The organism is Dactylosporangium sp. NPDC050588, assembly GCF_040654975.1.
In the GTDB taxonomy this organism is placed as follows: Bacteria; Actinomycetota; Actinomycetes; order Mycobacteriales; family Micromonosporaceae; genus Dactylosporangium; species Dactylosporangium maewongense.
This window is the reverse complement of sequence record NZ_JBFAJA010000084.1, coordinates 1-55602: the sequence shown is the minus strand read 5'-3', so window position 1 is coordinate 55602 and position 55602 is coordinate 1. Positions and strand designations below refer to the sequence as shown.

Genomic DNA, 55602 nt, shown 5'->3' with positions numbered 1-55602 from the left:
ACGCGTTCCACCTCTTCGCGTTGCAGGTGCCGGCCGGCCTCCGCCTCGGCGGCGTGGAGGAGGGTCACCAGCGCGGGGATGAACACGGGCCGAAGCTCGCGCCGCGGATCCGCCTCGCCTCCCTCGGGGCCCAGACGCCAGATGCCGAAGGGGTTGTTGCAGGGGTGACCCGTCGGGTACCCGTCGTCGGGCCAGCGCTCGAGGCGGCGGCGAGGGGTGTCCAGGTCGGGCCTGAACGTGTCGCCGCTGACCAGCACGGGGTCCTCGGCCAGTTGGTACACGTTGAGCTCGCCGAGAAGCCGGTTGGCCTCGGACGGTGCGGCCTCGACCGCCGCGTCCGGCAACCCGAACGCGTGCATGCCGCAGGTTCGCGACACACCGCCGTCCTGCAGCACCACGACGGCGCACCGGTAGAGCAGCCACGGGTCGCCGCCCTCGAGACTCTCCAGCCAGTGCGGGACGGACCAGCCCAGCTTCGACTGCTCGAGCCGCACGCCCAGCGCTCCGGCGTCGCCCAGCGCGGTGATCAGCGTCGCGACCTCGTCCACCGCCGCACCGAGGTACACCGGCAGATCCAGGACCAGAGCGCTGCCGGCCGCGGCGATGGCGGACTGCTCCTGCGCCGACACCGTGCCGTAGCCGAACGCCTGGCCGAACGAGCCGTCGTTCTCCACCCAGTCCACCGGCGCGCGGAAGCCGAGGCGCTGCGATGTGAGCGACTCGCCGTCCAGGGTCAGCCCGGACCGTCCGAGCGAGTCCTGCCATTGCGCCATCGTCGCCGCGACCCCGGGGACGAACAGCCGCACACCGTACACATGATCTTCAGACATGCCGCGGAGAGTAGTACCCCCGTGCGAGCCCCGGCGCGCGACGCCGGCGGGACGTCGGCGATGCTGTGGGCGTGGAGTACGTGTCCAGAGTGCCGCGACCGCCGCTGGACGGGCTGATCGACGACCTGTACTACCTGGAGGGTGCGCCGCCGTACGCCCGGCTGACGCTGCCGCCGATGCCGGCGGCGTTGCTCATCGTCAACCTCGGGGCGCCGTTCCGCATCCGCGCCGGCACCGACATTGAGACGGCCGAGTACGCCGACGGCTGTGTGGTCACCACGCCCACCCGCGCGTTGGAGTTCGGCTACCCGCTCCCGTCCCGGTCCGTCGGCGCGCATGTCAAGCCGTGGGGGCTGGCGCCGTTCCTGCCGATGCCCGCGGCCGAGCTGTGCGACCGGCCGGTGACGGTGGAGCAGGTCTGGGGCCGGCCCGCCGTTGCTGAGCTGCGAGACCGGCTGGCCACGGCGGACGGACCGCACGAGATGCTGACGCTGCTCGAGGAGGAGCTGATGCGACGGCTGTGCGAGACCGCCGGCCTGGGGCTGGTCCGCCACACGAGCAGCGTCATCGCGGCGACCGGCGGGGCGGTGGCGATCGGCGGCCTGAGCGTGGCAGCCGGTGTCAGCAGCACTCATCTGGCACAGCGGTTCAAGGAACTCATCGGCGTCACGCCGAAGCGGCTGGCCCGCACCTACCGCTTCGCCGCCACCGTGTTCGCGATCAACCCCGCCGGACCGATCGACTGGGGCGAACTCGCCGGTGGCGCAGGCTACTTCGACCAGGCCCACTTCGGCCACGAGTTCCGGGCGTTCACCGGGCTCACGCCGACCCGGTACGTCGAAGTCCGGCGGCGGTTCCTGCGCGAACATCCCGGCCACGTGTTCGACGGCTGGCCGCTGCCGGCCGATTGAATTCTTACAAGAGCGACAGCTCACGGCACGCTAATTTGGGGGCATCCCAAAGCAGAGGAGAGCCGCGTGGGCAAGGTGGTCATGTACAGCTCGGTGTCGGTGGACGGCTTCGTCGCGGACGAGAACGACCAGCCCGGACCGCTGTTCGACTGGTTGACCAGCGGCGACGTCCCGTTGGACGAGAGCGGCGCCCTGAAGGTGTCGCGGACGTCCTACGACTACACCCGGCCGTACTGGGACCAGATCGGGGTGACAGTCGTCGGCCGCCACGTCTTCGACCTGACGGACGGCTGGGACGGGAAGCCTCCGGGCGGGATCGACCACGTGGTCGTCGTGACGCACCGGCCGGCGCCCGAGGGCTGGGACCCCGAGGCGCCGTTTCACTTCGTCGACGGCGTCGAGGCGGCCGTGGCCAAGGCGCAGGAGCTCGCGGGTGACCGCGTGGTCGAGGTCGCCGCCGGCGACGTCGGTGGCCAGGTGCTCGCCGCGGGCCTGATCGACGAGGTGCGCATGGACGTCGTCCCCGTCGTGTTCGGGTCCGGCAAGCGCTACTTCGGGTCGGTCCACGCGCAGCACCTGTTGGAGGAACCTGACGTGGTGATTCAGGGCAACCGGGTGCTTCACCTGCGCTTTCAGGTACACCGTTGATAGATCTGAGCGGGTAAGCGAAGAGGTCACTGTTGCCGGTTTCCGTCGTTGCTTGCGGATCCGTGGTCGATTCGGCTGGACACACCGACAGCGGTGGGCCTGTGCTGGGAACGTTCCAGCGCGGGAGGAAGCACCTGGAGGCTGCTCGGGGACGCGGCGTTCAGCTCGTCGCCGATGTCCGGGCAGGGCACCGGGCTGGCCCTGGTCGGCGCCTATGTGCTGGCCGGAGAGCTGGCCGCCGCCGGGTGGGACCCCGCCCGCCCAGCGGACAGCGTCGGCCGCTCCCGCGAGTCCAGGACCGGCACGCCCCGCTGGAGCACCAGGTCCGGCCGGTCCACGACGAGCCAGACGCGCCCGACCTGATGCCCGGCCTGATGCCCGGCCCGCGCGGCGAGGGCGTGCCACGGCAGCACGCGTCGGTGCAGGGGACCGCGCGACCGGATCCCGGCAGGGGTCAGCTCGACCGCGTAACCGCGCCAGGCAACGGGCATCATCAACGCCACGGCAACCACGCCCAGCAGCACCGGCGCGCTCATCACGAAGGCGAGCGCGGCGTCGACCACGACGGTCGGCGGCGCCTGGATCACAGCACGCCACTCGTTGACGGCCGGACCGGCCAGCAGGCCAAGGCACACGGTCAGCATGCCGACGACCGGGCCGAGCGGCATCGCCGGCCGCACCGCGAAGCCGCCGCGCGTGAGAACCAGCCACGCCGACGGGTCGTCACGTCGCGAAGCCCGCGCGGCGCGGGCGAGCAATACGAGGGCAGCGGTGACCACCACCCCGTAGAGCGCCAGGACAAGCGGGACGGCCCAGTCCCGGCGTACACCCGTCCAAACCTGCAGCACGACAATGACCACGAAGGCGATCGCACCTGCGATCATCGGCGCGCGGGATGGGCGAGACCCGGGACGCGTGGCGTTCATGGCGACGTTGTACCACCCAGCGCGGCCCTTGCGAAGACCATGATCAACCGTCCCCGCCTGGAGCCCGTCGGGTGCGGGTCGGGGAACTTTACAGGTCCGTGCGAGGCTACCTACCATGGCTGGACCGTGAGCGGAGGGACCACGCATGCCGTCACCGGTCCCGTCTCGACCGCCGACCCTCGATGAGGTCGCCGAGCGCGCCCGGGTGTCCCGCACCGTCGCCTCCCGGGTGATCAACAACGGGCCCAACGTGAGCCGCGCCAAGCGGGACGCCGTCGAGAAGGCGATCCGGGAGCTCGGGTTCACCCCCAACCGCAGCGCGCGGGCGCTGGCCACCCGCCAGACGGGCGTGGTCGTGCTGGCGGTGTCCGGCGAGGGGCCCGAGGTGTTCGGCGACCCGTTCTTCGCGCAGGTCATCGTCGGCGCGTCCGCCGCGCTGGAGAAGACCGACCTGCACCTCATGCTCAGCCTGGCCACGAACGATCACGGCCAGCGGCGGCTGCGGAACTTCCTGCAGACCCGGGGGGCCGACGGCGTGATGCTGATCGCGACGCGCGGCGCCGACCCCATGATCGACATCGCCGCGAAGTCGGGCCTGCCGACGGTGTTCATCGGCCTGCCGGTGCACGGGACGCCGCCGTACTACGTCGACGTCGACAACGCCGGCGGGTCGCGGACCGCGACCGAGCATCTCCTGCGCGCCGGGCGCCGCCGGATCGCGATGATCACCGGTCCGGAGGACACCGCCGTGGGCCGGGAGCGCCTTCGCGGCTATGCGGAGGCGTTGCTGCTGGCCGGCCTCGAGCCGTTCGCGACCGCTCCCGGTGACTTCCTGGAGGCGAGCGGCGCCGAGGCGATGCGCGCGCTGTTGCACGCGCATCCGGACCTCGACGCCGTGGTCGCCGCCAACGACAACATGGCGGCCGGGGCCTTGCGGGTGTTGCGCGACGCCGGCCGCGCGGTGCCCGGCGACGTCGCCGTGGTGGGCTTCGACGACATGCCCATCGCGCTGCACACCGACCCGACGCTCACCACCATGCACCAGCCGGTGCAGTCGCTGGGCCGCGAGGCCGCCCGGATGCTGGTCGAACTGCTGGACGGGGCCCAGCCGGCGTCGCTGATCCTGCCCGCGAAGCTCGTCGTGCGCGAGTCGGCCTGATCCCGGCTCAGTACCGGGTGTACTTCACCCAGTCGTAGGTGGCGGTCAGGGTCCTGCCCGGGTACCTGAACGGCTGCAGCCAGCCGTCGACGCCGACACCGGGCCACAGGTTCATCATGATGCGCTGGGGGCGGGTGGGCAGCGCCCCGCGCGAACCGTTCTCCTGGTGGACGAGCCTGCCGTCGACGAACCAGTTGATGGTGCCGCCGTTCCACCACTCGAAGGCGTAGTCGTGGTAGCCGGCCGAGGCGTCGAAGCCGAGGTTGATGACGGTCTCGTGCCCGCCGACGCCGCCGGTGAAGTAGTTGGTCTGCATCTGGTTGGTGTTCTTGCCGAGGATCTCCACGTCGATCTCGTCCCACGGCTGCCCGTCGCTGGGCCCGGTGTAGGTGAAGAACGAGGTCACCGTGCCGGGGTTCTTGACGGCCTTCAGCCGCGCCTCGAAGCGCCCGTACGTGAACAGGTCGTTGCTGCGGTATTCGCCGGAGGCGTAGGGCTTGCCGGAGCAGCCGCCCGGGCAGGACGCGGTGTCCAGGTTGATGCCCATGACGCCGCCGCTGAACCAGACGTGGTCGGCGCGCCAGCCGGCGTTGAACATGCCGCCGTTGCTGTAGCCGTCGGCCTTGTGCCAGCGACCGGTGTCGAACGAGTTCAGGTTGTCCACGAAGCTGGGTCCGATGGCGGCCTCCGCGTGGGGCACGCTCAGCACGGCCGTGAGGCCGAGGGTGGCGAGGACCAACGCGGTCAATCGAGTCCGCAACATGTGAGGTCTCCAGTCCTACGAAGCCGTGCGGAGCCGCTGCTCACGCACGACGAACGGGGATTTGGCGGGATCCCGGACGCGGTGCCGGCAGGTTGGGGGAGACCGGAAGCGCTTCCAGTCGATCTGACCCGGCTGCGTCGATGACAGCGTGTGACCCTGCGGCGCTGTTGTCAAGGATCGAGCCCTGCCTCTTTACGTCGCGACCGCCCGCCGCTAGCTTGAAACTGGAAGCGCTACCAATTGTCGGCGTCTATCAACGGCCCGGCGAGAGAGCGCTCTCAACATCGACTGGGAGGCAACATGCGGATGCGAACACTGCTGTGCGCGGCGGCCGCCGCCGTCGCGTTGGTGGTGTCCGGCGCCGGCACCGCCGCGGCCGGAGCCGGCCGGGACACGGCGCCGACGCGGTACCTGGGCATGTTCCGGGAGGAGGACCCCACCACGATCGCCGCCGACGTCAGAAGCCTGTACGGCGTCACGCCCGCCAGCGTGATGTGGTTCGACAGCTGGGCGAGTGGCCGCCCCTTCCCGGTGGCGGAGGCCAGGACGCTCTGGCGCCACGGCATCATGCCGCACTACACCTGGGAACCCTGGGACACCGCCCTCGGCTCGAACGACCCCGCGCAGATCCACCTGCAGGACATCATCGACGGTTCGTGGGACGGCTACATCACGGCGCGCGCCAAGGAGTTCGCCGCCGTGCGCATGCCGATCCTGGTCCGCTGGGGCCACGAGTTCAACGGCAACTGGTATCCGTGGGGCATCGCCAACAACAACGCCGACCCGGCCCAGTACGTGCGGGCGTACCGCCACGTGCACGACCTCGTCGTGGCCGCCGGCGCGCGCAACGTGCAGTGGGTGTGGGCCTACAACAACGGCTCGTCACCGGATGCGCCCTACAACGACCCGGCGGCCGCCTACCCCGGCGACGCGTACGTCGACTGGGTCGGCATCGACGGCTACAACTGGGGATTCGGCCCGTCGTGGGACCCGGCCGGCGATCACTGGACCACGTTCGACCAGACGTTCGCCGCCGCGTACGCCAAGGCCCGCGCCGTCGCGCCGAACCGGCCGGTGACGATCGCCGAGTTCGCGTCGACCGAGGACGGCGGCGACAAGGCGCAGTGGCTGAGGAACATGAACGCGACGCTGCGCACGGGCGCGTACCCCGACCTCAAACTGCTCACCTACTTCGACCTGACCAAGGAGGAGGCGTGGTCGCCGGGCTCGTCGCCGGCCGCACTCGCCGCCTTCACGTCCTGGGTCGGGCAGCGGTACATGAAGGGGCGGGGAGCGGAGCTGGCCCGCATCGCCGCGCACCACAGAAGGTGAGCTGCTGTGGCGGCGGGTGCTGCACCCGCCGCCACACCGGCCGACGGGGTGGCGGAAGGGGGCTGACAAACCGCCGAACGCGAGTAAGAATCGCGTTCACCATGACTGCCAACTCGCCCTCATGACCCTCCGACGGATCTGGGCCGCGCCGCAGGCCCGCGCCGCCGCGACCGTTGTCGCCCTGCTCGTCGCCGTCGTCGCGGTCGGCGCCGCGACGGATCCCTCGGGTCTGCTCGCACCGGTCGGCGGTCGAGGGCTGCCCCTCGCCGGCACCGGCGGCACCTACCGCTGGGCACCGCTCGTGGTCGGGCTTCCGGTCCTGCTGGCCGGCGCGGCGGTCCCGGTCCTGCTCGCCGGCGGGCGGTTGGCGGTCCGGTGGGTGTTCGTCGCCGCCTGGGTCGCGACCGTCGGCGCGGGCGCCTGGGCGAGCGCCGCGAGTGGCTTCGTGTCGGCGATTCCTGTGCTGGGACGGCATCTTTCCGTCGGTTCGGCGCTGCGGTACGCGGTGAGCACGAGCGGCTTCGCGGCACTGAAGTACGTCGTCGTCGGCGCGCTGGTGGCGGCCTGCGCCGCGCTCGCCTATCGCGCCGGCCCGGCGGCCCGTTCCCGCGACGAGCCCGAGCCCTCGGCGGCGCAGCCGGTCGTCGCGCCCGTGCTCGTGGTGTTCGCCGTGGCCGCGCTCGCCGCGGTGGGACCGGCGGCGCAGTGGTGGCTCGGCGGCCCGGTCGGGTTCGCGTTCGCGGGATTTCTCATCGCTCCGACCGCCGCCAACGGCGTGCTCGGCTTCCTCCTCGGCATGGCCGTGTTCCTAGCCGTCGTCGCGGCGGTCGTGCGGGCCCTGGGGCGCTGGTTGTCCGGCGTCGGGGTGACCGTGTGGCTGGCCTCGGTGGTCGGCGGTCTCGGCCTCGGGGTCGTCGGCGCGGCGACCGCGCCGCTGTCGGACCACCTCTCCGGCGCCGGGCCGGACAGCTGGTGGATCAGCACCGCGCTGATCAGCGTCGCGACGGGCCTCAGCTACGGCGCGGCCGTCGGCCTGGCCGCGGCGATCGTCGTTGCCGGGATCAGCTCGCGGTGGCCGTCCGCGCTGCTGCTGCGTCCCGGCACGCGACCGCGGCTGGTGGTCCTCGTGGCGGTCGGGGTGCTGCTCCTCGCGCTCGCGCCGGTCATCGGGGCGCCGGTCCAGCCCGGACCTCCGTCCGTCGCCGCGGTCGCGGGGACCGGCGGCATGCAGCGGCTCCTGGTCCACCCGGCGCCCCGGCACGACGGGTTGTCGACGATCGGCGACGTCACCGGCCGGCAGGTGATCCTGCGGGGCGTCAACGTGAACCAGTTGATCGACTACTACCTGCGCGATCCGGCGGTGCCGGCGACGCGGCCGCTGACCGATGACGACTTCGCGCAGATGGCGGCGATGGGCTTCAACGTGATCCGTCTCGGCATGTCGTGGTCGCGGCTGGAGCCCGAGCGGGGCAGGTTCGACCAGTCGTACCTCCGCGAGATCCAGGCGGCGGTCGCCGGCGCCAAGGCACAAGGGATCTACACCGTGCTGGACATGCACCAGGACGCGTGGGGCAACGCCCTCGCGCGGCCGTCCGAACGGTGCGGTGGCGGCACCACCCCGACCACCGGCTGGGACGGCGCGCCGGCCTGGGCGACGATCACCGACGGCACGGCACACTGCCAGTTCCTGGCCCGGGACCTCGCGCCCGCGGTGGCGACGGCGTACGGAAACCTGTACGCCGACCGCGACGGCATCCAGACCGAGCTCGTCCGCGCCTGGGCGTTCGTCGCCCGCGCCTTCGCCGGCGAACCGGCCGTCGCCGGGTACGACCTGCTCAACGAGCCGGGCATCGGGCCCAACCCGCCGACCAGCTCGGGGCTGCTGCTGGGCCGGTTCTACGACGCCGCCATCACCGCGATCCGCGCGGCCGAGGACGCCGCCGGCGGCTTTCCCCACCTCGTCTTCTTCCAGCCGAGCGTGCTGTGGTCCGGCCTCGGCTTCGACGTGACCCCGCCGCCCGGGTTCACCGCGGACCGGCAACTGGTGTTCGCCCCGCACCCGTACAGCGAGTCCATCAGCATGGATCAGAGCCTGGGCCTGACGATCGCGTCGATCGAGCGGAACCTCACCGTGTCGGCCCGCGCGGCCTCCGCCTACGGCGCCGCGCTGTGGCCCGGCGAATGGGGCTGGTTCGGCGACCCCGCGGTGGACGGTGCCAAGGTACGGCGGTTCGCCGCGGCCCAGGACCGGCTCGGTATCGGCGGCGCGTTCTGGGTCTGGCGGCAGGGCTGCGGCTCACCGGAGACCGGCGCCGACGCGACCAAGTCCGGCAACCTGGTCGCGGTCGACTGCCGTACAGGCGAATCGATCCCACCGCCGGCGCCCTTCGCCGAACCGCTGTCGCGCGCCTACCCCCGGGCCTTCCCGGGCCGGCTGGCGTCACTGACGGCAGGCCCGCGCGGCACCGACCTGCGGATCACCGCGACCGCCCCGCCCGACCCGGCGAACTGCCAGGTCGACGTCTGGTTCCCCGGCGAGGCCGAGCCGACCGTCCGCACCACGAACGTCCGCGACGTGTCGGCCGAGCGGGTGCCCGGCGGCTGGCGCATCACCGGCTGCGCGAGCGGCGCCTACTCCATCGCGGCCGCCTGACGAAGGGCCAGGGCGGCTCCAGCCCGCCGCGGTCCGCCGGCTCAGGAGACATGCATGGGGAAGGAATCGGTCGGGATGGTGGCCGACAGCCGGGTGCCGCCGTCGGCGGGGCTGGTGATGGTGAGGTGCCCGCCGAGTGCCTCGACCCGGTCCTGGAGGCCGGTGAGGCCGGTGCCGCGGTGCGGGTCGGCGCCGCCGATGCCGTCGTCGTCGATCGACAGGTGCAGCATGTCGTTGCGGGTCGCCTGCACGTGCACGACCGTGGCGTGGGCGTGTTTGACCGCGTTGGTCAGCGCTTCGGAGACGATGTAGTACGCGGCCGTCTCGACCACCGGAGGCATGCGCTGGTCGGTGTGGACGTCGAGGTCGACCGGCACCGGGGACCTGCGGGCGAGCGCCCTGAGCGCGGTCGGCAGACCGTCCGAGGCGAGCAACGTCGGATGGATGCCCCGCGAGATCTCGCGCAGGTTGTCCATGGCACTGACCAGACCGCGCCGGGCCTGCGACAGTTCCGCCCTGGCCTCCGTCAGCTCCGGCGGCAGGATGGCCTCCGCGGCACCGAGCTGCATCGCGACGGCGAGGAAGTGCTGCATCGCGCCGTCGTGCAGGTTGCGTTCGATGCGCTGGCGGGCCTGGTCCGCGGCGGCGACGAGCCGGGCCCGGGACGCGGCAAGCTCGGCCTTGCCGTCGGCGTTGGCGATGGCGGTGGCGGCGAGGTCGGTGAACTCCGCGACGCGTGCCTCGGTGCCGGGCGGCAGCGGCTCGGACCGGACCCACGCCACGCCCGCCGCGCCCCACAGCCGCCCGTCGACCACGATCGGCACCCCGACCACGGAGTGGATACCCATGTCACGGGCGTGCGCGGCGACGGGGCCGGCCGCGCCGTTGAAGGTGTCCACCCTGGCGGCGCATCCCGTGTCCCGCACCTTGACCAGGACGTTCTCGCCGTCGATCGGCCAGCGCGCGTCGGTCGTGAGCTCGTCGGTGAGGTTGGTCGCGACGACGCTGGCCGTGCCGTCGGACTCGTAGCGGCACAGCCACGTGCTGTATTCGCTCATCAGTCCGTGCAGCTCGGTGGTGATCGCGTCGAAGACTTCGGCCGGGGGACTGCCGCCGGCCACGAGCTTGGCCACCCGCCCCAATGCGGCCTGTTCGGCGGCGAGCCGGGACAGCTGCTCCCGGCTCGCTTCGAGGGAGCTCAGCACGGCGGCACGTTCCGAGCCGGCGAGCAACAGCGGCGTCAACGACGGCACGATGCTGTCCCGCAGCCGTTGCATCGTCTGCTTGGGCGTCTCGACGGGCACCACCAGGGTCGCGCGCTGGGCGGCGTCGATGTACAGGGGAAACGCCGCATGCCGGTCATCACCTGGGACGGTCGCGAGGTGGATCGCGGCGTCCGACAGCTGGAGGGATCGCGCGATGCGCTGTGCGACGGCGGGCAGCACCGCGGGGAGGTCGTCGGCGTACAGCAGCAGCCTGGCCAGCTCGGCGGTGAGTTCGGACTCCTCGGCCTGGACGGCGCGCAGCCGGGACAGGTCCGCCACCGCACTCGTGGCGACCGCGACGATGAGCAGGAACGCCAGGTCGACGACTTGCCGTACGTCGGAGGCGGCGAAACTCTCGAAGGGCTGGACGTGGAAGTAGACGAACGCCATGGTGCTCGCCACCGCGGTGACCAGCCCGAGCCACATGCCCCAGACCATCGAGGTGACCAGCACGCCGACGATGTAGATCATGCCGGGGAAGTACGGCTCCATGGCCAGCCGGAGCGGATAGACCAGCAGGGTCTCGACCGCGATCAGCGCGGCGGCGACCGCGATCCCCAACCCGCGGGGCGGGGGTGTCGGTCGCACCAGCCGGGTCAGCGCACCGATCTGCACTGACATCAGTCTAGTCCGACCACGGCGCATCGGATGCTCGCCGTCGCGGCGCCGGGGTCCGCCGGAGTGATCTTCAACTGCCGGTCGGGGCACCTGCACTTGCATCTGAACCGGTACGGTGCACGCGTGACAACGCCGCCCTCTCCCACCGGGCCGAACCCGGACTTCCCTGCGTGGGGGGCACCTGACGCCCCCGCACCGGGCATGCCGACCTCCGGCATCCCCACGTCCGGCATGCCTACCTCCGCGACACCCGCCTCCGGTATGCCGGCATTTGGCGCGCCCGCCCCCGGTATGCCCGCATATGGTCCACCCACTTCCGGTATGCCCGCGTACGGTGCGCCGGCCTCTGGGATGCCCACTTACGGTCCACCCACTTCCGGTATGCCCGCGTACGGTCCACCCACTTCCGGTATGCCCGCATATGGACCGCCGACCTCCGGCATGCCCGCGTACGGGATGCCCGACGCGTCCGGGATGCCGCCCACCGGCGCTCCCGGCTGGAACGCGCCGCCCACCGGTCCCGTCACCGGCGGCCCGGGCGCAGGGTGGCCCAGCGGTGACCGGGGCGCGCCCACGGGGTCCACGGGATCGAGGAACAAGCTGATCATCGGCGTCGTCGCCGCCGTGCTTCTGCTCGTGTGCGGTGTTGGCGTGGCCGCGGCCTTCGTCGGCGGTGACCCCGAGCAGAAACGGACCTCCTCAGGTGCCGCCGGCGGCGCAAAGGCGAGCCCGACGCCGAGCAAGGCACCGGAGCCGTTGACCGCCACCGCCTACCAGACGCTCCTGACCGACGCCGACGCGGTGATGGGTCCGGCGTGGCAGAAGGTCGCCGCGGCGAAGAACCAGGCGGCGACGGTCGAGGCCGCGCAGGCCCTGGCCGATGCGGTCAAGACGAGCGCGCCCCGGTTCACGTCCGTCACCCCGCCGAACGAGGCGGCCGCCGGCCACGAGCAGCTCAAGCGGGCGTTCGACTCGTTGGGCAGCGACTTCGTGGCGCTGACCGGAGACGCGAAGAACGGCGAGATCTGCGCCGGTTCCGCGGCGGTCGCCCAGGTGACCGGCTTGCCGGCGGCGACCTACCTTCGGGACGCGGTCAAGGCCTTCGGTTCCGCCTTCACGTTCGGCGCGTGGCTGCCGGCGCCGGTCGCCCAGCAGACCCGCACGCTGGCGAACGGCACCATGGTGAAGAAGGGAACCCTCAACGGTTCCGGCGAATTCACGATCAACAACAGCGGCAGCACGACCGACGTCGTCGTGAGCCTCGTCCCGAACGGCGGCAAGGTCGCGGCCTGGACGGTCTACGTCTCGGCCGGCAAGACGTACAAGGTCAAGAAGGTCAAGGACGGCAACTACCAGGTGTACATGGCCACCGGCGTCGACTGGGACGCGGGCGTCGCCGGGTTCACCCGCTCCTGCGAGTTCGAGAAGTTCGAGGACCTCTTCGAGTTCAAGACCACGAGCAGGCAGTACACCACCTGGGAAATCACCCTCAAGGCCAGCGTCGGCGGCAACGCCGACACCGACTCGGTCGACCCCGGCGACTTCCCGCAGTGATCAGGGTCCGCGGCGTCCGCTCACTGCCGAGCTGAGCGGGCGCCGTGGGACGCGCTCGCGGAGCGCCGGGCCGGCGGTGAACAGCTATGACCTTTCGTCGATAGGGATCTTGACCAGGAGCGCCGTGCCGTGCCTGGCCGGGCTCACGACTTCCATGTGGCCGCCGAGGGCCTCGACGCGGTCCTGCAGGCCGATCAGTCCGGACCCCTTGCCGAGGCTGGCTCCGCCGACGCCGTCATCCTGCACCGAAAGCCGGAACACCGCGTTCTCCGCCTCGGCGTTGACGTGCACCATGTTCGCCTTGGCGTGCTTGACGGCGTTGGCGAGCGCCTCGGACACGATGTAGTACACGGCCACCTCGGTGTGGTCGGGCAGCCGCCGGTCGATGTTCAGGTTCAGGTCCACCGGAATCGCGGTCCGGCGGGCGAGCGACTTGATCGAGGCGCCGAGCCCACCCGTGCACATGATCGCCGGATGGATGCCCCGCGAGACCTCCTGCAGGCTCTCGAACACGCCGTTCAGGCCCTGTGCGGTATGTGACAGCTGCGTCTTGTACCTGTTCAGCTCCGGTGGCATCGACGCCTCGGTCATGCTGAGCTCGAGCCCGAGCGAGACGACCCGCTGCAGTGCACCGTCGTGCAGCGCCCGTTCGAACTGTCGCCGGGTGTTGTCGGCGGCGGCGACGATGCGGGCACGGGATGCGGCGAGCTGCGCGTGATGCTCGGCGTTGGCGATCGTGCTCGCGATGAGGTTGCTGAAGTCGGCCAGGCGCCGGTCGGCCGCCAGCGGAATCGCCTCGGCCGTGAACGACACGACAGCGAGCATGCCCCAGATACGCCCGTTGACCATGACAGGCACGCCGACCGCCGCGCGGATGCCGAGGCCGCGTTCGGCCGTCGCGGCCGGACCGGGGGCACCGTCGTAGCAGTCGATCCGGGCCGGACGCCGCGTGCGCAGCACCGTCCCGACGATGCCGTCCTCTTCGAGCGGGATCGACATCGGGCCGCCCAGCTCGCTCAGACCCGCAAGGCAGGTGGCGGTGCGGTTCGGCTCGTAGCGCATCAGCGCCGTGCGGACGTCACCGAGGGCCCGGCAGAGTTCTTCCGTCATCGCGTCGAACACGTCGGTGAGCGCCGACCCCCGTGCGACCAGCATGGCCACCCGCCGCCACGCGACCTGCTCGTCCACGAGCAGGGCGATCTTCCGGCTCGCGTTCAGCGAGTCGACGATCGCGTCGTGGTCACGCGCCGCGTACAGCAGCCATTCCAGCATCGGCACCACGCGTTGCCGCAGGCGCTCCAGCGTCCGCTCGGGGAGGTCGGCCGGAACCAGCAGGGTGCCCAGGCGGGTGGCACCGTCACACAGCGGGAGCGCAATCTGCTGCCCGTCCCCGGGAATCACGTCGAGCTCGATCACCGCGGACCGTAGCTCAAGCGCCTGCGCGAGCCGCTGCGACGCCGAGCCGAGCGCCGAACGCAGATCGGCCGCGCACAGCATGCACTTGGCCAGCCCGGTGGCGAGGGTGGCTTCCTGGCGGCGTTCGGCCGCCTCGGCGGCGCGAGCGCGGGCGAGATCCGCCAGGTGACCGACCGCGAGCCCGGCCAGGATGAACACCGCAACGGTCAGTAGGTCCCGACGCGCGGTGAAGTCCAGCGTCCAGTACGGCTGGACGTGGACGTAGTTGAAGGCGATGGCGCTGGCGACGGCGGTCAGGACGCTGAGCCACGGCTTCCACACCATCGAGACGACCAGGACGCCGCAGAGGTAGACCACGCCGGTGGCGGCCGTCGGAGAGGCGTCCCGGAGGGGGAACATCACGAGGGTCTCCGCCGCGACGCACGCGAATGCGACGACCAGCCCGAGCCAGGTGGGCGGCAGCTTCGTTCTCAGCAGCAACGGCACCAGGTATTCCGACACCGGCGTGTGTTCTTTCGACTCGCCGTCATGGTTGTCCTGAGCCCACCAGATCGGCCGTCTCCGGGGCCATGAGACGGGACAATGCCGCGCCGGCGGCTGCGGCCAGTGCCTCGAGCCGGACCAGTTCCTCGTCGGCGACCCGGTGTGGCTGGATCCAGTAGGCGCCGATCGCCCCCAGCGGATCCTCGACACGCATCGGGACGATGGCGAGGCTCTTCACGAATGTCGGCCGGTACGCCTCCTGCGGCACCCGTTCGTCGAACTGGATGTCCGGCACGATGGCCGGTTGACGGTTGAGCATCGACCACCCGCTGATGCACTGCCGCACGGGAAATCGTTGCCCTTTCCACAGCGGGCTCACCGCGTCCTCGTCGGCGTAGAAGCAGCACCCGTCTTCCAGAAGCACCACGGTGGAGCCGTGCGCGTTCGCCAGGCGCCTCGCGGCGCCCCGGATGATCTGTTGTGCCTGCTCGACGTCCTGCACCAGGGCCAGATCGGCCACCGCGATGTTCAGTAGCTCGGCCGCATCCATGATCGATGGTCCTTCCGGTCATGACGCTGCACGCCCTGGAGGTGGTTCGGTTGACACCCTCGGTTCCAGTATTCGACGCTCCGGCCGCGCCGGCAAACGCCGGGCGGGTGGTTCGGTGGCGGCAGCGCCGGGCGTGGCGGTGCGGGATGCCTCGCCCGGCGCTGCCGCGGTGGGTGGGTCAGGTGCGGAACGGGCCGGTGACGCAGTACGTGATGCCGCCCGACGAGGCGCCGGTCGTGCCGCGCTGGGAGGAGAAGTAGAGACGGTTGCCGGCCGGGGTGAACGCCGGTCCGGTGATCTCCGACGAGCTCTGCCCGGTGATGCGCAGGAAGACGGAGATCTTGTCGTCCGGTGTGATGAGGCAGATCTCCATGTTGCCGCCGTCCTCGGCGACGTACAGGTCCCCGGCCGTGGACCCGGTGACGTTGTCGACGCCGGTGAGCGGGGCGGTGCCGGGGCTGACCAGGTTGTCGTCGTAGGCCAGCTCGTACGTGCCGCTGGCGAGGTTGACCTGCCACACGCGGTTGTCACCCTTGGTGGTGAACCAGACGGTGTCGTCCGCGTAGTGGCAGCCCTCGCCGCCGTTGAACGACTTCGCGCCGGAGACCTGGCTGCGGGTGGCGGTGGGGGAGCCGTCCGGGTCGGGAACGTTCGCCCAGGTGAACGAGCCGGACGTGGCGCTGCCGGCCACCAGCACCTGCAACGTGCCAGACGACAGGTCGCCCCACGTGGTCGGCACGAAGCGGTAGAACTTGCCGTTGGTCTCGTCCTCGGTCAGGTAGATGACGCGGCGGACCGGGTCGGCCGCGGCGGCCTCGTGCTTGAACCGGCCCATCGCCGGACGGGCCACGGCGGTGCCGCCGAGCGGGTAGGTCTCCCAGACCCGGCCGAGGCCGATCTCCTCGCACGACAGCCACGTGTTCCACGGCGTCTTCCCGCCGGCGCAGTTGTTGTTGGTACCGGAGAGAATCCGCGACGCCCCGACCACGGCCCCACTGGCGTCGAAGACCAGCCGCGACGCACCGCCGCCCGAGCCCGAGCTGGTCTCGGCGTTGGACACGTAGATCCACCCGGTGCCGTTGGGGATGACGGCGCCGCCGTCGGGCGCGTCGTGCCACACGTACGAGGTGCCGGGCACCGTCTGCCGGGACCGGGCGACGACCGAGCTCGTGAACCCGGCGGGCAGCTGGATCCCGTTGGTGTCGGCGGCCTGCAATGCCCCGTACGGCCCGGTGGCGTTCTGCGCGGGCGCGGCGTACGCCGCCGACCACGCGGTGAAGGGCAGCGCCAGCCCGCCGGCCCCAGCGACGGTGGCGCGCAGCAACGTACGACGATCCATGAGCCCTCCCAGGTTGCGGAACCAAGGAGACCGACCCTTCCGGACCACCCCAAGTCATCGATGAACGTAAGTCTATGGCCGTCTGAACATCACACGGCCACGAGCCCGCCGTCCCGGCGGCGAGGCGGGTGTCCTCCGTTTGAGTAGACGGCCGTGTGAAGGGTGTCCCAGCGGACTCCTACTCGTTGTAGGTGACGTGGGTGGGCAGGCGGGGGCCGCCCGGGAAGGCGGCACGCATGACCGACGGCTACACGAAGGTGTTCCAGAACGCCGACGCGGTCGACAAGTACGAGCACGCCACGTATGCGCCGGGCACGTACGCGTCGCATGTCGGCAGCCGACAACGGGCGTACCTGCGGGCGCTGGTGCGGCGGACGTTCCGGACCTGGCGGCCGACGCAGCACGACTTCGCCTGCGGGACCGGGCGGGCGATCCGTGCCCTGCACGGCCTGGTCCACGAGGCGCACGGCTACGACACCTCCGCCGACATGATGGCCAAGGCCGCCGAGCTCGGCGTCAATGCCGCGTTTCACCAGGTGGCGGCCGACGGGCCCGTACCCGTGCCGGTGCCGACACACGGTCCGGCGATCGTGACCATGTTCCGGTTGATGCTCAACGTCGACGACGACGTCCGGCACCGGGCGCTGTCGTTCGCCGCCGAGGCGCTGCCGAACGCCGAGGCGGGGCTGCTCGTCGTCGAGAACCACGGCAACGCCCGGTCGGTGCGTCACCTGCGGGCCCGCCGGCAGGCGGACAACCCCTGGTTCGCCGAGCTGTCCCACCGGCACATGTACGGGCTGCTGCGGTCGCACGGGTTCGAGGTCGTGCAGCGGCGCGGGTTCGCGATGCTGAGCAAAGGCTGGTACGAGCGGCCCGGGCTCAACCGTGCGGCGCGCGCCTTCGACGCCGTCGCGGGGAAGGTGCCCGGCGTGGACGAGTTCGCCGTCAACGTCGTCTACGTCGCGCGCCGCGGGTAACCACGTCCGCGGGCGTCTTCAGCGCCGCTTCAGGTCGCCACCGCTAGGTTCAGGAGTATGACCAGGTGGTGGGGGCGGTTCGGGGTGCGGATGCGGTCCGCGCTCGCCGCGGCGGCCGTCGTCGCCGTCGCGGCGCTCGCCAGCGGGGCGACGCTCGTGGTCGCCGCCCGGTTCATCCTCACCGAGAACATCGACCAGGCGATCGGCCAGCGCGCCACCCAGGTCGCCGCGTCGCTCGGCACCGGCGACGGGGCCGGGCTCGCCGCCACGCTGCGCCCGACCGCGCGGGACCGCACCGTCGTCCAGGTGATCGACGGGGGTGGGCGGGTCGTCGCGGCGTCGGCCGCCGTCGCCGGGGCCGGGGCGATCTCCCCGCTGCGACCCCAGCCGGGGCAGACGCTGCGCGAGCAGCGCGGGCTCGAGCTCGCCCGCGACGATCACTTCCGGATCGTGGCGCTGGGGGTCAGCACCCCCGACGGGCCGCGGGCGGTCCTGGTCGCGCAGTCGCTGGACGAGGTCAACGACGGGACCGAGGCGGTCATCGGCGCGCTCGCCGTGGGGATGCCGTTGCTCACCCTCGTCGTCGGCGCGGCCACGTTCCTGTTCGTCGGCCGTACGCTGCGCCCGGTCGATGCGATGCGCCGCCAGGCCGACACGATCACCGCCCGCAACCTGCACACCCGGCTGCCGGTGCCGGCCACCGCCGACGAGATCGCCGCGCTCGCCACGACGATGAACACGATGCTGGACCGGATCGAGTCGGCCTCCGACGCCCAGCGCCGGTTCGTCGCCGACGCCAGCCACGAGCTGCGCAGCCCGCTGTCGACCATCCACGCCGGCCTCGACCTGCTGGCCGCCGCCGACCTGCCGCCGGCCGCCGGCGCCCACGTCACCCGGATGCAGCACGAGAGCGCCCGGATGGGCCGGCTCATCGCCGACCTGCTGCTGCTCGCCCGCATCGACGAGTCCGGTCCGCAGCTGCGCAGGGAGGACGTCGACCTCGACGACATCGTCTACACCGAACGCGACCGGCTCAGCTCCGGCCACCCTGGCCTGCGGGTGGAGGCGCGGGTCAGCCCCGTCCGCGTCGACGGCGACCCGCACCACCTGCAGCGGGTCCTGCGCAACCTGCTCGACAACGCCGCCCGGCACGCCCGCGGCCGCGTCGAGATCGGCCTGAGCGCGGCCGGCGGCACTGCCGAGCTGACCGTCGCCGACGACGGGCCCGGCATCCCGGCGGCCGAGCGGGAGCGGGTCTTCGGCCGGTTCGTGCGGCTCGACGACGACCGCTCCCGCCAGGCCGGCGGCACGGGCCTGGGGCTGCCGATCGCCCGCGACGTCGTCGCCGCGCACGGCGGCACGCTCACCGTCCACGAAGGGCCCCACGGCGGCGCGCTGCTGCGGATCCGGCTGCCCATGGCGCCCGGCTGACCGGACACCACCCCGCGCGGCCCGGCCGTCATGCGACCGCGGCCCCAACGGGCAGGCGCGGGCGACGGCGACGAGGTCGGCGGCCGCGGTGCTGCCCGCCCGGTTGATCGGCCACCACCCGCGCGGTTTTTGCAGCCAGGCGTGGGCGATCGCAACGAGGTCGGCGGCTCCGGCGCTGCCCGCCCGGTTGATCGGCCACCACGCGCGGTTTCACAGCCAGGCGCGGGCGACGGCGACGAAGTCGGCTGCCGCGGCGCCGCCCGCCGCCACGCAGACGGCCACGACCGCCGCGCTCGCGGCCATGGCGGCCCGGAAGCGGCCCGCGGCGCGGAAACGGCCGGCGGCCGGTCGGGTGAGCGCGTGGACGCGGCGCACGACGTCGGACCCGCCGGCCGCGAGGCCACCGGCGAGACGCCGACCGCCGCCGGCCAGGGCGACCTTCGCGATGGCCCGGGCCACGACGTGACGGTCCCCGACCGCGGCCGCGGCCGTCTCGTCCGCGCTGCGCTCCACCAGCAGCGCGACGATCCGGGAGACCGGCCGCAGCAGCGGGTTGGCGGCCGCGGCGGCGGTGGCGAACGCGACCGTCCGGTGATGGCGGTGGCGCAGGTGCGCGTGCTCGTGGGCGAGGACCGCGGCGCGTTCGGTGCGGTCCAGCAGCCGCAGCAGGCCCGCCGTCACGAGCACGTGCCCGGCCCGGCCGGCGCCCGCCGGCACCGCCACGGCGTGCGGCTCGGGAAGGTCGGCGACGAGCAGCCCGTCGTGCGGCACCCCGGCGGCGAGCAGGTCCCGGGTGACGGCCCGCGCCTGCCGCAGGTGCGCCACGCAGCGCCGGCCGACCCAGACCAGGGCGGTCGCCGCGGCCAGCGCCACCACGCCCGGGACCGGCTCGGGCAGCGGGTAGGCGGCCGCGTGCTCCCGGGCCTCCAGCGCGGGCAGGTCATCGAGCAGCGTCAGCGCCAGCAGCGCCAGGCTGCCGGTGCTGACCGTGGCCGCCAGGGCGGCAGCGGCGGCGAGGGCCCGAGCCGTCCGCTCCGGCGCGGCCGCGGCGGCCAGCGCACGCGCGGCGACCGCGAGCAGGGCCGGCAGCAGCAGCGGCAGGTAGACGGCGACGGTCACGCCGGCGGCTCCTGCCGCAGCAGCGCGCGCAGCGTCGCCAGGTCGTCCTCGGCGAGGTCGTCGGTGAACCGGCGCAGCACCGCCTGCCGGTCCGTCGGCCCGTCCAGGACCGCCCGCATCTGCTGGGCCGCCGCCGTCGCCGCGTCCCGGGCCGGCCAGTACACGTGACCACGCCCGCGCCCGGCCGGCCGGCGCTCCAGCAGACCCTTGTCGTGCAGCCGCACGAGGATCGTCTGCACGGTGTTGTACGCCAGGCCGGCATCGAGCGCGGCCTGCAGCTGGGCCGGGGACAGCGGCTCGCCGGCGGCCCACAGCGCGGCCATCGCCTGAGCCTCCAGTGAGCCCGGCGCGCGGCGCGCGTTGGAGTCAGCCACGATCACCACCATATCCGTGACCTGCCCGGCGGCCCGCGCGCTATCCGTACTGTCCGCGCCCGCCGGCGGCGGTGAGCGCGGCGGTGCGGGCCTGCCAGGCCGAGGTGACGGCGTCCAGCAGCGTGTGCCGGGGCCGCCAGTGCAGGTCGGCACGGATGCGGTCGATCGCGGCGACGACCTCCGGCGGGTCACCCGGACGTGGCGGGCCGGACCGGACCGGGACCGGCGCGCCGGTGACCGCGGCGACGGCCCGCACGACGTCCAGCACCGAGTGCCCGCGACCGGCCCCGGCGTTGTACACCGCGGCACGGTGACCGCGGGTGAGGTGGCGGGCGGCGAGCCGGTGCGCCTCGGCGAGGTCCGCCACGTGCACGTAGTCGCGCACGCCGGTGCCGTCCGGGGTCGGCAGCGCGGTGCCGGCGATGGTCAACGGCACCCCGGTCTCCTGCGCCGCGAAGGTCAGCGGCAGCAGGTTCGTGGCGCCGCGGTCGCCGAGGTGCGGGGCGCCCGCGCCGACGGCGTTGAAGTAGCGCAGCGCGATCCAGGACAGGTCGTGCGCCCAGCCCGCGGCGGCCACGAGGTCCTCCGCGACGAGTTTCGTCTGCCCGTACGGGTTGACCGGCCGGGCCGGCGCGTCCTCCGCAACGGTCGCGGTGCTGGGCACGCCGTACACGGCGGCCGACGACGAGAACACCAGCCGGCGCACATCGGTGTCGACCATCGCGGCGAGCAGCGCGGCGACGAGTCCGACGTTCTGCTGGTGGTACCAGGTGGGACGGCGCACCGACTCCGGCACGGACTTGCTGCCCGCCAGGTGCATGACCCCGGTGACGCGGTGCCGCTCGAGCGTCGCCCGCAGCAGCACCGGGTCGCCGGCGTCGGCGACGACGAGCGGCACCGCGGCGGGAAGGCGGGCGGGGTCGCCGGTGGACAGGTCGTCGAGGGCGACGACCGGCTCGCCGGCCGCCATCAGGGCCGCGACGACGTGCGCGCCGATGTATCCGGCGCCGCCGGTGACGAGCCACGTCATCGCGGCACCGCCTGATGCGCGGCGAGGGTGCCGATGCGCAGGCCGCGGTCCTGGGCCCAGCCGATGATGCGGGGCAGCGCGGCGAGGGTCCGCTGCCACGACCCGGCGGCGGACGTGCAGTCGCTGTCGTGCAGCAGGACCGTGCCACCGCCGATCAGGGTGCTGGTCACGGTCCGGGTGATCGACGTCGGCGTGGCGCGGGCCTCCCAGTCGCGGCCCCACGCCGTCCACAGCTTCGGCTGCAGGCCGAGCCGGCGGCCGGCGACGAGCGCGCCGGTGGTCAGGACGCCGTACGGTGGCCGGAACCAGCGCGGGCAGCCGCCGCCCAGCGACGTGACGAGGTCGCGGGCCCGGGCGAGGTCGTCGTGGGTGCCACGGGGCGTGCGCCACAGCAGGCACCGGTGCGTCCAGCCGTGGACGGCGAGCTCATGGCCGGCGGCCAGCATGTCCCGCCCCAGCGCGGGATCGCGCTCGAGCATCGCGCCGAGCACGAAGAACGTCGCCCGGATGTCGTGCGCGGCGAGCAGCCGCAGGAAGTGCGGGGTCGAGGCGGGGTCGGGCCCGTCGTCGAAGGTGAGCGCCACATGGTCGCGCCGTCCGGTGCCGGTCAGCTCCGGCAGCAGCGCGCGCCGCGCCGGGGCGAACGCGGTGACCGCGGGCGCGGCGTGGACCGCGGTGGCGGCGAGGAGGCCGGTGGCGAGGGCGCGTCTCATGCCGCGACCAGGTGGGCGACGGACTCGGGCGGGGTGGCGGCGGGCGTGAAGCCGAGCTGCCCGGACAGTGCGGCCCGCAGGCCTGCGACGAGGTCACGGCGGTGCCGGATCCACGGGACCCAGCCGATGCGGTCGAGCGCGCCGGCGTTGGTGGCGCCGTGGCCGGGCAGGCACCGGTAGGTCACGACGGGCACGCCGGCCGTGAGCGCCTCCAGCGACGACAGGCCGCCGGCGTTCTGGACGACGACCTGGCAGGCCCGCATCAGCGTGGCCATGTCCTCGACCCAGCCGAGCGCGATCGTGCGCCCGGACCGGTGCAGGCGCCGCCGCAGCACGTCGTTGCGGCCGCAGGCGACGACGGGGACGGCGACGCCGGTCGCGGCGATGTCCGCGGCGGTGCGTTCCACGTCGCCGACGCCCCACGCGCCGGCGACGACGAGCGCGAGCGGCGCGTCAGGCAGCCCCCACCGGGCCCGCGCGGCGGCCAGGACGCCGGCGGAGACCGGGTCGGTGAACGCCGGCGCGACCGCCGGGGCCACCACCCGGACGTCGGTCGCGCCGAGCTCCTTCGCCTGCCGGGCGGCGTCGTCGTGCAGGGCGAGGTGCACGTCGACCCCGGCGGCGACCCACAGCGGATGGACGGACAGGTCGGTGAGGTACGTGACCGCCGGTGCGGCGAGCCGCCCCTGCCGCCGCAGCCGGCCGAGTACCTGACCGGCGAGCGGGTAGGTGGACACCACCATGGCGGCGTCGGTGCCGACCGCGGCGTGCATCGCGGCGTCGGTTGCGGCGGTGAGCGCGGCGGCGCCGCCCGTGAGCCGCTGCGAGCCGGCGAGGGCGAGCAGCCAGCCCCAGGTGTGGGGGAGTGTGGTGAGCTGCCGCCGGTACAGGCCGCGCAGCAGCACCCCGGCCCGCCGTGGCACCAGGTCGACGAAGTCGTGCCGGTCGACCTGGTGCCCGCCGGCGCGCAGGCGGCGGGTCAGTTCGGCGGCGGCGCCGTCGTGTCCGGCGCCGAAGCTGGCGGAGACGACGACGATGCGCTGTCGTGCCGCTGGATGGTGCATTCCGGGCTCCCCTCCGGCCGGTGCGTCCGGCCGTCGTCACGCTGAGGGGATGGTGGCCGCGCGGTCCTGAAGGAACGCTGAACCCGCAGACCGCGGGCGAAGGCGACGGTGACGGCGGTGGCGAGGAGCCAGCCGCCGAGGACGTCGCTGGGCCAGTGCGCGAGCAGCGCGACCCGGCTGACGCCGACGAGCACGGCCCAGGTGCCGGCGACGGCGACGAGGACGCGGCGCGACCGGCGGCCGGTCAGGACGGCGCACCCGAGCACGATGAGGACGCCGGCGGTCACCGCCGAGGACGTGGTGTGCCCGGACGGGAACGCCCATCCGGCGGTCGGGGTGAGCCGGTCGACCGGGCGCGGCCGGTGCACCAGGGTCAGGACGGTGAGCCGGATGACGGTGGCGGCCGTGGCGGTGCCGAGCAGGAACCACAGGCCGGTCCGCCACCGCTTCCACAGCAGGACCGCGGCGAGCAGCAGCCCGGCCGGCACCAGCACCAGGCTGTCGGCGCTGTGGGTGATCGCCGACATCGCCGCGCGCCAGCCGTCGTGCCGCAGGGCGGCGTGGCGGGCCGCCTCGCTGACCGCGGCGTCGAGGCGGACCAGCGGGCCGAACCGGACGACGACGAGGACGGTGAGCAGGCCCAGCGCGGCCGCGCAGAGCACCGGGACGCGACGCATCAGCCGCCGTCCGGGTCCATGCGGTAGCCGGCGCCGCGGACGGTGCGGATCGCGGACCGTCCGTACGGGTGGTCGATCTTCTTGCGGATGTAGCCGACGTAGACCTCGATGATGTTCGGGTCGCCGTCGAACGCGGCGTCCCACACGTTCTCGATGATGGCGGTCTTGGTCACCACGTCACCGGCGTGCCGCATCATGAACTCCAGCAGCGCGAACTCCCGCGGCGTGACCGGGATCTCGTCGTCGCCGCGGGTCACCCGCCGCCGCGCCGGGTCCAGGCGCAGGTCGCCGGCGCTGAGCACGACCGGCCGTTGCGGCGCGCCGCGGCGGATCAGGGCCCGCAGCCGGGCGACGAGCACCACGAACGAGAACGGTTTGGTGAGGTAGTCGTCGGCGCCGAGGTCGAGCCCGTCGGCCTCGTCGTAGTCGCCGTCCTTCGCGGTCAGCATCAGCACCGGCGTCCACACGTCACGCTGCCGCAGCTGCCGGCACACCTCGTAGCCGCTCAGCCCCGGCAGCATGATGTCCAGCACGATCGCGTCGTAGGCGCCGTTGGGTGACTCGGTCGCCGCCCACAGCCCGTCCACACCGTTGAACATCACGTCGGTGGTGAAGCCCTCGATGCGCAGGCCGTCCCGGATCGTCTCGGCCAGCCCGACCTCGTCCTCGACCAGCAGCAGCCGCACTCCGCCTCCTAGGGGTAGGTCCGGGCGTTGATCGGGGCCGGCTCGCCGGACCCGACGGCCCGTTCGTCGACGACGTCCACCCGGCTGCGGGTCAGGTGGACGACGAGCAGGACCGACGCGAGCAGGAACACCACGCTCGGTCCGACCGTACCCAGGCCCAGACCGCCGGCGTCACGGGACTGTGCAAGCCAGTCGCCGAGCGACGCGCCGAGCGGTCGGGTCAGCACGTACGCGGCCCAGAACGCCAGGACCGGACCCAGGGCACGCAGCCGGTACCCGGCGGCGATGAGCGCGATCGCGGCGGCGAAGAGGCCCGCCGACGGTAGGTACCCGACGTCGATCCGCTCGGCGAGCAGGTCCCCGGCGGCGGTGCCGAGCGCGAACGTGAACAGGATCGCCGCCCAGTAGTAGACCTCCCGCCGCCGGGTGGTGACGGCGTGGATCGACAGCGTGTGTTCGCTGCTGTACCAGAGGACGAACGTGACGGCGAGCGCGACGGCGAAGACGACGGTGGTGACCTCGAGCGGGACCCCGACGTTGTCGACGAGGTTGTCGGTGACCAGCGTGCCGACGACGCTGACGAGGATGACGACCAGCCAGTACCGCCACGGCACGTACCGCCCGGCCCGCAGCTGCACCGCGAGCGCGCCCGCGGTCAGGGCGGCCATCACCACGGTCGTCCAGCCGAGACCGAGGCCCAGGTTCATGTTGAGCAGGTCGGCGGCGGTCTCGCCCACCGTGGTGGCCAGGACCTTGATGATCCAGAAGTAGACGGTGACTTCGGGCACCTTGTTCGCCGTACGGCGGGCGATCTTCATGACGGGAGCCTCACAGGTGGGACCTGAACGGTCGCTGAAAGCGCCCGCACCCGAACGGGTGGGTAGCAGGGCCGCGCACGCCGCGACGTAGGCGAGCGTCAGCCAGCCGTGCGCGGCGTCCGGCATCGGCACCCACCGGGCGGTGAAGAGGCCGAGGCACGCGGACGCGGTCCACCACGGCCACGCGGCGCGGGAGCCCAGGACGTCCCAGATCGCGGCGCCGACGACGACCCCGGCGATGTAGTACTTGTTGGTGCCCGGGTCCAGCACGACGCGGGCGCCGACGGCGACCAGGACCATCGCCGGCCACCGGCCGCGGCGCCAGGCCAGCAGCGCGGCGACGGTGCCGAGGACCGCCTGGGCCGGCCGGTCCCACGGCGGCGTCCTGGCGTCGTGGACGCCGAGCACCCGCAGCGCCGACAGCTCGGTGTTGGCGATGGTGAAGCGCAGGGCGTTGCTGGTCCCCGGGTCCGCGAGGAAGAACGGCAGCCACGCCGCGGCGATCACCGTGGCCATGCCCGCCGCGCCGGTCAGCACCGCCCGCCGGTCGCCGAGCAGGAGCAGGACGCAGCCGAACGGCAGCGCCCACGGTTTGGCGTCGACGGCCAGGCCCAGCAGGACGCCGGTGACGACCGGTCGCCTGGACACCGCGGTGCGTAGTGCCAGGACCGCGAAGAGCAGCGCCAGGACGTCGTCGATGTGGGCGACACCGACGGCCAGGAACAGCCAGACGGGCAGGACGAAGACGGCCGCGGCGGCGACCCGCCGGTCGAGCCGCCCGTCGCGGAGCAGCCCGGGCCGGGTCGCCGCGCCGATCTGGCGGATCTGCCACAGGATCGCCGGCCCGGCCGCCGCTCCCAGGACCTGCCAGATGAGCAGCCCGCCCGCCGCACCGGCCGGGATCGTGACCAGCGCGGCGAGCAGCGCGACCGGGCCGAACTGCAGCATCGGCGCGGCCGCGTAGGTGTGCAGGCCGCCGCGGATCGCGTCGTCGGTGTCGGCCAGCGCCCGCGCGCCCTGCACGAAGAAGTGCCATGACCCTCCGCCGTCCCACGCCATGATCACGAACCAGCCGACGGTCCAGCCGGTCAGTGCCAGCGCCGCCCGGTGCCCGTGGCGTGGGAGCGCACCCGCCGTGCTCAGCATGGCCGGACTGTAGGGCGGCGATCCTGAAACCCACCTGAAGGCTGACATCGGCGGGTCGGTCGTCCGGGACGTCAGCGTACTCCTACAGGCTGTAGGTATGCGTAGGAACTCAGCCCTGGGCGTCGCCGTCTCGTGTCTCGCCGTGCTCGGCGCCGCCGCCGGGCAGGCCAGCTCCGTGGCCGATCCCGGCCCGCCCGACCATGTGGTGATCGTGGTGATGGAGAACAAGCGGTACGACGCCGTCATCGGCCACAGCAGGACGCCGTACATCACCGGACTCGCCGCGCGGGGCGCCAACTTCACCGCCGCGTACGGCGAGACGCACCCGAGCCAGCCCAACTACCTCGCCCTGTTCTCCGGCTCGACCCAGGGCGTGACCGACAACCACTGCGGCCACACGTTCACCGGCGTGCCGAACCTCGCCCGGCAGCTGCTGGACGCCGGGCGCACGTTCGCCGGGTACTCCGAGGACCTGCCGTCGGTGGGCTGGACCGGCTGCGCCGACGGTGTCTACGTGCGCCGGCACAACCCGTGGGTCAACTTCGACAACGTGCCCGCGTCGGCGAACCGGCCGCTGCGGGACCTCCCGGCCGACTACCGCCTGCTGCCCACCGTCTCCTTCGTCATCCCCGGCCTCTGCCACGACATGCACGACTGCCCGAAGAGCGACGCCGATGCGTGGCTGAGGGCGATGCTCGACGGGTACATCGGCTGGGCCGAACGGCACAACAGCCTGCTGGTGCTCACCTTCGACGAGGACAACCGCACCGACGGCAACCACATCCCGACCGTGGTGCTGGGCGGGCACGTCGCCGCGGGGGACCGGCCGGAACGGATCGACCACTACTCGATCCTGCGCACCATCCAGCAGTGGTACGGGCTGCCGCCGCTCGGCGAGTCCGCCGGACGCGCTCCGCTCCAGCTGCGCTGAGCACGCCGTTCATCGAATTCTCAGGTTCGCCGCCCTACCTTCGCCGGCCATGAGTGCTGAACACGAACCCGCAGCTCCGGACCTGCCCGAGATCGAGCACGGCCAACCTCTGTGGCCCGGCCCGGCGCCGGCGTCAGCGACGACGCGGTCCCGGTGGTCGGGGCTCGTCGCCACGCCCGGCCGTGCCGCGGTGGTGGCCGTCGCGGCAACCTTGGTGCTGGCGGTGGTTCCCTGTGCGGCCCTGGGCGCGGTCGCCGGAGCCGCGATCGTCGGCCTGCACGGCGAGGGCGGCGGCGACCGGCACGGGGAGCACGCCGACCACGGCGGCGGCCGCGACCGCGGCGAGCAGGCCGACCGGGACGAAGACGGGGAGCGCGACGACGACGGGCCGGCGGCCACCGCCTCCCCGTCCGTGCCCGCCGCCGGCGTGTCCCCGACCGCCAGTCCGACGCCCTGAATGGCCGCCACGGTCGCTCCGCTTGCACATTCCTACAACATGTAGGAGATTGGCGGCGTTAGGTAAGCCTACGCTTGGAGCGGCTCGTGGGAACGGTCGTCTTCGCCAGCTACCTCATCGGCCTGCGCGACGGGCTGGAGGCCGCGCTGGTGATCGCCGGCACCGTCAACCTCACGCCCCGCGCCAGCGTCCTGGAGATCACCGCCTGGCTGCTGTTCGCGGGCGTCATGCTCGCCCTGTTCTTCCGGCCCGCGCCGCGCACCGCGGTCGTCGCGCGCCCGTGACGGCCGGCGGCGCCTTCATCGGATTCTCAGGTTCGGATCCCTACCTTGGCCAGGATGAACTACCGACTGTTCCAGCTGATCAACGACCACGCCGGCCGGGTCGACGGGGTCGACGACATCATGGAGTTCCTCGCCGGCCCGTTCATCTACGTCGTGTTCGCGGCGTTCGCCGCGGTCGTCGTGTGGGCGCTGCGGCGCGGGCGGCGCGGCCAGGTCGCCTACGTGTTCGCCGCGCTGCTGGTGGCGTTCCTCGGCGCCCAACTGCTGAACCACCTGAACGGGCAGCTGCGCCCGTTCCAGACGCACCAGGTGCACCAGCTCGTCGCGCACGCCGGCGGGGTGTCACTGCCCAGCGACCACGCCACCGCCGCGTTCGCGATCGCGCTGGCCGTCGGGGTGTTCCTGCACCGCGGCGCGGGCGTCGCCCTGCTGGTCGCGGCAGCCGCGGTCGGGGTGGCCCGGATCTGGGTAGGCGTGCACTACCCGGGCGACATCCTCGCCGCACTCGGCATCGCCGCCGCGGCGGTCGCCCTCGTCGCATCAGCTCCGGCCGCAACCGTCGTTAGGAAGACCGCGTGAAGTTCCTGGACCCCGAATGGCTCATCTCCACCTTCGGGATGCTCGGCATCCTGGCGATCGTCTTCGCCGAGTCCGGCCTGCTGATCGGGTTCTTCCTCCCCGGCGACTCACTGCTGTTCACCACCGGGCTGCTCGTCGCCGACGGCCGCTACCTGCACCAGCCGCTGTGGCTGGTGTGCCTGCTGGTGTCGGTCGCCGCGTTCGCCGGCGACCAGTTCGGCTACCTGTTCGGCCGGCGGGTCGGCTCCGCGCTGTTCCGGCGGCCGAACTCGAGGCTGTTCAAGCAGGAGCACCTCGCCAAGGCGCAGGAGTTCTTCGCCCGCTACGGTGCCCGGTCGATCGTCCTGGCCCGCTTCGTGCCGGTGGTGCGGACGTTCACCCCGATCGTCGCCGGCACCAGCGGCATGCACTACCGCACGTTCGTGTTGTACAACGCCGTGGGCGGCGCGCTGTGGGGCACCGGCGTCACGGTGCTGGGCTACTTCCTGGGGCAGATCGCGTTCGTGAAGTCCAACATCGAGCTGATCCTCATCGGCGTCGTCGTGCTGTCGGTGGTGCCGATCGGCGTCGAGCTCCTGCGGGCCCGTTCGCGCCGGCGGTGAGCGGTCCGGCACCACCGTCCTGAACGCACGTCCGCGCCCCGCCGGCTCAGCCGACGATCTTGCCGGCGCCGCCGGCACCCTTCTGCGCCTCGGCCAGGAAGGCCTTCATGTCGATGGTCTCGAGGCCGCTCCCGGCGACGACGACCTTCGTGCCGGCCACGAGCGACGGGTACAGCGACGACTGGTCGTCCGCATACGCCGCGGCGCGCTCACGCACAGCACGGCGGGCCCATCCAGGATCGGAGGGGCCCGCCGGTCTGGTGACGCCTGGTTACACGTTGACGCCGTAGTCCTTCGCGATGCCGGCCAGGCCGGACGCGTAGCCCTGCCCGACGGCGCGGAACTTCCACTCGCCGCCGTTGCGGTACAGCTCGCCGAAGACCAGCGCGGTCTCCGTCGAGTAGTCCTCGCTCAGGTCATACCGGGCCAGCTCGTTGTTGTCGGCGGAGTTGACCACCCGGATGAACGCGTTGGTGACCTGCCCGAAGGACTGGCTGCGGGCGTCGGCGTCGTGGATGGACACCGGGAAGACGATCTTGTCAACCTCGGGGGCGACCCCGGCGAGGTTCACCTTGATCATCTCGTCGTCACCCTCGCCCTCACCGGTCAGGTTGTCACCGGTGTGCTCGACCGTGCCGTCGGGCGACTTGAGGTTGTTGAAGAACACGAAGTGCTGGTCGGACAGGACCTTGCCGTCCGCGCCCACGAGCAGCGCGCTGGCGTCCAGGTCGAAGTCCGCGCCGGTGGTGGTGCGCACGTCCCAGCCCAGACCCACGTTGACCGCGGCCAGGCCGGGCGCGGCCTTGGTCAGACTGACATTGCCGCCCTTGCTGAGGCTGACTCCCATGAATCCTCCAGATCGATGCCGGCACGAGTGCGGTCCGCGCCGGCTGACGTTTGCAGACGGTGCTACAGGTGACGCCGAACTGTCCTGCGACGCCGGCCAGGCCGGGTGCAGCACAGACCCCCCAGCGAGGATGCAGTCACCGCTCGCCGGTCCATCATGCTCCGCGACCCTGGACGTTCGCTGTGAGTCACGACGAGACACGGCCAATTTTTGCATCGTCACCCTGGCGTCGTGCCGTCGACCTTACGAATCAGCAGCCACATGCCGGTGGACCGCAGGTGCTGGACGAGGTCGAGGCCGGGGCGCTGGTTGGTGCCGGGCAACACGAACACGAACTCGGCGCCCTCGCCGCGGCCGCCCGGCCAACCGACAGTCACCGCGGTCCGGGTGAACGTCATCCCGGCGGCCAGCAGCGCCTGCTCGACCACGTCGACGCCCTCGTTGACCGCCGTCAGGTGGAACGCCGACACACCCCGGTAAACCTGCATGGCGGCATTGTCCATCGAAGCTCCGTCACGCGGAACCGGTCAGGGTCTGCGTGCCGAGCACGACGGCGAGGGCGAGCCGGTCGGCGTCGTCAGTGCCCGGCTCGGCCGTGTAGACCGTGATGCGCAGGTCGTCGGCGGTGACGACGAGCGTGTCGCAGTCCAGGGTGATCCGGCCGACGGCCGGGTGCTCGACGGTCTTGTGCCGCGACGGCTCCGACGGCGGTGCGGGCGCCTCGCCCTCCCACAGCTCGGTGAAGCGCGGGCTCGCGGCCGCGAGGTCGTCGATCAGCCGGCGCAGCGAACGGTCCGCCGGATACCGCGACGCGGTCTGGCGCAGGTCCGCCACCAGCAGCGCCGTGTGACGGGCCTGCTCCTGCGGGGTGTGGACGACACGGGTCGGGAAGCCGGCGAGGTTGCGCCAGACGGCGTTGCGTTCCAGGCCGTGCCAGCCCGACGTCTCGCCCATGAGCGCGTCGTACGGCGCGTTCGCGACCACCAGCGTCCAGGTGGCGTCGTACACGACGACCGGGGTGTGTGCGAGCCGGTCGAGCAGCCGCTGCACGCTCGGCGGGATGTGCGACGGCACGACGTCGGCGCCGGGCGGGGCGTGGCCGGCGAGCCGGTAGAGCAGGTCCCGGTCGGGACCGGACAGGCGCAGCGCCCGCGCGAGGGCCTGCACCACCTGTACCGACGGCGCGGTCGCCCGCCCCTGCTCCAGCCGGGTCAGGTAGTCCGCGGAGATCCCGGCGAGCCCGGCGAGCTCCTCGCGGCGCAGTCCCGCGGCGCGGCGGCGCCGGCCGACCGGCAGGCCGGCGGTCTCCGGCGCGACCCGGTCACGCCAGCGGCGCACCGCCCGGCCGAACTCCCACTGCTCCACCCGCCCAGTCTCCACCGGGGCCGGCGGGCGTGTCCTGGCCCTGGCAGTCCTACGACAACGCGACGACTGCCTGACGGGGTTGCGGGCGGTCACGCTCGGAGCATGACAACGCTCATCACCGGCCCGACCCGAGGTCTGGGCCGCGCCACCACCCTCGCCGTGGCCGACCGGCCGGGCGCCGAGCTCCTGCTGGTCGGCCGGGCCGGGCCCGCGCTGCGCGAGGTCGCCGACGAGGCGCGGGCGCGTGGCGCCACCGTCCAAGAGATCGGCTGCGACCTGTCGCGGTTGGCCGATGTACGGGCGGCGGCGGCCACCGTCCGGCACCTCGTCGCCGCCGGGACGGTGCGCCCCATCGGCGCGCTGATCGCCAACGCGGGCCACATGTCGGCCGACACGCGGGCCGCGTCCGCCGACGGCTACGAGCTGACCTTCGCCGTGAACCACCTCGCGCACGCCCAGCTCATCGCGGACCTGCTCGGCTCGCCGGCGGAGCCGGCCCGGATCGTGCTGCTCGGCTCCAACACGTACAGCGCCAACTTCTGGCGCCGGGTGCTCGGGGTGCCGGAGGCGCGGTGGCGCGACCCCGTGGAGCTCGCCCGGCCGGCGCCCGCCGGCGCGAAGCCGGACATGACCGCGTCGGGAGTCGCCTACAGCACCGCCAAGCTGGCGATCCTGTACTACGCCCACGAGCTGCAACGGCACGCCCCGGGGGTGGCCGTGTCGGTGTTCGAGCCCGGCTGGATGCCCGGCACCGCCCTGAGCCGCGGGGCCCCGCGGGCGCTGCAGGCGATCGGCCGCGGGCTGGGCCGCCTGCCGTTCGTGTCCACCCCGCGCCGCTCCGGCCCGATGCTCGCCTCCGTGGCGCTGGACGAGCGGTGGGCGCACCTGCGCGACGGCGCGTTCGTGGTGAAGGACCGGCTGACCGAGGTCCGCCCGGTCGCCCACGACCGCGAGCGGGAGCGCCGCCTGTGGACCGCCACCGCGGAGCTGCTCGCCGCGAGCGGCGCGGCCGTCTGACGACCGCGCCACCCACCGCGGGCGTTACGCCGCGATCTGCCAGAGCTGGCAGGTGTTGTTGAGCCACATCCACAGCTGCACCTTGGTGCCGTTGGCGGTGCCGCAGTTCTGGTCGTCCAGGACCATGCCGCTGTTCTCGACGACGAGCTCGTAGCGGCCGTTGCCGGCCGGGATGACCGCCCACTGCTGGCAGGTGTTGCCCAGCGACTGCCACAGGTTGGTGGCGGTGCCGAGCGCCAGGCCGCAGTTGACGGCGTCGAGGACCTTGTTGGCGTTGACGTTGGTGATCGTCCACTTGTTGGGGCCGACGCTGTTGAAGCGCCACTGCTGGCACGTGTTGCCCAGCGCCTGCCACACGTCGATCTGCGTGCCGTTGGCGGTGCCGCAGTTGACCGCGTCGAGGACCTTGCCGCTGGCGAGGTTCGTCAGCCGGTACGTGGCACCGTTGACGGGGAACGTGACGCTCTTGCTGTACCCGACGGCGACGATGTTGGACTGGACCGAGCTCTCCGTGGCGTCGCTCGGGTAGCCGCTGGTCATGACGCCCTCGAAGAACGAGCCGACGGAGCCGTTGCTGTTGTCGCCGCCGATGCCCAGGATGATGGCGCCCTGCTTGGTCATCGGGCGGTAACCGGACTGGGTCGGCAGGCCGCCGTCGTATCGCGTGGCGAGGCCGCCGGACTGCGCGTTGCCGTCCTTGATGGCGTACGTCGTGGTGCCGTTGTTCTTCAGCATCGCGGTCACGAACGCGCTGTTACGGCCGGTGTTGGCCGTCCAGGACCCGTTGCCGCCGGCGAAGAGCCCGTTCTCCAGGTCCGCGGCGACCCGCGGCCCGGCCGAGCAGGGGGAGAACCAGCACAGGTTGCCGAAGTAGATGGCGTCCATGTCGCCGTTGCCGGTGTCCATGTTGTTCGTCTCGGCGTTGCCGTAGTCGAAGCAGCAGCGGTCGTTGACGTGGGTGCCCTCGGTCACCATGTACATGCCCTCGGGCTGGCTGCCGGTGGCGACGCCGTTGGTGTTGTTGTTGCGGTACCCGTTGCCGGCCGAGATGTACACGCCGTACACCTTGTGCCCGCCGGCGGTGACGGGCAGCGCCGCCGCGTTCGCGCCCTGGTCGGCGGTCGGGTTGGCGCCGCCGCCGGGGGCGATCGTGAGGTCGTTGTGCCGCGACGTCTGGTCGTAGATGCGCACGATCGTGCAGTAGGTGCCGTTGCAGAACGAGTCCTGCGCGGCGGCGTTGGCGTAGCCGCCGGCGCTGAGCACGCCGATGTTCGACGTCGCGCCGTCGGACCAGCGCCGCACCTGGTAGAGCGAGCCGCTGTAGGAGCCGAACAGCGCTCGGGTGGTGCTGTGCGCGGCGACGCAGGGGGTGCCGCCGCCGGCGTAGATGTCGCAGGGGCCCGTGCCGGCCGCCTGCGCGACCGTGGTCGACAGTGCGACCAGCGCCGTGGCGACGATCGCCGTGGCAGCGGTGGCGGCGAGTGCCGTGCGCCGCAGAGACCTGAGATGCATGGTGCGCCTTTCCCGGGGTGTCGGCAGCCGTACTGGCGGAGGCTGCCTTCATGTGAGCGATCACATTCGAATCCGACTCAGGGGCCCCTGGCGTTTCGAGGCTGAGTGTTATCGCTCACATAGACGATGTCAAGTGGCGTTACCCCAGTCGCCGACCCGGCCGACCGGCACGGATCTTTCCGCTACGCTCGGCGCCCGCCGGCCGCGGCAGAGGGGTGGCGCGTGGAGCGGCGGCTTCGGCCGCGTCCACGACTGACCCGGCCGCGCCGCTGACGTCAGCGGGGTCGGCCCGTCCGCGACGAGGAACACCACGGCCTGCGCGACAGCGAGCATGGTCAGCACCTGGATCAGCGCCTTCCCGACGCGATCCCGCGAGGGCCGGCCAGGCGAACGGCGTGGCTCGCGCGGCTGGTCAGGTGCTGTAGTTGCCGTCCCACGGCGGGTTGAAGCCGAGCCGGTCTGGGTAGAGCTCGGCCCAGTCGCCGCGATCGGGGTCGGACTCGTCGATCAGGCCGAACAGGACACCGTCGTAGGTGAAGCGGAACGGCTGGATGGCGATGTCTCCGAACCGTGGCGCGTCGAGCTCGTTGAGGAGCGCGGCGAGGATCCGGTCGGCGGCGGCCGGGTCGGTGAGGTAGCGGCTCAGGGCGATCCGGCGAATGCTGGATGCCTCGTGCCGGCCGTTGTGGTCGAAGCGGTGCACGTAGGCGTACCACCCGACGGTCTCGGCCGGGTCGTCGACGTCACGGTCGGCGCCGTGCACCGCCGCGTAGAACGAGCCGCCTGCGTAGCGCCCGATGGTGTCGGTGCGGTGGCCCGCGTCATGGGCGATCGGGATGCGTTGCGGCACGGCCATCCGGCCAGCGTAGACAAGCGGCCCTTGTTCGATGCCCGCGCCGGCGTCGCGTTACCCATGTGATCGTCAGCCAGATTCGGCGATGACGGCGAGCAGCCTCGCCACCACATCCTCGTGCGCACCGAAGCCGGCTGCGCTGCGGTACGTGCCACGAGCGCGGAAGTGGGACCGCACCGGCTCCATCAGCGCCTCGTACCTCGGCAGCGCCCGGAGGGTGTCCTCGCGTCGATACTCGGCGAGCCAGAAGCCGGGGCTGTTCACGTCTTCGGCGGTCATGACGAGTTCGATGAATGCCTGCGGTTCGAACCCGCGTCGGGCCAGGGCCTCGGCCTGGTCGACCGTTTTTTGGGTAGCCGCACAGCAGCCAGTCGCGGCGCGACTCGAGCAGGGCGGCGCAGACCACGTCCGTCGCCAGGTCCGTGGGGACCACCGCGCCGGCGCGGACGTACACCTCCATCTGCCGGCCCTCCGGCGTCGCCCGTTGCACATGGTCGCGGACCATGTCGCCGGCGTTGACGACCGTCAGGCGCAGCCGTTCACCCAACTCGTCGGCCGCCATGATGACACCAGGTCCCGCAACCACGGCGATCTCGCGCACTGTGTACCTCCACGATTGTCGGCGGCGGCTCACTGACGGGCGCGGGACCGGTACTCGCCCACGTCGTCCGCCCGGATGAGGCCGTCCTCGATGGCGCGGGCCAGCAGGGCGGTCTTCGTGGCGGCCGGCCGGCCGACCTTGGCGAACTTCACCCGGGCCCGGTCGATGTACTGCTTCACCGTCGTCTCGCTGATGCCCATGCGGCTGGCGACCGACGCCTTCGACATCGACTGGAACCACAGCAGCAGTGCCGTGCGCTCCTGCTCGGACAGCTGCGGACGCTGCCGGTCGTTGTTGGCCAGCAGCGCGCCGGCGACCGACGGCGTCACGTACGGCCGGTCCGTGACCACGGCCACGATCGTCTCCACGCAGTGCTCGCCGCTCTCGTGTTTGGCGATGAACGTCGCGGCGCCGGCCTCGAGCACCGTGTTGATGGTGGCGGTGTCGTCGTGGTTGGAGAAGACGACCACCCGCATCCCGTCGGCGCAGATGCCCGCGACCTGGTCGGTGACCATCACGCCGCCGAGCTCGAGGTCGAGCAGCAGCACGTCGGCGTCGCGGCCGGGGCCGGACAGCACCGAGGGCAGGTCCGGGCCCGCCGCGACAAGCTCGATGCGTTGCTGCGGGTCGGCCTGGATCCATGACGTGATGCCCTGCACGGCTACGGGCTGGTCCTCGACGATGGCGACAGTGATCTTGCGGGCCAGCGGGTCTCGATCCACAGCAGGTTCCCTTGGCGATAGGTGGCGGTACCGATGTCTGGATGCGTCGTGAGCGCGAGCTCACCGTGGCCCGCAGGTGACCGTGCAGCGCGACCGGCACGGCCGCGGCGACCGGCGGACCGACCTGCGCGATCACCGTCAGGTCCGCCGCCGCCCGTTCGCGGAGGACGGCCGACGACTCCGCCAGCGCTCCCGTACCGACGATGGTGAGCGTGGCCAGCACCGTGTCGTGCATGCGCCGGTTCTGCTCCCGTTCCTCGGCCCGGCGCGCCCGCAGCGCCTCCGTGGTGCGCTGCGCCTCCCGGCTGCGGGCCAGGCTCGCGTCGGCGTCGTGCGCCGCCCGGCGCAGCACGCTCATCAGCGTGCCGGTCGCGATGACCTGCACGACCTGGATCCCCGCGGAGACGTAGCCGCCGTCGCCGGCGTGCGCCAGCTGCGCCCCGGCCAGGTGGCTCGCCGCGACGGCCAGCCCGGCGGGCGCGGCCACCCGCGGGCGCCACGCGAAGTTGGCGACGACGATGCTCATGGTCGCCAGCCCCGCGATCCAGCTGAGCCCGCCCGGCAGGATCGCGGCCGCGACGAGCCGGCCCTGCGCGAGACACAGGGCGCAGGTCAGTACCAGGTCGCCGATCATCAGCCACGCCAGCAGGCCGCGCCGCACCGCGATCACCGCGAAACAGCGCCGACCAGCACACGCTCGCCACGACGACCGCGGTCACCAGACCCCGCTGCGACTGCTCCGCACTGACCAGGGCCGCGATGCCGCCGACCACGGCCACGGTGGAACGACGATGCGACCGCGATGGCCGTCTGTCGCCGCGCTGACCGCACTCATCCTCACCTTCGCTCCAACGGCCGCGCACGCCGCCAGCCAGTACCACACCGACCCGCTGCCGACGGTCGGCGGCGGCCCCGACACGTACACCCTCCACAAGGAACTCTCCGGATACTCCAACTACGGCGTCGCCGACGCCGTCGCCGACGTCCTCTACGGAGCCGAGTCGAACAGCTGGACGTACGACCTGGCCGCCGCCGGCATCCCGGCCGATCACCGCAGCCTGCGGCGCGTGCGGGTCAGCCTCGTGCGGCCTCGGCACCGCACCCGTCCGACGCGCATGATCGGTCGGCTGGTCCGGCGGGCATCGTCATGGTTGCAGGGGGACGCGGCGGGGGCGGACGACCCGGTGCGTGATCCTCCAGCCGTCGTCGCCATGCCTGAGGGTGTCCTCGTAGGTTCCGCTCGCGACGGACCCGTCCGTCATGACGCCGAGGTACTTGGACAGGGCCTGGACCGTTCCGTCCGGCGCTTCGTCGAGGACGATGTTCGTGACGTGATGGGCCAGGGGGTTCGCCTCGCCGAGCGCGAGTGCGGCGTCCCGCGCGCCGGCCAGCCCGGCGAGCACGCCGCCGCCGAGGGCGGTGACGTCGTACGTGACGTCCTCGATGAACAGGTCGGGCATGCCGTCGAAGTCGCCGCGGTCGGCCAGGTGCCCGTGCAGGTTGATGACGTCCTCGATGGCGAACCGGTCCTCGGTGCTCAGCATCGTGCACCCCTCCGATGAAGTGGGGATGTCCCCGTTTATTTGCCGTACCATATTCGGGGATGTCCCCGGATAGCAAGCGCCGGCCTCGATCCGACGCGCAACGCAACAGAGAGCGCCTGCTCACCGCCGCTCGTGAGCTCGTGGCCGAGGTCGGCAGCGAGGTCGCCCTCGACGACGTCGCCCGGCGCGCGGGCGTCGGCAACGCGACGCTGTACCGGCACTTCCCCACCCGCGCCGAGCTGCTCGCCGCCCTGTACGCCGACGAGGTGACGGCGCTGTGCGAGCACGGCGACCAGCTCCTCGCCGCCCCCGCACCGGTCGAGGCGCTCTTCACCTGGCTCGACGCGTTCGTCGCGCACGTGGCGACCAAGCGCCCGCTCGCCCTGGCGGCCACCGACGTCCCGGACGGTCGCCGCACACCGATGTTCGAGGAGTGGCACGCCGCCATCACCACCACGGCCACCGCCCTGGTTCGGCGCGCTCAACCGGCGCTCCGGCCGAACATCACCGCCTCCGACGTGCTGGCCCTCGCCAGCGGTGCGGCGCTCACCACCGACGCCCAGAACGCACGCCGCCTCGTCGCGGTGCTCCGCAACGGTCTGACCGCCCGGCACGACGGGTGAGCGTCGCGCCGGCTATCGCGAGCCGGCGGCGTCGAGCACCGCGACGATGGGTTCGAGGTCGGCGAGGAGCCGGTCGCGCTCGCCCGGCTCCAGGACGGCCAACGCCGCCGAGGCGAGGTCGTCGGTGATCGCCTCGATCTGCTGCTTCGTCTCGCGGCCGGCGTCGCTGAGCGAGCCGTCACCGTCGACGAGGCCACGGACGCGCATCCCGTCCACGACCGCGGCCAGCTGCTCCGCGGGCAGGTGGTGGACCCTGCCGTACTTCTCCGCGGGCATGCCCTCCGACAGCGCGTGCAGCACGTGAGCCTCCGTCCCGCCGATGCCGGCGGCGACCAGGGCGGCATTGTGACCGTCCCCGCGGTGCTCGCGCAGCAGCGTGGCCGCGTGCCAGAGCCGGGCCACGGGCTCCTCCGGCACCGGCAGCGTCCGCAGCGCGGCGTACAGAACCCGTCCCTCCGTCGGGGCGCTGGTCGCCGCCTTGGTGGCCAGGTCGGCGGCGCGCACGAGCGGGTCGGAGTCGGCGAGATCGCCGAGGATCCGCCGCAGCGCCGCGGCGCTGCCCTGCTGGCGGGCGGCGGCCGCCGCCTCGGGGGTTGTGATGTCCCAGACGTGCGGGATGTGGCGGGCGACCTCACCGGCGGCGAAGTTGTAGAAGACGGCGTCGACCACTTCGGCCGGGACCCGGCCCAGCGGCGCGGCCCGCCCGGCGAAGTAGGCGTCCCAGGTGTTGCGGAGCCCGAGCGCCATGAGTGCGACGTCCGGCTCGTCGGCGAAGTACGTGACCAGGTGGATCGGCTCCACGAGCCGGTGCAGGCGGCGGGCGGTGTCGCCGGCCACGGGAACCAAGGACTGCATCCGGACCATCTCCTGTGATCGAGAACGGCGACCCCGCGATCGGGACCACTCACCTCTGCTACGAACGACCCCGCCACGATCCGACAGGTTTCTCTACAAGAAATCGTTCTGGCACCCCCCTGCTTCGACTCAACCGGCGGGTAGCCTCCTCCTCGTGGGCGGCCGGGCAGTTGAAGCACCACTCCTGCGCACTACGTGGCCGGTCTTCACGGCCGAGCTCGCCGCAGCGCTGGCCGCCGAGGGCGAGGATCGATTGACCGACCAGGTCGACCGGCTGCGCGTGGTCGAAGTCTGTGGTTGCGGCGATGACTTCTGCCAGAGCTTCTACACCGCCGCAAAGCCGGCTGGCGCCTACGGGGTCGGCCACCGCAACGTCTGCCTCGACGCACCGTGGCCGGGCTACCTCATCCTCGATGCCGTCCACGACGAGATCATGTACGTCGAGGTGCTGTACCGATCGCCGTTGTGCTGACAGCCCCGGCACCCGCGGTGGTGGCGGACTGGAACGCGAGCGCCGCTGGATGCGTCGCACGGTCAGGGGTGCTGTCGGACCGGAGGGGATTTGAACCCCCGGTGGGGCTTGGCACGCCAGCGACCCCACGCGCCTTCGAGTCGCCCGGGCGTGCCCGGCATTCGACTCTGAGCGCCGCAATAGCCCGGCTCTGCCACCGGTCCGAACTCAGTTTGGTGCGATCTCGCCGGCCGCGCGGCCGAGTTTCTCGACGGCGACGGCGAAGGGGGCGTCGGGCTTGGTGTGGCTCAGGTGGCTTCCTGCGGTGTGGGAGCGGGCGTCGAGGTGTCGGGGCGGGTGGTGGTGGCCAGGCCGAGGGCGTAGGCGGTGCAGGCGGTGAGCAGCGCGGGCAGGATCGCCATCGCGTCGGCCACGCGGCCGGTCGGGTCGCCCATCAGGGACGGGTCGATGCCGAGGGAGGTGACCGGGTAGGCGGCGACCGCCGTGCCCATCGAGCCGGACACCGTCAGGCTGTACGCGGCGACCGCCAGCTCGCAGGCCAGGAGGCCGCCGAACGCCATGGTGAGCACCGCGCGGCGGCGGTGTCCCCGGCGGGTCTGGGCGGTGGCCACTGTGGACAGTGCGCAGGTCGTCAGGCCCCAGGCGCCGACGGCGGCGGTCACGGGCCAGCTGCCGAGATCGGTGACGAGCAGCATCACCGGCAGGGCGCCGAGGGTCAGCCCGGCCGGTGCGAGCGCCGACGTGAACGGCAGCCGCGCGTGGCCGGCCAGCCAGACCGCACCGGCGGCGACCGGCAGGGCCGCCAGTGCCGGCACGAGGCGCGCGGACCCGGCGGTGAGCGATGCGCCGGCGACGGCGGCGCCGGCCGCGAACAGCCACGCGCAGAGGGTGTAGAAGACGAGGAAGGCGCCGGCGAAGGCCACGGGGGCCGCGATCAGGCCGGTGGTCGCGTGCACGTAGGGGCGCAGCCGGGCGTACGTGAGTGCCCGCACGCGTTCGGCGAGCGCGCAGCGTGCCACGTCGGCCAGGTCGCGCAGCGGCCGCCGGGAGTGGCTGAGCAGGTCGGCGATCTCCGGGCCGTACCGGTCCCGGAAGTGGCGCGGGTACAGGGCGATGACCAGCCGGACCGCGCGGTTCACGACAGGGCCAACCGGCGCAGGCCGGTGCCGGCGACGGCCCGCATGCGCGACAGCTCCGCCTGCAGCGCCGCCCGGCCGGCGGCGGTGAGCTGGTAGGGCTTGCGGCGCTCCCGCTCCGGCAGGGCCTCGATCAGCGCCAGGTCCTCGAGGCGGCGGATCGCCCCGTACAGCGTGCCGGGGCCGGGGCGGTCGCCGGTGATGGCGGCGATGTCGTCCTGCATCGCATACCCGTGCTTGGGGCCTTCGGCGAGGCTGACGAGCACGAGCAACGCCGGCTCCGAGAACCGGCCGAACTCGGTGAGTCCGGACATGCCACCTCCACTACTACGTCCCACATAGCATCGCAGGACGTAGTAGTGACCGTCAAGCGCTACGCTGGCCGCCATGACGGTGGCCGGGCTGATGCGACCGTGACCAGCTCCGGGGCGGCCACGGCGGTCAGCGACGCCGTGGCCCCGGCACGGCGGACGACCGGGTCCGCGCACCGCGTCGCCGTCGCCGCGATCGTGGTCGCGGCGGCGCTGTGTTACTCGGTGCTCGCCCTCAACCGGTTCCGCACGTGGCGCTCGGCCACGTACGACCTGGTGATCTTCGACCAGGCGGTGCGCTCCTACGCCCACGGGCATCTGCCGGTGGCGATCGTCAAGGGCGTGCACAACGGGTTCGGGCCGCACTTCAGCGTGCTCGGCGACCACGTGTCGCCGCTGCTGGTGCTGCTCGCGCCCCTGTACCTGGTGTACGACGACCCTCGCACGCTGCTGGTGGCGCAGGCCGTGCTGCTGGCCGGCGCGGTCGTGCCGCTGTGGCGGTTCACGCACCGTGAGCTGGGTGTCACGGCCGCCTACGGGGTGGCGGTGGCGTATGCGCTGTCGTGGCCGGTGGCGGGCGCCGTCGGGTTCGACTTCCACGAGGTCGCGTTCGCCCCGCTGCTGTTCGCCGTGCTGTTCGACCAGCTGTCCGCCTACCGGCACGGCTGCGGGCGGCGCCGGCACGTGGCGCTGGCCTGCGCGGCGCTGCTGCTCGTGAAGGAGGACATGGGGCTGGCGCTGGCCGGGGTGGGGGTGTGTCTGCTGCTGCCGCAGCGCGGCCGGCCGCGACAGCGTGGTGACGTGCTTCTCGGGCTCGGCTGTCTCCTCGGCGGGCCGGCGTACACGGTCCTGGCCACCCAGGTCGTCATCCCCGCGTTCGGCGGCCGGTCGGACTACTACTGGTCGTACGACCACTTCGGGCCGACCGTCCCGGCCGTGCTGTGGCACGTGGTCAGCCAGCCGGGCGATGCGCTGTACACCTTCTTCAACCCGGCGACGAAGACGCACACGATGCTGATGCTGCTGGCGGTCGCCGGACTGACGCCGCTGGTCTCACCGTATCTGGCGGTGACGCTGCCGCTGATCGCCGAGCGGATGCTGTCGGAGTCGCCGGGCTGGTGGGACACCGGTGCGCACTACAACGCGTTCGTGGTGGTCCCGCTGCTGTGCGCGGGTGTCGACGGGGCGGCCCGGCTCGCGCGGCACCGGCGGATGCGCCGGTCCGGCACCGTCTGGACGGCCGTGGTGGTCGTCGCCGCGGTACTGGCGCTGCCGGGCTCGGCGTTCGGTCAGCTGGCCCGGCCGTCGCAGTGGCGGTGGACCGACGACATGCGGGCGATGGAGCACGCGGCCGCGCAGGTCCCGGACGGGGCGCTGGTGGAGACCGCCTCCAGTCTCGGCCCGCGCCTGAGCAGCCGCACCCAGGTGCTGCTGTGGGACCGGATCCCCCGCTGGGCCCCGTGGGTGGTCGCCGACGTCGCCCGCCCGCAGTTCCCGTTCTGCGGCCTCGACGACCAGCGCGCGCGGGTCGACCTGCTGCAGGGCAGCGGCTACCGGGTCGTCTTCCGGGAGCGTGACTTCGTCGTGCTGCACAACCCGGACGCGGTGCCGCGGCTGACGGCCCCGCCCGCACCACCGTGCGGCGGATCGTGAGCGGCGCGGAGCCCGGAATCGAAAAGGACGCCGTCGCCGTGGGCGGGCTGCTGGCGGCCGTGCCCGTGGTGCACCGGATCGGCCCGGCGCTGGACGCTCCCTACTGGCTGGACGAGTCGTGGGTGGCGCTGGCGGCCAAGGCGCCCCTGGCGGACCTGCCGTGGGTGACGGCGTCGACACCGCTCGGATGGACGCTGCTGGTCTGGTCGGTGCCGGGCGGCGGGCAGCTCCAGCGGCTGATCCCGCTGCTGTTCCTCGCCGGCTCGGTGCTGGCCGCCTACGCCTTCGGGCGCTGCCTCGGCTGGCCGGGCCGCGGCTGGGCGGTCGCCGCCGGGCTGGCCGCGGGCGCCGCGACGCTGCTGATCCCGGCACAGGTGGTGCGCCACGACCTGAAGCAGTACACGGCCGAAGGTGCGGTCGCGTTGCTGCTGCTGGCGATGACCGCGTGGCTGGAGTCGGCCTGGTCCCGGCGCCACCTGGTCCTCGTCGGGGCGGGCGTGGTGGCCGGGATGCTGTTCAGCCATCCCGCGGCGCTCATCGGCGCGGCGGTGCTCGGCGCGCTCCTGCTCACGTCGGCCGTCGGCGTGCGCCGGGGCCGGCTGCGGGACACCGCCCTGGTCAGCGCCGGGACCGCGGTGGCGGCGTTGCTCGTGTACGTGGTGCTCGACCGGCCGAACCGCAACGACGCGCTCGCCGGCTACTGGTCGGGGTTCTTCCCGACGGTCAGCGGGCTTTCGTCCTACCTGGGCACCCGGCTGGCGGAGCTGACGCCGGCCTTGGGCGCCCCGTGGCAGCTGGTGGCCGCCGCGGCGGCGGTGGGCGTGGTGGCGGTCGCGCGGCTGCGCCGGCCGGCGACAGCGCTGGCGCTGCTGCTGATCCCGGTGATCGCCGTCGCGGCGGCGCTGGCAGGCGTGTATCCGCTGCTGGACCAGCGCACGTCGCACTTCGTGCTGGTCGTCGCCGCTGTCGTGGCCGGGACCGGCCTGGTGCGGACGGCGGCCGACCTGACCGGCCGCCTGCCGGCACGGGCACGGACCCGGAGCGTGGTGGCGGCGGTCCTGGTCGTCACCGCGGTGTCCGCGTACGCGATGGCGAACGGCCGCGTGCTGTTGCACCCGCCGGCCCCAGGCGACCCCGGCGAGGACGTCCGTGCCCAGGTGGCATACGTCGCGTCGCACCGCCGGCCCGATGACGTGATCGCCGTGAACATGTCCGGCCAGTTCGGCTTCGCGTACTACTGGTCCGAAGACCTGCCGCTGCTGCGGCGTGGTGGCCCGATGGCCACCGGATGGTACGTCTCGTACGCCGCCGGCAGCCGGATCCTCGTCGCGTCCGGACGCGACACGGCCGCGGTCGCCGACCTCGTCGCCGCAGCTGAGCGGCTGGCCGGCGCGAATGGGCGGATCTGGCTCGTGCGCAGCCATGTCAACGCCGACGAACGGGCCGCCTGGCAGGCCGCCCTGGCCCGCGGCGGCGTGGACGAGGTCGCGGTCGGACCCGAGCCGCTGGCGACGCTGACCGTGCTCCAGGCGCCCGGTCACCAGACGGGGCGCTGACGTCCCGGTCGGTTCCCAGCTGATCCGACTATGCTCTCCGCGGCGGATCGCCGGTCCCGGACATCGGGTGCCGCGGCGGTCCGCGCCGGTCGAGGATGTGGAGTCTGGTTCATCGTGTCGTTTACCGCGGCGACCGTGCCGGGGCAGCCCGCTGCCCCGCCTTCGCGTCGTGCCCCCGCAGTCCGTCGTCTGCTCGACGCCGCGTCGGCGGACAGCGCCCGGGCAGGGCGGCTGCTGCTGTTGCTGGCGGTGGTGCCCGCGGTGACGGTGACGGCATGGCTGCTGGTCGCGGTGCCGCTCGCGGCGACGGGACACTTCCGCCCGGGTGTCGTGGTGCCGGCCGCGGTGGTGCTGGCGGTCCCGCTGGTGCGGTGGGCGACGCGGTTGCCGCGGCGCAGCGGCGCGGGGTCGTTCACCGCGCCGTGGTCGGCGGTCGTGGCGACGTCGGCGATCGCCGCCGGGTTCGCCGGGTTCGCCGCGGTGAGGTCCAGCCAGCAGGCGGTGCTGCACCGTGACGCCGGCACCTACGCGCAGGTCGGGCTCTGGCTGAGCGACCATCCGGGCCTGACCACCCCGGTGCCGGTCGACGCCTTCGGGGCCGCGGCGGCGCAACTGACGTTCGCGCACCCCGGCTTCTACGTGCAGGACGGCATGATCGTGCCGCAGTTCATGACGGGCTGGCCGACGATGCTCGCCGCCGCCCACTGGGTCGCCGGTTGGCAGGGGATGTTCGTGCTGCCGGCGCTGGTCGGCGGCGCGGCCCTGCTCGCCGTCGGCGGGCTGGCCGGGCGCCTGTTCGGGGCGCGGTGGGCGCCGGTGGCCGCGCTGCTGCTGGGCTCGGCGTGGCCGATGCTGCGGGTGAGCCAGACGACGTACTCCGAACCGCTGGCGTGTCTCATGCTCGCCGCCGGGCTGTGCCTGGCCGTCGGCGCCTGGAACGCAGGAGTGAGCGCGGGCGGGCCGGCGAGGAGCGCCGGGGCGCGCCGCGATGTCGGCTGGTCGATGGCGCTGTCAGGTCTGCTGCTGTCCGCCGGTGAGCTGGTCCGCCTCGACATGGGGGTGGACTTCGCCCTCATGATCCCCGCGATCGGCTGGTGGTGGCTGCGCCGGCGCGGCGGTGTCTGGCCCTTCGCCGGCGGCGCCGTGATCGGCGGCGGCCTGGGGTTCATCGACTGCCGGTTCGTGACCTGGCCGTACGTGCTGGTCAACTGGTCGTCGGTCCGGCTCATGATCGTGGTCCTGGTGCTCTCGCCCGTCGTGACCGCCGCGCTGGCGCTGTTCCTGCGGCGCCGGCACCGTGACGTGCGGACCATGCGCTGGTGGCGCTGGGTGCCGCCGGTCGCCGCGGCCGGCACCCTCGTGCTGGGGCTGCTCCTTGCCGCGCGGCCGCTGCTGTACGTCGACCGCTCCATCACCGCGGCCAACACGATGGAGTACGTCAGGTCGCATCAGGAGCAGTTCGGGCTTCCGATCGACCCTGGTCGCAGCTACGCGGAGCAGACGGTGTCCTGGGTCTCGTGGTACACGGGCTGGCCGGTGCTGGTGCTGGCCTGGATCGGCGCCGCCGGGGTCGTGTACGCCGCCACCCGCGGCCGTGGCTGGCGCTTCCTGCCGATCCTGCTGGTGTACGGCGGATCCGGGGTGGCCTCGCTGCTGCGCCCCGCGATCACCCCCGACCATCCGTGGGCGGACCGCCGGCTGGTCGTCGAGGTGCTGCCCGCCGTGGCGCTGTTCGCCACCTGGACCCTCGCCGCGCTGACCCGCTCGGGTGAGACCGGCCGCATCCGGGCGGCCGCGGCCGGCGGGTGGCGTGCGGCCGGACGCCTGCTCGCGCCGACGCCGACGGGTGCGCTCGCCCGGCTGGTCGTGCTGCTGGCGATCGCCGCACCGGCGTTGGTGGTCACCGCGCGGCTCGGGCCGAACCGCACCGAGCTGGGCGAGCCGGACGCCGCGGCCGCGGTGTGCCGGGCGCTGCGGCCGACGGACTCGGTCGTCATGATGGACACGCAGTGGTCACCCACGATCCGCAACCAGTGCGGCCTGCCCGTGGCGGCCCTGGAGGACCCGACGGTGGAGCGCATGCAGCAGGTCGTCGCCGGTATCCGCGCGGCCGGCCAGGTGCCGGTGCTGATGTCGTCGTCGACGCTGACGCTGCTGCCCTACGGGCTGCCGCTGGAGCGGATCGTCTACCTGGACACCCGCGAGGACCAGCACGTGCTCACGTGGCGCCCGACCGGGACCGACCCGCGGCGGCTGGAGTGCTGGCTGGTCCGGCCCTGACCTGAGGTCGGCGCGTCGCTCACAGTGACCGGCCGGGGTCGCGCCCGGCCAGGTAGGCGGCGACGGCCGTCACGCCGGCCAGGACGAGGTCACCGGCGGTCAGCAGGCCCCTGGACAGCACCGCGACGGCGGTCGCCTGCCCGGTGCTGAGCTGCGCGCCGAGGATCGCGACCAGCAGCACGTCGCGGACGCCGGCCCCGGCGGGCGTGATCACCGCCAGGAACCCCAGGCACCAGGCCAGCGTGAAACCGCCGACCGCCAGCGCCGCGACCCCGCCCGGGCTGCCGGTGAGCGGCCAGCTCAGCAGCCACGCGTGCGCGCCCAGCAGCAGCCACGACGCCACCGCCCAGGCCAGTGACACGACGATCGTCCGGCCGGACAGCGGCTGGGGCAGCGGCGGGCGGCGCAGCACCCGCAGCGCCATCCCGACGACGGCGTTGACGACCTTCGGGCGCAGCAGCAGGCCGAGGACCGGCACGCCGAGCAGCGCCCACCAGTACCGCTCGGTCACCGCCCCGGCACCCGCCGCGAGCACGACCGCGGCGGTGACCAGGCCGGCGCCGAGCGACACCGCCATCGTCAGGACGGCGGCGGTCGCGGTGCGGCTGCGTGGCACCTGGTGGGCGTGGGCGAGCTCCATCTGGGCGACCACCGGCCACATCGACCCGGGCAGGTACTTGCCGAGCTGCCCGACGAAGAAGATCCGGGCCGCCGTGGTGACCGGCAACGGCGAACCGAGCCCGCCCAGCAGCGTCCGCCAGACCTGCATCGTGGCCAGGAGGCCGACGGCGACGAGCGCGGCCGCGGCGGCGGTCGCCCCGGCACCGATCTGCGTGACCGCGGCGCCGACGTCGGCGCGCTGCCGCGCCACGGCGACACCGCCGCCGACCACCGCGACACCGAGCAGCGACCACTTGGTCCAGCGGTTGGTCAGCGCTCGCCCGACGAGTGACGCGATGCGCCTCCGTGTGCCGGCCTTCGCGGGTGGCTGCCCGGCTTCGGCTCCGCGATCAGGCACCGGGCGAGCCTACCCTCCTGGCGACGGGCCGCCGCCGGAGTCCCCGCTGACGTGCGCCAAGGCCGCCGCGGGCGATGACCTAGGCTAGGGCGCCATGCGGGTCCTGTTCTTCGGCACGTACGACACGGCGATGCACCCACGCGTCGGCGTGCTCGCCGAAGGGCTCCGCGGTCACGGCGCCGACGTCGTGGAGTGCAACGCTCCGCTCGGTGTCGGCACCGCCGCACGGGTGGCGGCGGTGGCGCAGCCGTGGCGCCTGCCCGGCCTGGTCCTCACGGTGGCCCGGCGCTGGGTCTCGCTGGCGCGGGCGGCCCGCCGCGTCGGTGCCGTCGACGCCGTCGTCGTCGGGTATCTCGGGCTGCTGGACGTCCACCTGGCGCGGCTGCTGTTCCGGCGGGTGCCGATCGTGCTGGACCACATGACCGGCGCCGGGGACACCGCCGCGGACCGCCGACTCGGGGGCCGGCTGCGCCGCCGCCTGCTCGCCGCCGTCGACCGGGCCGCGCTGCGCCGCGCCGACCTCATCGTCGTCGACACCGACGAACACCGGGCCGCGCTTCCGCCGCGGCACCACGCCCGCAGCGTCGCGGTCGCGGTCGGCGCTCCCTCGGCATGGTTCGGGGCAGGCCGCGAACACGCCACGGACAGTGGTGCGTTGCGGGTGGTGTTCTTCGGCCTCTACACGCCGCTGCAGGGCGCCACGGTCATCGGCGAAGCGGCGCGCCTGCTGGCGGGGGAGGGCGTCACCTTCACCATGGTCGGGCAGGGGCAGGACGAGGCGGCGACCCGGCACGCCGCCGAGGGCGCCGACGTCGCCTGGCTGCCCTGGGTGCCGGCCGACGAGCTTCCCGCGCTCGTCGCCGGGCACGACGTGTGCCTCGGCATCTTCGGCACCAGCGACAAGGCGATGCGGGTGGTGCCCAACAAGGTGTTCCAGGGCGCGGCCGCCGGCTGCGCCGTGGTCACGTCCGACTCCCCGCCGCAGCGGCGCGCCCTCGGCGACGCGGCGCTGCTCGTCCCGGCCGGCGACCCGCACGCGCTGGCCACGACGCTGCGGCGGCTCGCCACGGACCGGTCCGAGACGGCCCGGCTGCGGCAGGCCGCCCGCCGGCTCGCCGAGGCCCGGTTCACCCCCGAACACGTCGTGACGCCCCTGTGGGAGCGGCTCAGCGCCGGCGAGCCCGCCGGCGCCGGACGGCTCGCGGCCCGGGGGCGTCGATGAGCGACCCGAATGTGCGGTCCGGGCCACCGCGGGCGCCGATGTCGGCCTGGCGGATGGACGCCGTCGCGCCGCTGTCCCCGAACGGCTGGCTCCGCCACGACGCCGTCATGCACCTGTTCCCGTCCTCCGGCGCGACGGACGTGCTGGAGATCGGGTGCGGGCAGGGCGGCTTCGGCGCCAGGCTTGCCCAGCGGTACCGGTACCTCGGCATCGAACCCGACCACGCGTCGTTCACGGTGGCGGAGCAGCGGCTGCGCCACGCCGGCGGGGGAGAGGTCCGCAACGCCCGCCTCGAGCTGCTGGAGCCCGGCCAGTTCGACGTCGTGTGCGCGTTCGAGGTGCTCGAGCACCTCGACGACGACACCGCGGCGCTGGCCGCCTGGGTCGAGCGGGTGCGGCCCGGCGGCCTGCTGCTGCTGTCCGTGCCCGCGTACCAGCACCGGTACGCCGCCGCGGACGAGCTCGTCGGCCACTTCCGCCGGTACGACCCCGGACCACTGCACGGCCTGCTGACCGCAGCCGGACTCGTCGACGTCCGGATCCGTCACTACGGGATGCCGCTGGGTTACGTGCTGGAAGGCGGCCGGAACCTGATCGCCCGCAGACGGCTCCGGGCGGCCGGCACGACGTCACCGCAGCAGCGCAGCGCCGGATCCGGGCGGCTCCTGCAGCCCTCGTCCGGCCTGCGCGGCGCGTTGAACCGGTGCGGCTCCGCACCCTTCCGCCTGCTGCAACGGGCCTTCCCGAAGACCGGGCCGGGGCTGGTCGCCGCGGCCCGCCGGCCGGCCGGGCCGTAGACCGTCACCAACGCGCGGCCGCCCGGGCAAGTGCGGGGCGAGTGATACGCCTCACCGCGGCCGCCCAAGTTCGCGACCGGCACCGGAGCGGCCTACTGTGACGGTCACCCCCTGTGCCGTAGCCCCGGCGGCGCGCACCCGAACGCAAAACGGCACGCTGTGCCGGCACCACCGTCCACGAGTGAGGCAGCAGTGACGTTGACAGAACAGGTCCCGATCGCGGGCGGCGGGAGCGTGCCGGCCCGCTCCAGCAGCAGCCTCGACGTCACGGTCGTGCTGCCGTGCTACAACGAGCAGGCGCACGTGCGCCAGGAGATCGAACGGATCTGCGCCGCGCTCGACGAGTCCGGCTACACCTACGAGCTGCTGGCGATCGATGACGCGTCGACCGACGCCACCCTCGAGGTGCTCCGCGCCGCCGAACCGTCGTTCCCGCACCTGAGGGTCGTCGCGTTGCACCGCAACGGCGGATCCGGCACCGTCCGCCGGCTCGGGTCCCGGATGGCCGCGGGCGCCATCGTGGTCTGGACCGACGCGGACCTCACCTACCCCAACACCCGGATTCCCGAGCTCGTCCGCCTGCTGCACGACGACCCGAGCATCGACCAGGTCGTCGGCGCGCGCACCACCGAGGAGGGCAGCCACAAGCTGCTGCGGGTCCCGGCGAAGTGGGTCATCCGCAAGATCGCCGAGTGGCTCACCAGCCAGTCGATCCCCGACCTCAACTCCGGGATGCGGGCCTTCCGCCGCGAGGTCGCGCAGCCCTACCTGCGGCTGCTGCCCCCGGGGTTCTCCTGCGTCACCACCATCACGCTGGCGTTCCTGTCCAACCAGCATCACATCCTCTACGTGCCGATCGAATACGCGAAGCGCGCGGGCACGTCGAAGTTCCGGTTCATCGCCGACGCCTACCGGTACATCCTTCAGGTCCTGCGGATGGTGATGTACTTCGATCCACTCAAGGCCCTCATGCCGCTCGCGCTGTGGCTCGTCACGATCGGCGTCGTCAAGAGCATCTTCGATCTCGCGGTCCACCCGATCAGGCTCGCGAACAACACCGTCATGATCTTCCTGACCGGTCTGATCATCGGGTCGCTCGCCCTGCTCGCCGACCTCATCGTGCGGTCCCGGCCCGAGCCGTAGACGGACCGCCCGTCCCGGCCGTGCCAGATGGCTGGGGGTCAGGTGGCTGCGGTGAGTGCCGACAAGCCGACACAGTGTCTGTGGCGCTTGTCCAGGATCATGGGATTCTCTATGGTCGGGCCGCGGTGTGAACGGTGCATGCGGAGTAAGGAGCACCCGTCATGGGTTTGGTGGAGAAGCTACGCGGCGAGTTCATCGACATCATCGAGTGGCTCGATGACAGTCGCGACACGATCGTCTGGCGCTTTCCGAGGTACCAGAACGAGATCAAGATGGGCGCCAAGCTGATCGTGCGCGAGTCGCAGACGGCCGTGTTCGTCAACGAAGGCCAGGTCGCCGACGTCTTCACTCCCGGCACGTACACGCTGCAGACGCAGAACCTGCCGATCCTGACCACGCTCAAGGGCTGGAAGTACGGGTTCGACTCGCCGTGGAAGGCCGAGGTCTACTTCGTCAACACGCGGCAGTTCACCGACTTCAAGTGGGGCACGCAGAACCCCGTGATGATGCGTGACGCCGAGTTCGGGATGGTCCGGCTGCGGGCGTTCGGCGCGTACTCGCTGCGGGTCGTCGACGCGGCGAAGCTGCTGCGGGAGCTGGTCGGCACCGACCCGCAGTTCCGCACCGAGGAGGTGCAGGAGTTCCTGCGCCAGCTCATCGTCGGCCACCTCGGCAGCGCCCTCGCGGCGGCGCAGGTGCCGGCGCTCGACCTGGCCGCGCAGCAGCTGGTCATCGGGCAGAAGCTCGCCGGGGTGCTGACCGAGGAGCTGACCGGCTACGGCGTGCAGATCCCGAAGTTCATCATCGAGAACATCTCCCTGCCGCCGGAGGTCGAGGAGGCCATCGACAAGCGCACCTCCATGGGCGTGGTCGGCAACCTGAACGCATACACGACGTTCCAGGCCGCCAACGCCATGGAGGACGCCGCCAACAACCCGGGCGGCGGCGCCGGCGAGGGCTTCGGCCTGGGCCTGGGCATGGCCGCCGGGCAGCGGATGGCGAACGCGCTCAACCAGCCGGTGTCGTCCCCTCCACCGCCGGCCGGCCCACCGCCACTGCCGCAGCAGGACCAGTGGTTCGCCGGCGTCAACGGCCAGCAGGCGGGTCCGTTCGACCTCGACGCGCTCGGCGCGCAGGTCCGGTCGGGCGGCGTCAGCCGCACCACGCTGGTCTGGAAGAACGGCATGGCGCAGTGGACCCCCGCCGGTCAGGTCGCCGAGCTCGGTGCGCTCTTCGCCGCCGTCCCGCCGCCGCTGCCGCCGCAGGGCTGAGCCGTGATCACACAGACGCAGTACCCGTGCGCCGGGTGCGGCGCCAACGTCGAGTTCGCGCCCGGCACCACCGCGCTGCGGTGCCCGTACTGCGGGCACGAGACCCAGATCGCCCCCGCCACCCGCCAGATCGCCGAGCACGACTGGAACCAGTTCGCCGGCCTGCCCCGCAAGCCGATCGCGCTGCTGGCCAAACACGTCTTCAAGTGCCAGAACTGCGGCGCGGCGACCGAGTCCGACGCGATCTCCGACCGCTGCCGGTTCTGCGGCGCGGCCGTCGTCGCCGAGGTCGACCCCGGCGACCAGGTCGTGCCCGAGGCGGTCCTGCCGTTCACCCTCACCAAGCAGCAACTGCGTGAGCAGCTGCGCACGTGGGCGGCGTCGCGCTGGTTCGCGCCCAACGGGCTGAAGAAGGTCACCGAGGCCGAGTCCGCGAAGAGCACCTACCTGCCGCACTGGACCTACGACACCCGCACCGTCTCGCACTACCAGGGCCAGCGCGGCGAGCACTACTGGGTGACGGAGACCTACACCGAGAACGGCGAGACGAAGACCCGCCAGGTGCGCAAGACCCGGTGGCACCACGCGAGCGGCACCGTCGGGCGCACCTTCGACGACGTGCTCGTGACCGGCACGACCAAGGTCACCCAGGAGCACCTCGACGCCCTGGAGCCGTGGCCACTGCCCGACGCCCAGCCCTTCCACGCCCAGTACCTGGCGGGCCACGAGACGCTCCGCTACGACGTCGAACCCGAAACCGGCCTGGAGCAGGCGAAGCGCAAGATCGCCCCGGCCATCGAGCAGGACTGCCGCCACGACATCGGCGGCGACGAGCAGCGCGTCGACCACGTCGACACCGAGTACCACGACCTGACCTTCAAGCTGATGCTCCTGCCGGTCTGGCTGGCCTGCTACATCTACGCCGGCAAGACCTACAACATCCAGGTCAACGGCCGCACGGGCGAGGTGGCCGGCGAACGCCCGTACAGCACCGCGAAGATCGCCGCCGCCATCACCGCGGCGGTCCTGCTCATCGCCGCCATCGTCGCGTTCTTCGTCCTACGCCGATAGCGCGATCCCGCCGTCCCGAAAAGCGTGAGGGCTTCCACAGGTCGCAGGCCTGCGGAAGCCCTCATTTTCGTGTCTGAGCAGCACGAGCTCGGTGGAGCCGTGTCGATGCACGGCACGACGAAGTCTGATCACTGTGGCCCCCGCGAAAGTGAAGTGAGCGAAACGTAGGGGCAGGTCGACCGCCCTGTCAATCGACCGCCGTGGGTTCGGCACGAGACCGGATGAATGTCCGGTTGGTGGTGGTGCCGTGGCGGGTACACAAGGTGGGACCTTGACTTCGGTGGATGCGAGCCCCTAGATTTCGCCCTGCCCGGGTATTGATCCCGGTGCGACTGCATGGGCCTGACGGGGAGGCTTCACATGTTCAGTGATGGGTGCGCGCTGCGCTCGAGACAGCGGCCGACATCGAGTCCGGGGATGCGCTGTATGCCGGCGTAGGCCGGCCGGATTCCTCTTCTTCATCTGCCGTCGTTCGACTCTCGCCCAGCCGCCGTCTCTTGTGGACGGTGGCCGCTCACCCGTTGCTGCGGAGGAACCGTGTCCTTCAGCCCTGCTCTGCCACTGTTGCCACGCCGGTCGCGCCGGCTGTTCGGGCGGGTGACGCGCGTGGTCGCCGCTTCGGCGATCCTGTCGCTGGCCGCCACCAACCTCGTCGTGCCGCCCGTGCAGGCGGCGCCGAAGGTGACGAAGCCTGAGGCGGCGCAGCGCTACAAGGATGTGCCGGGTGGCACGGTGGCGGTGAAGGAGCCGCAGCCGGGGACGGCGTCGGCGGCGGCGCGCCGGGCGACGGTGAAGTCGGTGCAGTGGCCGGCGCCGGCGACCGCTGACGTGAACATCGCCGCGGCGCGCACGCAGCTGCGGGCTTCCGGCAGCGCCTCCGCGGGTGACGCGGCGGTGTCCGTGCCGGGTTCCCCGCTGCGGGTGATCGCGGGAGCGAAGGGGCCGGAGCAGGTCCGGGTGCAGACGCTGTCGCAGGACGAGGTCCACGCGGCGGGCGTGCAGGGTGTGATGTTCCGGGTCGCGCGCACGGACAGCGCGGCGACCGCCGGCTCCGTGAAGCTGGAGACGAGTTACGCGGCGTTCGAGTCGGCGTTTGGTGCGGACTGGGCGAGCCGGTTGCGGCTGCTCGTCATCCCGGAGTGCCACCAGACGACGCCGGATGATGCGGCGTGCCGGCCGATCCCGGTGAAGTCGGACAACAACGTCACGTCCAAGACGGTGTCCGGTGAGGTGACGCTGCCCGCGTCGGTGACGACCGCGGCCGCGTCGAAGCTGACGTCGGGCAACGTCACGGTGGCACTGGCGGCGGGGCCGTCGGGTGGTGCCGGTGACTTCGGCGCCACGACGCTTGCCCCGTCGTCGACGTGGTCGCACGGTGGTTCGGCGGGTGGCTTCTCGTGGTCGTACCCGATGCGGGTGCCGCCGGCGGTCGGTGGCCCGGCTCCCACGGTGGGCCTGTCGTACTCGTCGCAGTCGGTGGACGGCCGGCAGGCGGCGTCGAACAACCAGCCGGGCTGGATCGGTGAGGGCTTCTCCTACGACACGGGGTTCATCGAGCGCCGCTACGTCGGTTGTGCGGACGACAAGACCAACGGGAACAACACCGAGGACACCGGCGACCTCTGCTGGGCGACCGACAACGCGGTGATGTCGCTCAACGGCGGTGGTGGTGAGCTCCTCAAGGACGGCAGCGGCCTGTGGCACCCGGTCCAGGACGACGGTTCCCGGATCGAGAAGGTGATCGGCGGGGCCAACACCAACGGCGACGACAACGGCGAGTACTGGAAGGTCACCGCGGCGGACGGGACGAAGTACTACTTCGGGCGGGCCCGGTTGCAGGGTTGGACGGCCGGGAAGCTGGAGACCAACTCGGTCCAGACCGTTCCGGTCGCCGGTAACCAGACGGGCGAGCCGTGCAAGGCCGCCACGTTCGCGGCGTCGTTCTGTACGCAGGCGTACCGGTGGAACCTGGACTACATCGAGGACGTGTACGGCAACACGGCGTCGCTGTGGTACGCGCGGGACACGAACTACTACGCGAAGAACAAGCAGGAGAACTCGCCGGTCGTCTACCACCGCGACGCGTACCCGGTGCGCATCGACTACGGCACCGACAACCGGGCCGTCGTGAACGGTGTGCGGACGGACTCGGCGTACACGGGCGTCGCGGCGCCGGCGCAGGTGCACTTCGGTGTCTCCGACCGGTGCGTGACCGCGAACTGCGGTACCAAGGACAAGACGAACTGGCCGGACACGCCGTGGGACCAGAACTGCGCCTCGTCCGGGACGTGCTGGCAGTCGGGGCCGACGTTCTGGAGCAGCAAGCGGCTCACCTCCGTCACCACGAAGGTGCGGAAGGGCAGCGGTTACCAGGACGTCGACCAGTGGATCCTGCGTC

The 55602-nt window shown here is 72.7% G+C and carries 53 protein-coding genes, 1 tRNA gene and 2 pseudogenes (1 of these 56 only partly in view); 27 read left to right on the top strand and 29 right to left on the bottom strand.

Annotated features, from left to right (window positions below):
* The 3 genes from AB0I21_RS44045 to AB0I21_RS44035 all read left to right on the top strand — a co-directional run.
* Position 1, top strand: a 1-nt sliver of a protein-coding gene (locus tag AB0I21_RS44045) for an ATP-binding cassette domain-containing protein (protein WP_360569846.1). 572 nt of this gene lie to the left of the window's left edge; only 1 of the gene's 573 nt is visible here; its start codon lies beyond the left edge, outside the window; its stop codon straddles the left edge of the window (only 1 of its three bases is visible, at position 1).
* 900 nt (positions 2 to 901) lie between these two features.
* Complete coding sequence (locus tag AB0I21_RS44040; protein WP_360569844.1) at positions 902 to 1741, top strand: helix-turn-helix domain-containing protein; 840 nt, start codon at positions 902 to 904, stop codon at positions 1739 to 1741.
* Between the two features lie 66 nt (positions 1742 to 1807).
* Positions 1808 to 2389: a dihydrofolate reductase family protein gene (locus tag AB0I21_RS44035; protein WP_360569842.1), complete on the top strand. Its 582-nt coding sequence runs from the start codon at positions 1808 to 1810 to the stop codon at positions 2387 to 2389.
* A 212-nt stretch (positions 2390 to 2601) separates the two neighbouring features.
* Here the strand turns inward: AB0I21_RS44035 and AB0I21_RS44030 are convergent, their stop codons facing one another.
* Entirely contained in the window at positions 2602 to 3273 is a 672-nt protein-coding gene (locus AB0I21_RS44030; RefSeq protein ID WP_360569872.1) for a hypothetical protein, read from the bottom strand.
* A 187-nt stretch (positions 3274 to 3460) separates the two neighbouring features.
* Here AB0I21_RS44030 and AB0I21_RS44025 point away from each other — a divergent pair, with 187 nt between their 5' ends.
* The gene (locus tag AB0I21_RS44025) at positions 3461 to 4474 is read left to right on the top strand and encodes a LacI family DNA-binding transcriptional regulator (RefSeq protein ID WP_360569840.1); all 1014 of its coding nucleotides are present in this window, start codon (positions 3461 to 3463) and stop codon (positions 4472 to 4474) included.
* A 7-nt stretch (positions 4475 to 4481) separates the two neighbouring features.
* On the opposite strand, the gene AB0I21_RS44020 is transcribed toward AB0I21_RS44025, so the two are convergent.
* Positions 4482 to 5237: a glycoside hydrolase family 16 protein gene (locus tag AB0I21_RS44020; RefSeq protein WP_360569838.1), complete on the bottom strand. Its 756-nt coding sequence runs from the start codon at positions 5235 to 5237 to the stop codon at positions 4482 to 4484.
* Positions 5238 to 5537: 300 nt separating this feature from the next.
* Here AB0I21_RS44020 and AB0I21_RS44015 point away from each other — a divergent pair, with 300 nt between their 5' ends.
* Positions 5538 to 6569: a glycosyl hydrolase gene (locus AB0I21_RS44015; protein ID WP_360569836.1), complete on the top strand. Its 1032-nt coding sequence runs from the start codon at positions 5538 to 5540 to the stop codon at positions 6567 to 6569.
* 121 nt (positions 6570 to 6690) lie between these two features.
* Complete coding sequence (locus AB0I21_RS44010) at positions 6691 to 9222, top strand: cellulase family glycosylhydrolase (protein WP_360569834.1); 2532 nt, start codon at positions 6691 to 6693, stop codon at positions 9220 to 9222.
* Positions 9223 to 9263: 41 nt separating this feature from the next.
* On the opposite strand, the gene AB0I21_RS44005 is transcribed toward AB0I21_RS44010, so the two are convergent.
* Positions 9264 to 11102 carry a DUF4118 domain-containing protein gene (locus AB0I21_RS44005; protein WP_360569832.1) on the bottom strand — a complete coding sequence of 613 codons (1839 nt, stop codon included), beginning with the start codon at positions 11100 to 11102 and terminating at the stop codon, positions 9264 to 9266.
* Between the two features lie 414 nt (positions 11103 to 11516).
* Here AB0I21_RS44005 and AB0I21_RS44000 point away from each other — a divergent pair, with 414 nt between their 5' ends.
* On the top strand, positions 11517 to 12659 hold the full coding sequence (locus AB0I21_RS44000) for a hypothetical protein (RefSeq protein WP_360569830.1): 1143 nt from the start codon (positions 11517 to 11519) through the stop codon (positions 12657 to 12659).
* 84 nt (positions 12660 to 12743) lie between these two features.
* Here AB0I21_RS44000 and AB0I21_RS43995 read toward each other — a convergent pair whose 3' ends face one another.
* The 3 genes from AB0I21_RS43995 to AB0I21_RS43985 all read right to left on the bottom strand — a co-directional run bounded on the left by AB0I21_RS43995 (position 12744) and on the right by AB0I21_RS43985 (position 16447).
* Positions 12744 to 14561 (bottom strand): DUF4118 domain-containing protein, encoded by a 1818-nt coding sequence (locus AB0I21_RS43995; RefSeq protein WP_360569868.1) that lies wholly within the window; start codon positions 14559 to 14561, stop codon positions 12744 to 12746.
* A gap of 40 nt (positions 14562 to 14601) precedes the next feature.
* Positions 14602 to 15108: a GAF domain-containing protein gene (locus AB0I21_RS43990; protein ID WP_360569828.1), complete on the bottom strand. Its 507-nt coding sequence runs from the start codon at positions 15106 to 15108 to the stop codon at positions 14602 to 14604.
* A 178-nt stretch (positions 15109 to 15286) separates the two neighbouring features.
* Complete coding sequence (locus tag AB0I21_RS43985) at positions 15287 to 16447, bottom strand: alkaline phosphatase PhoX (RefSeq protein ID WP_360569826.1); 1161 nt, start codon at positions 16445 to 16447, stop codon at positions 15287 to 15289.
* 236 nt (positions 16448 to 16683) lie between these two features.
* Between AB0I21_RS43985 and AB0I21_RS43980 the strand changes: the two genes are divergently transcribed.
* Together AB0I21_RS43980 and AB0I21_RS43975 are read left to right on the top strand one after the other, a co-directional pair.
* On the top strand, positions 16684 to 17424 hold the full coding sequence (locus AB0I21_RS43980; RefSeq protein WP_360569824.1) for a methyltransferase domain-containing protein: 741 nt from the start codon (positions 16684 to 16686) through the stop codon (positions 17422 to 17424).
* Positions 17425 to 17481: 57 nt separating this feature from the next.
* Positions 17482 to 18855, top strand: coding sequence for a HAMP domain-containing sensor histidine kinase (locus AB0I21_RS43975; RefSeq protein WP_360569822.1), 1374 nt, complete (start codon positions 17482 to 17484; stop codon positions 18853 to 18855).
* A gap of 210 nt (positions 18856 to 19065) precedes the next feature.
* On the opposite strand, the gene AB0I21_RS43970 is transcribed toward AB0I21_RS43975, so the two are convergent.
* Genes AB0I21_RS43970 through AB0I21_RS43935 form a run of 8 tightly spaced genes read right to left on the bottom strand, consistent with a single transcriptional unit; the run spans position 19066 to position 26482 of the window.
* Positions 19066 to 19974, bottom strand: coding sequence for a M48 family metalloprotease (locus tag AB0I21_RS43970; RefSeq protein WP_360569820.1), 909 nt, complete (start codon positions 19972 to 19974; stop codon positions 19066 to 19068).
* Entirely contained in the window at positions 19971 to 20348 is a 378-nt protein-coding gene (locus AB0I21_RS43965) for a BlaI/MecI/CopY family transcriptional regulator (protein ID WP_344500552.1), read from the bottom strand. Before AB0I21_RS43965 ends, AB0I21_RS43970 begins: the two co-directional genes overlap by 4 nt.
* 40 nt (positions 20349 to 20388) lie before the next feature.
* On the bottom strand, positions 20389 to 21378 hold the full coding sequence (galE, locus tag AB0I21_RS43960; RefSeq protein ID WP_360569817.1) for a UDP-glucose 4-epimerase GalE: 990 nt from the start codon (positions 21376 to 21378) through the stop codon (positions 20389 to 20391).
* On the bottom strand, positions 21375 to 22091 hold the full coding sequence (locus tag AB0I21_RS43955; RefSeq protein ID WP_360569815.1) for a polysaccharide deacetylase family protein: 717 nt from the start codon (positions 22089 to 22091) through the stop codon (positions 21375 to 21377). The genes galE and AB0I21_RS43955 overlap by 4 nt, the downstream gene beginning before the upstream one ends.
* The gene (locus AB0I21_RS43950; RefSeq protein ID WP_360569813.1) at positions 22088 to 23155 is read right to left on the bottom strand and encodes a hypothetical protein; all 1068 of its coding nucleotides are present in this window, start codon (positions 23153 to 23155) and stop codon (positions 22088 to 22090) included. Before AB0I21_RS43950 ends, AB0I21_RS43955 begins: the two co-directional genes overlap by 4 nt.
* Entirely contained in the window at positions 23071 to 23832 is a 762-nt protein-coding gene (locus tag AB0I21_RS43945; RefSeq protein ID WP_360569811.1) for a phosphatase PAP2 family protein, read from the bottom strand. Before AB0I21_RS43945 ends, AB0I21_RS43950 begins: the two co-directional genes overlap by 85 nt.
* The gene (locus AB0I21_RS43940) at positions 23832 to 24518 is read right to left on the bottom strand and encodes a response regulator transcription factor (RefSeq protein WP_344500560.1); all 687 of its coding nucleotides are present in this window, start codon (positions 24516 to 24518) and stop codon (positions 23832 to 23834) included. The genes AB0I21_RS43945 and AB0I21_RS43940 overlap by 1 nt, the downstream gene beginning before the upstream one ends.
* Positions 24519 to 24526: 8 nt before the next feature.
* On the bottom strand, positions 24527 to 26482 hold the full coding sequence (locus tag AB0I21_RS43935) for a hypothetical protein (RefSeq protein ID WP_360569809.1): 1956 nt from the start codon (positions 26480 to 26482) through the stop codon (positions 24527 to 24529).
* 97 nt (positions 26483 to 26579) lie between these two features.
* On the opposite strand from AB0I21_RS43935, the gene AB0I21_RS43930 reads away from it, so the two are divergent.
* The 5 genes from AB0I21_RS43930 (at position 26580) to AB0I21_RS43910 (ending at position 29335) form a co-directional block, all read left to right on the top strand.
* Positions 26580 to 27413, top strand: a complete 834-nt coding sequence (locus tag AB0I21_RS43930) for an alkaline phosphatase family protein (RefSeq protein WP_360569807.1) — start codon at positions 26580 to 26582, stop codon at positions 27411 to 27413.
* Positions 27414 to 27462: 49 nt separating this feature from the next.
* Positions 27463 to 27870, top strand: coding sequence for a hypothetical protein (locus AB0I21_RS43925; RefSeq protein ID WP_360569805.1), 408 nt, complete (start codon positions 27463 to 27465; stop codon positions 27868 to 27870).
* Between the two features lie 86 nt (positions 27871 to 27956).
* Positions 27957 to 28154, top strand: coding sequence for a hypothetical protein (locus tag AB0I21_RS43920; protein ID WP_360569803.1), 198 nt, complete (start codon positions 27957 to 27959; stop codon positions 28152 to 28154).
* A 54-nt stretch (positions 28155 to 28208) separates the two neighbouring features.
* Positions 28209 to 28733 (top strand): phosphatase PAP2 family protein, encoded by a 525-nt coding sequence (locus tag AB0I21_RS43915; RefSeq protein ID WP_360569801.1) that lies wholly within the window; start codon positions 28209 to 28211, stop codon positions 28731 to 28733.
* Between the two features lie 38 nt (positions 28734 to 28771).
* Positions 28772 to 29335 (top strand): VTT domain-containing protein, encoded by a 564-nt coding sequence (locus AB0I21_RS43910; RefSeq protein WP_360569866.1) that lies wholly within the window; start codon positions 28772 to 28774, stop codon positions 29333 to 29335.
* A gap of 46 nt (positions 29336 to 29381) precedes the next feature.
* Here the strand turns inward: AB0I21_RS43910 and AB0I21_RS43905 are convergent, their stop codons facing one another.
* From AB0I21_RS43905 to AB0I21_RS43890, 4 genes are all read right to left on the bottom strand, one after another.
* Positions 29382 to 29552 (bottom strand): hypothetical protein, encoded by a 171-nt coding sequence (locus AB0I21_RS43905; RefSeq protein ID WP_360569799.1) that lies wholly within the window; start codon positions 29550 to 29552, stop codon positions 29382 to 29384.
* A gap of 54 nt (positions 29553 to 29606) precedes the next feature.
* Complete coding sequence (locus AB0I21_RS43900) at positions 29607 to 30182, bottom strand: TerD family protein (protein WP_360569797.1); 576 nt, start codon at positions 30180 to 30182, stop codon at positions 29607 to 29609.
* A 218-nt stretch (positions 30183 to 30400) separates the two neighbouring features.
* Positions 30401 to 30670 (bottom strand): hypothetical protein, encoded by a 270-nt coding sequence (locus tag AB0I21_RS43895; RefSeq protein WP_354898209.1) that lies wholly within the window; start codon positions 30668 to 30670, stop codon positions 30401 to 30403.
* Between the two features lie 25 nt (positions 30671 to 30695).
* Positions 30696 to 31547 (bottom strand): helix-turn-helix transcriptional regulator, encoded by an 852-nt coding sequence (locus tag AB0I21_RS43890; protein WP_360569795.1) that lies wholly within the window; start codon positions 31545 to 31547, stop codon positions 30696 to 30698.
* Positions 31548 to 31649: 102 nt separating this feature from the next.
* On the opposite strand from AB0I21_RS43890, the gene AB0I21_RS43885 reads away from it, so the two are divergent.
* The gene (locus tag AB0I21_RS43885; protein ID WP_360569793.1) at positions 31650 to 32564 is read left to right on the top strand and encodes an SDR family NAD(P)-dependent oxidoreductase; all 915 of its coding nucleotides are present in this window, start codon (positions 31650 to 31652) and stop codon (positions 32562 to 32564) included.
* Positions 32565 to 32588: 24 nt separating this feature from the next.
* Here AB0I21_RS43885 and AB0I21_RS43880 read toward each other — a convergent pair whose 3' ends face one another.
* From AB0I21_RS43880 to AB0I21_RS43860, 5 genes and pseudogenes are all read right to left on the bottom strand, one after another.
* On the bottom strand, positions 32589 to 34076 hold the full coding sequence (locus AB0I21_RS43880; protein WP_360569791.1) for an arabinofuranosidase catalytic domain-containing protein: 1488 nt from the start codon (positions 34074 to 34076) through the stop codon (positions 32589 to 32591).
* A 412-nt stretch (positions 34077 to 34488) separates the two neighbouring features.
* Positions 34489 to 34932, bottom strand: coding sequence for a hypothetical protein (locus tag AB0I21_RS43875; RefSeq protein ID WP_360569789.1), 444 nt, complete (start codon positions 34930 to 34932; stop codon positions 34489 to 34491).
* Between the two features lie 66 nt (positions 34933 to 34998).
* On the bottom strand, positions 34999 to 35208 hold the full coding sequence (locus AB0I21_RS43870; RefSeq protein WP_360569870.1) for a hypothetical protein: 210 nt from the start codon (positions 35206 to 35208) through the stop codon (positions 34999 to 35001).
* 76 nt (positions 35209 to 35284) lie between these two features.
* Positions 35285 to 35491, bottom strand: a pseudogene (locus tag AB0I21_RS43865) (nucleoside monophosphate kinase); the annotation flags it as partial.
* A gap of 68 nt (positions 35492 to 35559) precedes the next feature.
* Entirely contained in the window at positions 35560 to 36252 is a 693-nt protein-coding gene (locus AB0I21_RS43860; protein ID WP_360569787.1) for a response regulator transcription factor, read from the bottom strand.
* Between the two features lie 212 nt (positions 36253 to 36464).
* On the opposite strand from AB0I21_RS43860, the gene AB0I21_RS43855 reads away from it, so the two are divergent.
* Positions 36465 to 36662 (top strand): hypothetical protein, encoded by a 198-nt coding sequence (locus AB0I21_RS43855; RefSeq protein ID WP_360569785.1) that lies wholly within the window; start codon positions 36465 to 36467, stop codon positions 36660 to 36662.
* 735 nt (positions 36663 to 37397) lie between these two features.
* Here the strand turns inward: AB0I21_RS43855 and AB0I21_RS43850 are convergent.
* Positions 37398 to 37796 carry a nuclear transport factor 2 family protein gene (locus tag AB0I21_RS43850; RefSeq protein WP_360569783.1) on the bottom strand — a complete coding sequence of 133 codons (399 nt, stop codon included), beginning with the start codon at positions 37794 to 37796 and terminating at the stop codon, positions 37398 to 37400.
* A gap of 59 nt (positions 37797 to 37855) precedes the next feature.
* Here AB0I21_RS43850 and AB0I21_RS43845 point away from each other — a divergent pair, with 59 nt between their 5' ends.
* Complete coding sequence (locus tag AB0I21_RS43845; protein WP_360569781.1) at positions 37856 to 38419, top strand: helix-turn-helix domain-containing protein; 564 nt, start codon at positions 37856 to 37858, stop codon at positions 38417 to 38419.
* A gap of 12 nt (positions 38420 to 38431) precedes the next feature.
* Here AB0I21_RS43845 and AB0I21_RS43840 read toward each other — a convergent pair whose 3' ends face one another.
* Positions 38432 to 39274, bottom strand: a complete 843-nt coding sequence (locus AB0I21_RS43840) for a MarR family transcriptional regulator (protein ID WP_360569779.1) — start codon at positions 39272 to 39274, stop codon at positions 38432 to 38434.
* Between the two features lie 154 nt (positions 39275 to 39428).
* On the opposite strand from AB0I21_RS43840, the gene AB0I21_RS43835 reads away from it, so the two are divergent.
* Entirely contained in the window at positions 39429 to 39746 is a 318-nt protein-coding gene (locus AB0I21_RS43835) for a hypothetical protein (RefSeq protein ID WP_360569777.1), read from the top strand.
* A gap of 75 nt (positions 39747 to 39821) precedes the next feature.
* Here AB0I21_RS43835 and AB0I21_RS43830 read toward each other — a convergent pair.
* The 3 genes from AB0I21_RS43830 to AB0I21_RS43820 form a co-directional block, all read right to left on the bottom strand.
* A tRNA-OTHER gene (locus tag AB0I21_RS43830) sits at positions 39822 to 39949 on the bottom strand.
* An 84-nt stretch (positions 39950 to 40033) separates the two neighbouring features.
* Positions 40034 to 40885, bottom strand: coding sequence for a hypothetical protein (locus AB0I21_RS43825; RefSeq protein WP_360569775.1), 852 nt, complete (start codon positions 40883 to 40885; stop codon positions 40034 to 40036).
* Positions 40882 to 41196 carry a PadR family transcriptional regulator gene (locus tag AB0I21_RS43820; RefSeq protein ID WP_344500596.1) on the bottom strand — a complete coding sequence of 105 codons (315 nt, stop codon included), beginning with the start codon at positions 41194 to 41196 and terminating at the stop codon, positions 40882 to 40884. The genes AB0I21_RS43825 and AB0I21_RS43820 overlap by 4 nt, the downstream gene beginning before the upstream one ends.
* 99 nt (positions 41197 to 41295) lie before the next feature.
* On the opposite strand from AB0I21_RS43820, the gene AB0I21_RS43815 reads away from it, so the two are divergent.
* The 3 genes from AB0I21_RS43815 to AB0I21_RS43805 all read left to right on the top strand — a co-directional run bounded on the left by AB0I21_RS43815 (position 41296) and on the right by AB0I21_RS43805 (position 46682).
* A complete protein-coding gene (locus AB0I21_RS43815; protein ID WP_360569773.1) occupies positions 41296 to 42846 on the top strand; it encodes a DUF2079 domain-containing protein in 1551 nt (516 codons plus the stop codon).
* On the top strand, positions 42843 to 44402 hold the full coding sequence (locus AB0I21_RS43810; RefSeq protein ID WP_360569771.1) for a hypothetical protein: 1560 nt from the start codon (positions 42843 to 42845) through the stop codon (positions 44400 to 44402). Before AB0I21_RS43815 ends, AB0I21_RS43810 begins: the two co-directional genes overlap by 4 nt.
* A 114-nt stretch (positions 44403 to 44516) precedes the next feature.
* Positions 44517 to 46682 carry a hypothetical protein gene (locus tag AB0I21_RS43805; protein ID WP_360569769.1) on the top strand — a complete coding sequence of 722 codons (2166 nt, stop codon included), beginning with the start codon at positions 44517 to 44519 and terminating at the stop codon, positions 46680 to 46682.
* A gap of 19 nt (positions 46683 to 46701) precedes the next feature.
* On the opposite strand, the gene AB0I21_RS43800 is transcribed toward AB0I21_RS43805, so the two are convergent.
* Positions 46702 to 47700 carry a lysylphosphatidylglycerol synthase domain-containing protein gene (locus AB0I21_RS43800; protein ID WP_360569767.1) on the bottom strand — a complete coding sequence of 333 codons (999 nt, stop codon included), beginning with the start codon at positions 47698 to 47700 and terminating at the stop codon, positions 46702 to 46704.
* A 94-nt stretch (positions 47701 to 47794) separates the two neighbouring features.
* On the opposite strand from AB0I21_RS43800, the gene AB0I21_RS43795 reads away from it, so the two are divergent.
* The 6 genes and pseudogenes from AB0I21_RS43795 to AB0I21_RS43770 all read left to right on the top strand — a co-directional run.
* Positions 47795 to 48922, top strand: a complete 1128-nt coding sequence (locus AB0I21_RS43795; RefSeq protein ID WP_360569766.1) for a glycosyltransferase — start codon at positions 47795 to 47797, stop codon at positions 48920 to 48922.
* Complete coding sequence (locus AB0I21_RS43790; RefSeq protein ID WP_360569764.1) at positions 48919 to 49719, top strand: class I SAM-dependent methyltransferase; 801 nt, start codon at positions 48919 to 48921, stop codon at positions 49717 to 49719. The genes AB0I21_RS43795 and AB0I21_RS43790 overlap by 4 nt, the downstream gene beginning before the upstream one ends.
* Positions 49720 to 49911: 192 nt before the next feature.
* Positions 49912 to 50862 (top strand): glycosyltransferase family 2 protein, encoded by a 951-nt coding sequence (locus tag AB0I21_RS43785; RefSeq protein ID WP_360569762.1) that lies wholly within the window; start codon positions 49912 to 49914, stop codon positions 50860 to 50862.
* A 161-nt stretch (positions 50863 to 51023) separates the two neighbouring features.
* Positions 51024 to 52133, top strand: coding sequence for an SPFH domain-containing protein (locus AB0I21_RS43780; RefSeq protein WP_360569760.1), 1110 nt, complete (start codon positions 51024 to 51026; stop codon positions 52131 to 52133).
* A gap of 3 nt (positions 52134 to 52136) precedes the next feature.
* A complete protein-coding gene (locus AB0I21_RS43775; protein ID WP_360569758.1) occupies positions 52137 to 53204 on the top strand; it encodes a hypothetical protein in 1068 nt (355 codons plus the stop codon).
* A 606-nt stretch (positions 53205 to 53810) separates the two neighbouring features.
* Positions 53811 to 55602 (top strand): annotated as a pseudogene (locus AB0I21_RS43770) (hypothetical protein); the annotation flags it as partial.

What these genes read in the sequence shown, in the direction of transcription:
- AB0I21_RS44030 (WP_360569872.1), bottom strand. Translation starts at nt 3,273, where the DNA reads ATGATCGCAGGTGCGATCGCCTTCGTGGTCATTGTCGTGCTGCAGGTT.
- AB0I21_RS44025 (WP_360569840.1), top strand. Translation starts at nt 3,461, where the DNA reads ATGCCGTCACCGGTCCCGTCTCGACCGCCGACCCTCGATGAGGTCGCC.
- AB0I21_RS44020 (WP_360569838.1), bottom strand. Translation starts at nt 5,237, where the DNA reads ATGTTGCGGACTCGATTGACCGCGTTGGTCCTCGCCACCCTCGGCCTC.
- AB0I21_RS44015 (WP_360569836.1), top strand. Translation starts at nt 5,538, where the DNA reads ATGCGGATGCGAACACTGCTGTGCGCGGCGGCCGCCGCCGTCGCGTTG.
- AB0I21_RS44010 (WP_360569834.1), top strand. Translation starts at nt 6,691, where the DNA reads ATGACCCTCCGACGGATCTGGGCCGCGCCGCAGGCCCGCGCCGCCGCG.
- AB0I21_RS44000 (WP_360569830.1), top strand. Translation starts at nt 11,517, where the DNA reads ATGCCCGCATATGGACCGCCGACCTCCGGCATGCCCGCGTACGGGATG.
- AB0I21_RS43990 (WP_360569828.1), bottom strand. Translation starts at nt 15,108, where the DNA reads ATGGATGCGGCCGAGCTACTGAACATCGCGGTGGCCGATCTGGCCCTG.
- AB0I21_RS43985 (WP_360569826.1), bottom strand. Translation starts at nt 16,447, where the DNA reads ATGGATCGTCGTACGTTGCTGCGCGCCACCGTCGCTGGGGCCGGCGGG.
- AB0I21_RS43980 (WP_360569824.1), top strand. Translation starts at nt 16,684, where the DNA reads ATGACCGACGGCTACACGAAGGTGTTCCAGAACGCCGACGCGGTCGAC.
- AB0I21_RS43975 (WP_360569822.1), top strand. Translation starts at nt 17,482, where the DNA reads ATGACCAGGTGGTGGGGGCGGTTCGGGGTGCGGATGCGGTCCGCGCTC.
- galE (WP_360569817.1), bottom strand. Translation starts at nt 21,378, where the DNA reads ATGACGTGGCTCGTCACCGGCGGCGCCGGATACATCGGCGCGCACGTC.
- AB0I21_RS43955 (WP_360569815.1), bottom strand. Translation starts at nt 22,091, where the DNA reads ATGAGACGCGCCCTCGCCACCGGCCTCCTCGCCGCCACCGCGGTCCAC.
- AB0I21_RS43950 (WP_360569813.1), bottom strand. Translation starts at nt 23,155, where the DNA reads ATGCACCATCCAGCGGCACGACAGCGCATCGTCGTCGTCTCCGCCAGC.
- AB0I21_RS43945 (WP_360569811.1), bottom strand. Translation starts at nt 23,832, where the DNA reads ATGCGTCGCGTCCCGGTGCTCTGCGCGGCCGCGCTGGGCCTGCTCACC.
- AB0I21_RS43935 (WP_360569809.1), bottom strand. Translation starts at nt 26,482, where the DNA reads ATGCTGAGCACGGCGGGTGCGCTCCCACGCCACGGGCACCGGGCGGCG.
- AB0I21_RS43930 (WP_360569807.1), top strand. Translation starts at nt 26,580, where the DNA reads ATGCGTAGGAACTCAGCCCTGGGCGTCGCCGTCTCGTGTCTCGCCGTG.
- AB0I21_RS43925 (WP_360569805.1), top strand. Translation starts at nt 27,463, where the DNA reads ATGAGTGCTGAACACGAACCCGCAGCTCCGGACCTGCCCGAGATCGAG.
- AB0I21_RS43915 (WP_360569801.1), top strand. Translation starts at nt 28,209, where the DNA reads ATGAACTACCGACTGTTCCAGCTGATCAACGACCACGCCGGCCGGGTC.
- AB0I21_RS43910 (WP_360569866.1), top strand. Translation starts at nt 28,772, where the DNA reads ATGCTCGGCATCCTGGCGATCGTCTTCGCCGAGTCCGGCCTGCTGATC.
- AB0I21_RS43900 (WP_360569797.1), bottom strand. Translation starts at nt 30,182, where the DNA reads ATGGGAGTCAGCCTCAGCAAGGGCGGCAATGTCAGTCTGACCAAGGCC.
- AB0I21_RS43895 (WP_354898209.1), bottom strand. Translation starts at nt 30,670, where the DNA reads ATGCAGGTTTACCGGGGTGTGTCGGCGTTCCACCTGACGGCGGTCAAC.
- AB0I21_RS43885 (WP_360569793.1), top strand. Translation starts at nt 31,650, where the DNA reads ATGACAACGCTCATCACCGGCCCGACCCGAGGTCTGGGCCGCGCCACC.
- AB0I21_RS43880 (WP_360569791.1), bottom strand. Translation starts at nt 34,076, where the DNA reads ATGCATCTCAGGTCTCTGCGGCGCACGGCACTCGCCGCCACCGCTGCC.
- AB0I21_RS43875 (WP_360569789.1), bottom strand. Translation starts at nt 34,932, where the DNA reads ATGGCCGTGCCGCAACGCATCCCGATCGCCCATGACGCGGGCCACCGC.
- AB0I21_RS43870 (WP_360569870.1), bottom strand. Translation starts at nt 35,208, where the DNA reads ATGACCGCCGAAGACGTGAACAGCCCCGGCTTCTGGCTCGCCGAGTAT.
- AB0I21_RS43850 (WP_360569783.1), bottom strand. Translation starts at nt 37,796, where the DNA reads ATGCTGAGCACCGAGGACCGGTTCGCCATCGAGGACGTCATCAACCTG.
- AB0I21_RS43845 (WP_360569781.1), top strand. Translation starts at nt 37,856, where the DNA reads ATGTCCCCGGATAGCAAGCGCCGGCCTCGATCCGACGCGCAACGCAAC.
- AB0I21_RS43840 (WP_360569779.1), bottom strand. Translation starts at nt 39,274, where the DNA reads ATGCAGTCCTTGGTTCCCGTGGCCGGCGACACCGCCCGCCGCCTGCAC.
- AB0I21_RS43820 (WP_344500596.1), bottom strand. Translation starts at nt 41,196, where the DNA reads ATGTCCGGACTCACCGAGTTCGGCCGGTTCTCGGAGCCGGCGTTGCTC.
- AB0I21_RS43795 (WP_360569766.1), top strand. Translation starts at nt 47,795, where the DNA reads ATGCGGGTCCTGTTCTTCGGCACGTACGACACGGCGATGCACCCACGC.
- AB0I21_RS43790 (WP_360569764.1), top strand. Translation starts at nt 48,919, where the DNA reads ATGAGCGACCCGAATGTGCGGTCCGGGCCACCGCGGGCGCCGATGTCG.
- AB0I21_RS43780 (WP_360569760.1), top strand. Translation starts at nt 51,024, where the DNA reads ATGGGTTTGGTGGAGAAGCTACGCGGCGAGTTCATCGACATCATCGAG.